The 45,755-nt window shown below is 52.2% G+C and carries 33 protein-coding genes, 2 tRNA genes and 1 pseudogene; 13 read left to right on the top strand and 23 right to left on the bottom strand.

Features of this window, described 5'->3' with window-relative positions; translation table 11 throughout:
• On the top strand, positions 1-690 hold a 690-nt coding region (locus tag PsW74_RS30080), incomplete at its 5' end, for a glutathionylspermidine synthase family protein (protein ID WP_244277911.1).
• Between the two features lie 313 nt (positions 691-1,003).
• Here PsW74_RS30080 and PsW74_RS28035 read toward each other — a convergent pair.
• From PsW74_RS28035 to guaB, 3 genes are all read right to left on the bottom strand, one after another.
• Positions 1,004-1,906, bottom strand: coding sequence for a site-specific integrase (locus PsW74_RS28035; protein WP_063288390.1), 903 nt, complete (start codon positions 1,904-1,906; stop codon positions 1,004-1,006).
• Positions 1,891-2,139: an Arm DNA-binding domain-containing protein gene (locus tag PsW74_RS28040; protein WP_063288389.1), complete on the bottom strand. Its 249-nt coding sequence runs from the start codon at positions 2,137-2,139 to the stop codon at positions 1,891-1,893. The genes PsW74_RS28035 and PsW74_RS28040 overlap by 16 nt, the downstream gene beginning before the upstream one ends.
• Positions 2,140-2,290: 151 nt before the next feature.
• Complete coding sequence (gene guaB, locus PsW74_RS28045; RefSeq protein WP_063288388.1) at positions 2,291-3,793, bottom strand: IMP dehydrogenase; 1,503 nt, start codon at positions 3,791-3,793, stop codon at positions 2,291-2,293.
• A 327-nt stretch (positions 3,794-4,120) separates the two neighbouring features.
• Between guaB and PsW74_RS28050 the strand changes: the two genes are divergently transcribed.
• Positions 4,121-5,521: an MFS transporter gene (locus tag PsW74_RS28050; protein WP_063288387.1), complete on the top strand. Its 1,401-nt coding sequence runs from the start codon at positions 4,121-4,123 to the stop codon at positions 5,519-5,521.
• A 33-nt stretch (positions 5,522-5,554) separates the two neighbouring features.
• On the opposite strand, the gene PsW74_RS28055 is transcribed toward PsW74_RS28050, so the two are convergent.
• Together PsW74_RS28055 and PsW74_RS28060 are read right to left on the bottom strand one after the other, a co-directional pair.
• A complete protein-coding gene (locus tag PsW74_RS28055; RefSeq protein ID WP_057466074.1) occupies positions 5,555-6,256 on the bottom strand; it encodes an RlmE family RNA methyltransferase in 702 nt (233 codons plus the stop codon).
• Positions 6,253-7,689: a Ppx/GppA phosphatase family protein gene (locus PsW74_RS28060; protein WP_063288386.1), complete on the bottom strand. Its 1,437-nt coding sequence runs from the start codon at positions 7,687-7,689 to the stop codon at positions 6,253-6,255. Before PsW74_RS28060 ends, PsW74_RS28055 begins: the two co-directional genes overlap by 4 nt.
• Before the next feature lie 551 nt (positions 7,690-8,240).
• Here PsW74_RS28060 and PsW74_RS28065 point away from each other — a divergent pair.
• From PsW74_RS28065 to PsW74_RS28075, 3 genes are all read left to right on the top strand, one after another.
• Positions 8,241-8,314 (top strand) — tRNA-Gln (locus PsW74_RS28065).
• Positions 8,315-8,373: 59 nt separating this feature from the next.
• Positions 8,374-8,447 (top strand) — tRNA-Gln (locus PsW74_RS28070).
• Positions 8,448-8,567: 120 nt separating this feature from the next.
• Positions 8,568-9,299, top strand: a complete 732-nt coding sequence (locus PsW74_RS28075) for an SDR family NAD(P)-dependent oxidoreductase (protein ID WP_063288385.1) — start codon at positions 8,568-8,570, stop codon at positions 9,297-9,299.
• Positions 9,300-9,306: 7 nt separating this feature from the next.
• Here PsW74_RS28075 and PsW74_RS28080 read toward each other — a convergent pair whose 3' ends face one another.
• The gene (locus PsW74_RS28080) at positions 9,307-10,338 is read right to left on the bottom strand and encodes a DUF2817 domain-containing protein (protein ID WP_082830733.1); all 1,032 of its coding nucleotides are present in this window, start codon (positions 10,336-10,338) and stop codon (positions 9,307-9,309) included.
• Positions 10,339-10,554: 216 nt separating this feature from the next.
• Between PsW74_RS28080 and PsW74_RS28085 the strand changes: the two genes are divergently transcribed.
• Entirely contained in the window at positions 10,555-11,511 is a 957-nt protein-coding gene (locus PsW74_RS28085; RefSeq protein ID WP_063288384.1) for a nucleoside hydrolase, read from the top strand.
• Positions 11,512-11,558: 47 nt separating this feature from the next.
• On the opposite strand, the gene PsW74_RS28090 is transcribed toward PsW74_RS28085, so the two are convergent.
• Positions 11,559-11,909 (bottom strand): hypothetical protein, encoded by a 351-nt coding sequence (locus tag PsW74_RS28090; protein ID WP_208988202.1) that lies wholly within the window; start codon positions 11,907-11,909, stop codon positions 11,559-11,561.
• A gap of 245 nt (positions 11,910-12,154) precedes the next feature.
• On the opposite strand from PsW74_RS28090, the gene PsW74_RS28095 reads away from it, so the two are divergent.
• The gene (locus tag PsW74_RS28095; RefSeq protein ID WP_057466069.1) at positions 12,155-12,502 is read left to right on the top strand and encodes a hypothetical protein; all 348 of its coding nucleotides are present in this window, start codon (positions 12,155-12,157) and stop codon (positions 12,500-12,502) included.
• A gap of 6 nt (positions 12,503-12,508) precedes the next feature.
• Here PsW74_RS28095 and PsW74_RS28100 read toward each other — a convergent pair whose 3' ends face one another.
• The 4 genes from PsW74_RS28100 to puuE all read right to left on the bottom strand — a co-directional run bounded on the left by PsW74_RS28100 (position 12,509) and on the right by puuE (position 19,328).
• On the bottom strand, positions 12,509-15,667 hold the full coding sequence (locus tag PsW74_RS28100; RefSeq protein WP_063288382.1) for an efflux RND transporter permease subunit: 3,159 nt from the start codon (positions 15,665-15,667) through the stop codon (positions 12,509-12,511).
• Positions 15,668-15,690: 23 nt separating this feature from the next.
• Complete coding sequence (locus PsW74_RS28105; protein WP_063288381.1) at positions 15,691-17,067, bottom strand: efflux RND transporter periplasmic adaptor subunit; 1,377 nt, start codon at positions 17,065-17,067, stop codon at positions 15,691-15,693.
• 306 nt (positions 17,068-17,373) lie between these two features.
• On the bottom strand, positions 17,374-18,108 hold the full coding sequence (locus PsW74_RS28110; RefSeq protein ID WP_208860381.1) for a L,D-transpeptidase: 735 nt from the start codon (positions 18,106-18,108) through the stop codon (positions 17,374-17,376).
• Between the two features lie 314 nt (positions 18,109-18,422).
• Complete coding sequence (gene puuE / locus PsW74_RS28115) at positions 18,423-19,328, bottom strand: allantoinase PuuE (RefSeq protein ID WP_063288379.1); 906 nt, start codon at positions 19,326-19,328, stop codon at positions 18,423-18,425.
• A 418-nt stretch (positions 19,329-19,746) separates the two neighbouring features.
• On the opposite strand from puuE, the gene PsW74_RS28120 reads away from it, so the two are divergent.
• Genes PsW74_RS28120 through PsW74_RS28130 form a run of 3 tightly spaced genes read left to right on the top strand, consistent with a single transcriptional unit; the run spans position 19,747 to position 24,900 of the window.
• Positions 19,747-20,295 carry a PadR family transcriptional regulator gene (locus tag PsW74_RS28120; protein ID WP_063288378.1) on the top strand — a complete coding sequence of 183 codons (549 nt, stop codon included), beginning with the start codon at positions 19,747-19,749 and terminating at the stop codon, positions 20,293-20,295.
• A 25-nt stretch (positions 20,296-20,320) separates the two neighbouring features.
• Entirely contained in the window at positions 20,321-21,424 is a 1,104-nt protein-coding gene (locus PsW74_RS28125) for an efflux RND transporter periplasmic adaptor subunit (protein ID WP_063288377.1), read from the top strand.
• Complete coding sequence (locus tag PsW74_RS28130) at positions 21,421-24,900, top strand: efflux RND transporter permease subunit (RefSeq protein ID WP_063288376.1); 3,480 nt, start codon at positions 21,421-21,423, stop codon at positions 24,898-24,900. The genes PsW74_RS28125 and PsW74_RS28130 overlap by 4 nt, the downstream gene beginning before the upstream one ends.
• 218 nt (positions 24,901-25,118) lie before the next feature.
• Here the strand turns inward: PsW74_RS28130 and pssA are convergent, their stop codons facing one another.
• From pssA to PsW74_RS28150, 4 genes are all read right to left on the bottom strand, one after another.
• The gene (gene pssA / locus PsW74_RS28135; protein WP_063288375.1) at positions 25,119-26,066 is read right to left on the bottom strand and encodes a CDP-diacylglycerol--serine O-phosphatidyltransferase; all 948 of its coding nucleotides are present in this window, start codon (positions 26,064-26,066) and stop codon (positions 25,119-25,121) included.
• Positions 26,067-26,077: 11 nt separating this feature from the next.
• Positions 26,078-26,779 (bottom strand): phosphatidylserine decarboxylase, encoded by a 702-nt coding sequence (locus PsW74_RS28140; protein WP_063288374.1) that lies wholly within the window; start codon positions 26,777-26,779, stop codon positions 26,078-26,080.
• A gap of 156 nt (positions 26,780-26,935) precedes the next feature.
• A complete protein-coding gene (locus PsW74_RS28145; RefSeq protein ID WP_057466188.1) occupies positions 26,936-28,876 on the bottom strand; it encodes an ABC transporter ATP-binding protein/permease in 1,941 nt (646 codons plus the stop codon).
• A gap of 293 nt (positions 28,877-29,169) precedes the next feature.
• Complete coding sequence (locus tag PsW74_RS28150) at positions 29,170-30,582, bottom strand: Ig-like domain-containing protein (RefSeq protein WP_208988203.1); 1,413 nt, start codon at positions 30,580-30,582, stop codon at positions 29,170-29,172.
• A gap of 266 nt (positions 30,583-30,848) precedes the next feature.
• On the opposite strand from PsW74_RS28150, the gene PsW74_RS28155 reads away from it, so the two are divergent.
• Entirely contained in the window at positions 30,849-31,439 is a 591-nt protein-coding gene (locus PsW74_RS28155) for a TIGR00730 family Rossman fold protein (protein ID WP_063288372.1), read from the top strand.
• 54 nt (positions 31,440-31,493) lie between these two features.
• Here the strand turns inward: PsW74_RS28155 and rarD are convergent, their stop codons facing one another.
• The 3 genes from rarD to cysS all read right to left on the bottom strand — a co-directional run bounded on the left by rarD (position 31,494) and on the right by cysS (position 35,828).
• Positions 31,494-32,435 carry an EamA family transporter RarD gene (gene rarD / locus PsW74_RS28160; protein WP_063288371.1) on the bottom strand — a complete coding sequence of 314 codons (942 nt, stop codon included), beginning with the start codon at positions 32,433-32,435 and terminating at the stop codon, positions 31,494-31,496.
• A gap of 123 nt (positions 32,436-32,558) precedes the next feature.
• Positions 32,559-34,163 (bottom strand): citramalate synthase, encoded by a 1,605-nt coding sequence (gene cimA, locus PsW74_RS28165; protein ID WP_063288370.1) that lies wholly within the window; start codon positions 34,161-34,163, stop codon positions 32,559-32,561.
• A gap of 213 nt (positions 34,164-34,376) precedes the next feature.
• Entirely contained in the window at positions 34,377-35,828 is a 1,452-nt protein-coding gene (cysS, locus tag PsW74_RS28170; RefSeq protein WP_063288369.1) for a cysteine--tRNA ligase, read from the bottom strand.
• A 278-nt stretch (positions 35,829-36,106) separates the two neighbouring features.
• Here cysS and PsW74_RS28175 point away from each other — a divergent pair, with 278 nt between their 5' ends.
• The gene (locus PsW74_RS28175) at positions 36,107-37,987 is read left to right on the top strand and encodes a L,D-transpeptidase family protein (RefSeq protein ID WP_063288368.1); all 1,881 of its coding nucleotides are present in this window, start codon (positions 36,107-36,109) and stop codon (positions 37,985-37,987) included.
• A 1,119-nt stretch (positions 37,988-39,106) separates the two neighbouring features.
• Here the strand turns inward: PsW74_RS28175 and PsW74_RS28180 are convergent.
• Positions 39,107-39,616, bottom strand: coding sequence for a CreA family protein (locus tag PsW74_RS28180; protein ID WP_063288411.1), 510 nt, complete (start codon positions 39,614-39,616; stop codon positions 39,107-39,109).
• A 261-nt stretch (positions 39,617-39,877) separates the two neighbouring features.
• Between PsW74_RS28180 and PsW74_RS28185 the strand changes: the two genes are divergently transcribed.
• Entirely contained in the window at positions 39,878-40,894 is a 1,017-nt protein-coding gene (locus PsW74_RS28185) for a DUF2865 domain-containing protein (protein ID WP_206599965.1), read from the top strand.
• Here the strand turns inward: PsW74_RS28185 and gltX are convergent.
• From gltX to PsW74_RS29570, 4 genes and pseudogenes are all read right to left on the bottom strand, one after another.
• A complete protein-coding gene (gene gltX / locus PsW74_RS28190; protein WP_063288366.1) occupies positions 40,857-42,221 on the bottom strand; it encodes a glutamate--tRNA ligase in 1,365 nt (454 codons plus the stop codon). The genes PsW74_RS28185 and gltX overlap by 38 nt on opposite strands.
• Before the next feature lie 131 nt (positions 42,222-42,352).
• A complete protein-coding gene (locus PsW74_RS28195) occupies positions 42,353-43,573 on the bottom strand; it encodes an MFS transporter (RefSeq protein WP_063288365.1) in 1,221 nt (406 codons plus the stop codon).
• Positions 43,574-43,697: 124 nt separating this feature from the next.
• The gene (locus tag PsW74_RS28200) at positions 43,698-45,365 is read right to left on the bottom strand and encodes an NAD+ synthase (protein WP_153041698.1); all 1,668 of its coding nucleotides are present in this window, start codon (positions 45,363-45,365) and stop codon (positions 43,698-43,700) included.
• Between the two features lie 154 nt (positions 45,366-45,519).
• Positions 45,520-45,755: pseudogene (locus PsW74_RS29570) on the bottom strand (response regulator transcription factor); the annotation flags it as partial.

Here is a 45,755-nt window from a genome sequence, read left to right on the forward strand (position 1 = left end):
CTGATCAGCCGTCTCTCACAGATTCTGGAAGCCGGAGACCACCTGCACCTGTCCTGCGTGAAGGATGCTATTGAAGACCGCGCAACCGTGCGCTACCTGCAAGATTGCGCCCGTCAGGCTGGCCTTCAGGACCACTTTGTCTTTATCGAAGATATTGGCGTGGATGAGGCATTCCAGTTTGCCGATCAAGAAGAGTACGTGATCGAGAACCTCTTCAAGCTCTACCCCTACGAAGACATGTTCCGCGAGTCCTATGGACCTATCTTGCCCAAAACAAACATGCGCCTTATTGAACCACCTTGGAAGGCCATTCTGTCCAACAAGGCCATGCTTCCGATGCTTTGGGGAATGTTCAAAGGCCACCCTAACCTATTGCCATCCTATTTTGAGCAGGATGAAGACAAGAGCGATCTCACCGACCGCTATGTACGAAAACCCATCTTTAGCCGAGAAGGGGCTAATATCTCCATCATGGAGGGAGCGCAAGTCGCTGAGGAAGCACAAGGCCCATACGGTGTTGAGGGCTTCGTTCTGCAAGCTTATTGCCCAGTCCCGCAATATGGTGAGGATTTCACAGTAATAGGATCTTGGGTTATTGGAGATGAGCCAGCAGGAATAGGCATCCGTGAAGACAGCTCCAAGATCACAAAAGACTTATCTCGCTTCGTCCCACACTACATTTGCGACTAACGCTTAATTGAGGCACCTTAACGTCTTCATGCTGTTTGCCTGCAGCGAACGACAGTTAGTCCGTTTAGCGCTTGTCAACTCATGGGAACAGATGATCTACCACTACTTCAGCAGGAAGTTTGAGGAGATCGTCTTGAAGTTGAAATCAAACATTGGCTGCGACGGCTGAGGAACAGCACCAATGGCAGCTTAGGTCATGTTGGGTAATTCTAGATCGTGCATAAGAGCTACTGGAAAAGCCTTCGGATGAAGGTATCTCAATCCATGATGGAAGCGATCGAAGGTCCGGCTTTAGCCCTGTCAGGGTGAAACTTTATTTTTTTCGCATCAACGCTGCTACAATCTCTGCCTTATCTCTATGCCGCGCACTATCGAGATGCGCATAATGTCGCCTCGTGGTCGTTAAGTCAGAATGCCCTAAGATGTCTGCGATATCAGCCAGATCAACACCACTCAAACGCAGATGAGACCCTACAGTCCGGCGCAAATCATGGATTTGCAGATTAGAGATACCAGCTTTCTTGCACACATCATTATGTGTACTATAGAGAGTATGTTCATTTACAGCCGTATTCCCGTTGCCAAATGAAGCAAAAACAAAATCACAGCCCTTTACTGCAGGGACACTTTCCAAGTGATCGATCACCTCTTGAGCAAGTCGGAATGTCTTTTCTCCAGTCTTCGTTGGCTGTGATACCGCCCCCATCTCCAAGTCAAGCTGGTCCCAGCGCAGACTGAGCGTCTCTTCCTTTCTTCGGCCAGTCATCAGAAGATAACGCAGAGCATAGACACCCATGATCCAATGCCGCCCACCGGCCTGAACCTCTTCCAGTCCATTCCAATACTTGCTCAGCTCCTCTGAACTCATAAACCGTGTTCGCGGCTTACGAGGACTACTCGTTACGTGGAGCCAAGGATTAGCAAACGGAAGACGGAGCAAACCCTGGGAGATCGACCAGTTGATTATTACCTGGCTTGTGATCGCTGCAGTATTTGCTGCGATCGGGCCATGCTTCTCAGAAAGCAGCCCAAACTTCATGCGACACCTATCGACTGTCAACGCTGCCGGGTTTAAGTTGTACCAGTCCTTAAACTTGTTTTTCCAATCAGATTTGTACTTTGCCAGGGTAGTGTTTGCGACCTCCCCCTCTCTGCGCTTGAAGTAAATCTGAGCAAGCTCATCCAGGGTCTCGATATGTATTAACCCTTCGCGCATAGCGTTTTTTTCATTTTGCGCACTTTCTCACGCGCTTCATCAACACTGAGTTCTGGGAAATACCCCAGCGTCTCATACAAGCGCTGACCTGCAACTTTGACGTAAACCGAAAAGGTTTTTGTCTTTGCGCCAACTGTGACGAGCAGCCCCTCCTCTACGGAGTCGGAGAGCCGGATACGTTTGCCTTCATACTTAAAATTTTTGAGATCTGAGTTGGTGAGCCGCGTTGCCATGGAGATGCCTTAAATCACACACACCTATATGAGCACGAAAAATAAATCATACGCTAGTCATATGACCATTAAAACTTGCGGTATTTCGATATAACTCGAAATAACCGCAAGCCATTGAAATTAAAAGAAGAGATAGCTCAGCCTAAACCCATCAAACAGCGCCGGGGTAATTCGGGCTCTCTCTTGTAATCGTGACGTCGTGGGCGTGGCTTTCGCGAAGGGAAGCGCCGGAGATGCGGACGAAGGTTGCGCGGTCTTTGTACTCCGGCAAGTTTGGTGCGCCGACATAGCCCATGGACGCACGGACGCCGCCTGCGAGCTGGTGCAGAACGGAAGAGAGCGGGCCTTTGTAAGGCACCTGTCCTTCAATGCCTTCTGGAACCAGCTTCAGCTTATCAGAGACCTCTGCCTGGAAGTAACGATCTGCGGAACCACGTGCCATTGCACCTACAGAGCCCATACCACGATAGGCTTTGTAGGAACGCCCTTGATGCAGGTAAACCTCACCTGGGCTTTCTTCGGTACCAGCCAGTAGTGAACCCACCATGCAGGAGCCTGCACCTGCTGCGAATGCTTTTGCCATATCGCCGGAGAACTTGATGCCACCATCTGCAATGATTGGCACGTCAGCCTTAGCAGCCTCGGCTGCGCACTCAAGGATCGCTGTGAGCTGAGGAACGCCGACACCAGCAACAATGCGCGTTGTACAGATAGAACCCGGTCCGATACCCACCTTCACGGCGTCCGCACCAGCTTCGATCAGTGCTTTTGTCGCCGCTGGAGTTGCTACGTTGCCAGCCACCAGCTCCACACTCGGGAAGCGCTTCTTGATTGCAGCTACCTGATCAATTACGGCCTGTGAATGGCCGTGCGCTGTGTCGACGACCAGAAGGTCGACATCAGCTTCAATCAGGGCCTCAGCGCGGCGCATGCCATCTTCACCAACGCTGGTTGCAGCCCCGGACAGAAGGCGCCCCTGCCCGTCCTTGGATGCATTTGGATTGAGCTGTGCCTTTTCCATGTCTTTTACAGTAATAAGACCAACACAATACTGGTTCTCATCAACCACCAAAAGCTTTTCGATACGGTGTTGGTGCAATAGCCGCTTGGCTTCATCCTGACGAACGTTATCGCGCACTGTGATCAGGTTGTCGCGGGTCATCAGTTCACAGACCAGCTGCTCTGGGTTTGAGGCAAAGCGTACGTCGCGGTTGGTCAGAATACCAACGAGGCGACCTGTAGCAGTACCACCGCGACCACCGTTTTCAACCACTGGCACGCCGGAGATCTTGTGCGCCTCCATCAGATTGAGAGCGTCTTCCAGAGTTGCATCGGGACCAATCACCAATGGATTGACGACCATGCCACTCTCGAATTTCTTCACCTGACGGACTTCTTCGGCCTGACGTTCTGGTGTCATGTTCTTGTGGATGATGCCGAGGCCACCAGCCTGTGCCATAGCAATCGCCAGGCGTGCTTCTGTCACTGTGTCCATTGCAGAAGAGAGGATAGGCAAATACAAATGAAGATTGCGAGAGATTCGTGAGTGCAGTTCGACCTGCGCTGGCATGATCTCAGAATGCCCTGGGAGGAGCAGAACATCATCAAAAGTCAGCGCTTCGTGACCTGAAGATGGTTCGTAAAATGTAGGCATTGCCAAGTTCCCTTCGGATGAATATAGACCGCCCTGACCCACTCCCTGCTCAAGTGGATTTGACTGCAGAGTTGTCTGAAAAGATAGAGAAGTTGACGCGGGTCACTACCACGGCTTTTGCGATTTGAAAAGGGGCATTTATCAATTTCAGGCCGCGGATTGCATATTTGAGCCCTACCCCATTGATTTTACTAAATTGCCAGTATCGCCGATGAGTGTTGGTAGACCGAGTTCCTTTAGGGTCAGCTTTCGAGAATAGACACCTTCAGGGATATCCAGACGCCTCAACGGCCCCCCTGAGTGATTTCAGACCGGAAAGCTCCGAGCATGCCGCACCGCCTCCGCATGACAACTGTGATCGTTGGCATGACGCTTTTGCTGGTGCAGTTGGACGCTACAGTGCTTGGGGTTGCGATCCCCACTATCGCCCGTGACCTGAAAATCAATCCACTTACATTGCATATGACCATATCGCTCTATCAGCTCACATTAGCGGTATTTATTCCCATTTCTGGATGGGCAGCTGACCGGTTCGGTTCAAAACGATTGTTTGTTGGTGCAGCGCTCCTGTTTATGAGCATGTCAGTGGCTTGCGCTCTTTCCAGTAATCTGACCCATCTTTTGATTGCTCGTGCAATTCAGGGGTTTGCCGGAGCCTTTCTAATGCCGATTGGACGTCTGACAGTCATCCGCATGGCAGGCACGAAGAACCTTGTGCAAGCGATGGTTTGGGTCGTCACGCCCGCTGCATTCGGGATTGCCTTTGGTCCCTTTCTGGGCGGCATTATTGTCCACTATCTCAATTGGCGCTGGATTTTTTTGATCAATGTGCCGGTTTGCGTTGCCGTTGGCGCTATGAGCAGCTTTTACTTTCGCAATTACAGACGGAAGAACAAGGTGCCCTTCGATTTTCCGGGGTTCATTTTGCTAGGGAGTACTGCCGCATCGCTCCTGGCTGGGATTGCTAATCTTACGAAGATCACGGCCGATGCATTTATTCCCTTTGGCCTTTTTGCAGCAAGTTTATCATTCGGCCTGGTTTTTATATGGCATGCACGGCGCGCACGCCATCCAGTGATTGACCTGAAGCTCTTCGCAAATCTCAGCTATCGTGTCTCGACCTACGCAGCTGTCCCTTTGCGCATCGGCGTCGCTTCCTTTGCGTTTGTCATGCCGCTCATGCTGCAAATCCCAATGGGTCTTGATAGTCTGACAACAGGACTCCTTATGGGCGCCGCAGCCATTGGAGCCCTGCTTTCACGCGTGGTCGCTCACCGATTGATCAAAACATTCGGCTTTCGCGGCGTCCTGCTGCCCTGCACCATTGTTCTTTCCGTTTTAACGCTGGCTGTGGGCTTTGTGTGGCTTACCAAGTCACTTGCAGCAGTCGCGCTCCTCATCCTGCTCACAGGCCTTACACGAAGCCTTGTATTCACATCAGCCAACACAGCAAGCTATGCGGATCTGACCAGGTGTCTTGTTAATCAGGGTGTGAGCTTTGCAGGACTGGTTCAGCAACTTTCTATTTCACTGGCGGTTGGCTTTGCTGCTGCCGTTTTGCATGTTCGGCAGAACATCACAGAAGAGCCCATGTTCACCGGGCCTGACTTTATCTGGCTCTCCGTTTGCACTGGTTTATTTGCCTTGCTGCCCGTGCTGTTTTTCTGGTTTCTTCCCGTTAATCTTGGAAAGAACAAAGTGGATGAGCAAGTACACTTACATCAATAAAAAAAGGCTGGTCGAAACCAGCCTTTCTGAACATTATTTGGAACCTCTGTAGCCCTTGGCGAGAATAAACATCTCAGGGCTGCCTTTGCGGCTCGCTGGCGGCTTGATATGCACCACAGACTTAAATTCCTTCTTCAGATCCTGAAGCAACTTTGCCTCAGCCCCACCGGCAAACACCTTTGAGAGGAATGCACCACCTTCATTCAGGTTCTGACGCGCAAAATCGATTGCGATCTCGAACAAATAAGTCGTGCGCAGGTGATCTGTTTGACGATGGCCTGTCGTTGGCGCTGCCATGTCAGACATCACCAGATCTGGGCGATGCCCGCCGAGCGCTTTCATCAGTTCATCAGGAGCATCATCATCCAGAAAGTCTTTTTGAAGGATCACAACGCCTGGGATCGGTTCAACTTCGAGATAATCAATCCCAACCACCAATGGCTCATCATCCATTGAGCCAACGATCGGCGCCGTCAGCTGCGACCAGCCGCCTGGAGCACACCCCAAATCGACCACACGCATACCCGGCTTCAAGATTTCATGCTTCTCGTTGATCTCGATCAGCTTGTAGGCCGCCCTAGAGCGATAGCCATCGACCTTGGCACGGCGGACGTACGGATCATTCAGCTGGCGTTGCAGCCAGAGTGTTGAGGAGTTGGACCGTTTACGCGCAGTTTTCACGCGCTGAAACATGCCCCGATCACCTGATCCACGACCACTAGAGTTGCCGCTCATCTGTTATATTCCTTTCTAGGGGTGCGCCGGCGCTTATGGTTGGAGTTGCTCCAGACTTTGTCTGCAGCCATCATCTCCATCAAAATACCTTCCCGCAGTCCTCTGTCAGCCACACGTAAACGCTGACAAGGCCATCTGCGGCGTATTCCTTCCAAAATTGCGCAACCTGCTAGCACCAAATCGGCTCGGTCCTCACCAATACAAGGGTTTTCCACCCGTTCTTGATAGGACATATTCAAAAGCTGGTTAATCATGGCTGAAACATCTTCCTGTTCCATCCATGCTCCATCAACGCGGCGGCGATCATAGCGTTTAAGGCCCAAGTGGACCCCGGCCAATGTAGTCACCGTCCCGGATGTTCCCAGCATATGGACATTTCCGCGCTCTATAGCACGGGAGAGTTCATTGCCAAGAGGGAAATTCTCCAATCTCTGCGAGACATCACCAACCATAGCTTCAAAAACATCTGGTGTGACGTGCACACCTCCGTGACTTTCCGCCAGATTTACAACGCCCAGAGGCAGAGACGTCCATGTTCGGACAAAGCGCGTCAGTGCATACCCGCGCGCACCATATCTGTTGCGCAGATCGAGCCAGACAATCTCAGAGGATCCGCCTCCAATATCGAAAAGCAGAACACCATCAGCCTCAGGATCGACCAGAGAAACGCACCCAGCAACAGCTAAGCGTGCTTCAGTCTCCTGACTGACGATCTCAAGCTCCAGCCCCGCTTCTTTCTTGGCACGGCTGACAAACTCCTCGCCATTTTCAGCTGCCCGGCAGGCTTCGGTTGCAATGAGCCGTGCCCGCTGAACGCCGCGCTCGGAAATCTTTTGCTGACAAACCTGCAAGGCCTCAATGGCTCGAGAAATGGCGTCATCGGAGAGTTTCCGGTTACGCCCGACACCCTCCCCCAAGCGTACAATCTTGGAGTAGGCATCGACAACGCGAAACCCGCGCTGCTCTGGTCTGGCAATCAACAAACGACAATTGTTGGTGCCTAGATCCAAAGCTGCATAAAGTTCCTGAGACCCTGCCGCCTGATGCCTGTGGCGCGAAGGAAAACGATGCGTCCCATCACCACGCGTATCCGCATGATGATGGCGTCGGTTTGCATCACTTTCGCGAGATCTGTAGCCTTGAGAAGGACGCGGAGATTGTTGCTCTACAGGCCCTGACTGTCTGGCCTGCGCTGACCCATGCGTTTTGGCCTCCTCCTTAGGTGCAGGAGCAGGTTGTATAACTTCTACTGATGTGCCGCCCGGATCAATATTGACAACGGGCGCATGTAGTTTCTGGTTTAGGAGCGCACGTCTTTCTGCCCGATTAGGCTTTGCGCGACGTGCTTTCCTCTGCCGCTTGGCGCCTTCAGGACGAGAACTACCGGCCTCTTCCGCAATCCCAGCAGAATGACCAGCTTCAGCGCGGTGCAAAGACGCATTTTTGGCGTCACCACCCTGGCGCTTTCTATGGCGTTGCTTCCGTCTGCCCTTTTTCGAGCTTCCCGGGACGCCGGGCGTTCTCGCTCCATCCGAAGAGGACCGCTCACCCGTTTTCTTCAAGTGCTATGCCTTTGTGCAGTCCTTGAGGCATCTAAATGCGATCTGGACTGAAGTCATTTTAAGTTGGCAACATTGTAACAGTTTCATGGCAAACAGCAATCGCACCATTTGAATGGTACAGTCCTAAATTTAAACGAATTCTCTCAAATTGCAGGAAACTCCAGAGGCTTACAGTTCGGCTCGCCGGTGGTCGGAGTTGATACAGCTGTGCCATAGCCAGAGCACATTTGCGCAGAAACACTCAGAGCCATGCCCTTATTCACAAGAGAAGGGCATGAAATCCGCTTAGCCCACTGATTTTGTTAAAACTCACGAGAACCAAGTTGACAAGGTCCGGTCCGAACACTAAAAGCCCTCTCACCGACGAATTGAACGACTTGCTTCACTTTGTTGGTTGGCAGTAGCTAACGTGCTGTTATTGCTGGGGATTAGTTTAATGGTAGAACAGCGGACTCTGACTCCGTCGGTCCTGGTTCGAGTCCAGGATCCCCAGCCAATTACTCACGTATCAAAAGCTTCAACTGCCAGGTAGGGAACACTTCCCTCCTGTTCTGCTGGGGATTAGTTTAATGGTAGAACAGCGGACTCTGACTCCGTCGGTCCTGGTTCGAGTCCAGGATCCCCAGCCATTTTCTTCCATACATCATATCTAAACAGATTGCCTGGGCGGCTCTCATATTCCGCTAATTGACGGCTTTGTGTCCCTCAAGAACACTGCTTGCGTCTTCAACGCTTGCAGAGGCCCTGTCATGCCCTTTTCTCCCAAACGGATTGCCGTTTTTGGTGCCAGTGGCGCGATTGGCTCTGCTTTTGTCAATGAATGCATTGATCGCTATCACACGGCGACTGTGTTTTGTTTTGCCCGTTCTTTAGAGCGCATGCCAGTCCATGAGCGTGTTGAAAGTCGGGCTTTCTCATTGGAGGATCCAGAAGGGCTCAATGCCAGTGCAGATGCGATTAAAGCAGCTGGTGGGCTGGATCTGATTTTCGTGGCGACGGGGCAGCTCCACAGCGCAACCACGAAACCAGAAAAAACTATCCGGGCCCTCACCCACGCCGGAATGGGGGAAACGTTTTGTACGAACACGATCTTACCAGCGATGATCATGAAGTACTTTCTACCGCTGTTACCCAAGCACAAGAAGGCTGTTTTTGCAACCATTTCAGCGCGCGTTGGCAGCATTTCTGATAATTATCTGGGGGGATGGTATTCGTACCGGGCCTCAAAAGCAGCCCTTAACATGCTCATCAGGTGCGCTGCGATTGAGATGCAGCGCACGCATCAAAGCTCTATCATTATTGGCCTGCATCCGGGAACAGTGGACAGCTCCCTTTCAAAACCGTTTCAACGCGGCATTCAAGAAAGCCAGTTGATGCAGCCAAAGCAGTCTGCTGCAATGTTGCTGGATGTGATCAGTAAGGTGGATCAATCCCAAACCGGCAAATGCCTGGCCTATGACGGGACTGAAATCGCACCCTGAGCGGTCATTAAGCGTCGATAGTGGCTTTCAAAACGTACTGTTCAAAAACATCGCGGCTTTGCGTCAGAAGTGCTTCACACCACTCTTGTGTATCAACAAAGAGCGCATCCTTGAGCTCCTGCCTGATTTCAGCGGCCAACTCTGAGGCGACAGTGTCCCGATTGCGTTTAAGCCAGTTGTCTCGGCGATGAGCGTCTAGCACTTGTTCAAATGGGACTGTGCCAAACTCCAGGATCAGCTTGGTTGGTGGGACCTCCAGATCCAAACTGTCCAAAGTATCGCACATGAAACCACCAATGAGGCTCCACTCCGCCTCTTCACCCGGCTTTGAACTGAGGTCCATCACCTCACAGAAGCCGCAGGGGCCAACACCAGTGTGCAGATCAATGATCGTTGCACGCTTTGCGCCTTGTCCATAACAGACAATGACTTGCTTTAGGGTTTTGGTGGACCAGGAGGTTTCCTCCCCACCATAGAACAGACCCATTGGGACCGTGTACTGCCCCTTCAACACTTTTTGCGTCAGAGCGCCAGCTCCGTTCTTTTCGGTATAGGCTTTGATTGCGGCATTAGCAGTCTGCCACTCCTCGCCTGTGATCTGCGGCGCACAAATGGCAGTGTGCAGCTCCTCATAGTCTGGGTTTTGAGGAAGGTCTCCATCAAAGCTAATGGAGTTGCGGTTGTTGTCGACGTTGTTCTCATCTGTCCGCGTAAAGATCGCGCAGCCAGTTGGGTTGACTGCATGCACCCAGACCACTTTTGTATTGTCTGGCAGCTGCTCCAGATAGCGCTGCATCAAGTCCAGCTGAATTCCAGAGCCTGCTGTGAGTTCTGTTCCATGCACGCCGGAAGTGATGAACACCACATGCTCACTGTCTGGCTTGCCTTGCAAAGCAACAGTCATCTGCACAGGTCTCTCTTCACTCTTGAAGGTGGGGTGCGGGATGATCTCTGTCTCAAATCCAAGTCGACTGGCCAGGTCCATGAAACGCTGTTGAGCTTGGAAATAGTCCTCAGAGAAAACGGGATTTGCAGGCATTATGTACTCTTCAAATAACGGGATGAACCTGTGATATATCGGCGGTTACATTACACACCTAATTGACCCGGAAAGAATAATCTAGTCTGTTGTTCCTTATCTCTTTTTTCTCGCATCACATGCAAGTTTTCAATCAATTGCGATGATGCGTCTTCATATCAGGCTGCCGCTGCGCACCCATAGAGTTAGCAGCGATCAGCTTCCCGGGAGCGAATAATGAAAAGAAAACTGATACTAGATGTGGACACCGGCACGGATGATGCTGTTGCCATTATGTTGGCTGCTTTGCATGAAGATCTTGACCTAATTGGCGTAACCACTGTGAACGGGAATGCTGAGCTGCATTATTGCACAGATAATTCCTTGCGTGTTCTCGACTATATCGGCAAGCCTGAGATTCCGGTTTACGCTGGTTGTCACAAGCCTCTGGTACGAAATGACTTTCCAACTCCCCGCACCAAAAACGATCTGACCGAGAAGATCCACGGCAAACATCTTCCTCTGCCAGAAACTGTTTTAAAAGCACAAAAGCAGCATGCTGTTGAGTATCTGGTAGAGACCTACCGCAGTGCGACTGATCCAATCACGCTGGTTCCGGTTGCACCACTCACCAACATTGCAGCGGCGCTGGCTGTTGAGCCGAAGTTGGTGGACCTCATTCCTGAAGTCGTAATCATGGGTGGTGGTCATGATGTTGGCAATGTGACCCCTGCTGCGGAATTCAACATCTGGGCTGACCCAGAGGCTGCTTATGCAGTCTTCAATGCTGGCTTTGAAAAGCTGACCATGGTACCACTGGATGCAACACACAAAGCGCTGGTGACAACAACGCAATGTCGTCAGTTTGATGAGCTGGGCACGCCTGCTGGTAAGGCAATGGCCGCTTGTACAGGCCATCGCATTGGCATTCACGACAAGATCCAGAAGATGGATGTTGAGCACAGCGCACCGGTGCATGATGCGCTTTGTATCGCGCACCTCATTCAGCCAGACGTGATTACGCTGGAAGAGTTCCCGGTCGACATTGAAACACAGGGTGCACTGACTGTTGGGCGTACGATTGTTGACAAGAACCACCGCGGCACCAAACAAGCCAATTGCAAAGTGGCCCTTGACGCGAATGCGGCACTCTTCGTCGACATCATGATGAAGACGTTCGCCAGCAATAAGTAAAATTAGAAAGCGCCGAGAGCATCAGGCTGTCGGCGCTTTTAAGCACCTTACTTTGTGAATGCCATCTGATTGGCATTGCCGAGCATCCAGCGCGACCCGAACTTATCAATTGCAACGCAGCTTGCAGATGCTTCAGATCCGAACATCAGGCATTTCACTTTGACTGCGGTCGCCAATTGACGCCGCAAAGAGTAATGATTTTCCGCAGGCCACATCAGACCAACGCGAATAATCCCATGTTGGTGATAGATATTGAGCTGGCGTTTATCGACAACTTCCGCTCGTCCGCTCACTTCTGTCAATTGCTGTATGCCCAAGGCATTACCGAGTGAGACTGATATCAGCATTGTCGACAGACCTGTCAGTATCACCGTCAAAAACTTAAGTGAGCGCATCATTTCTCTCCGTGGTCGCACCTTTAATTCCATTAGGGAAAATCAAAGCATACCACGATCAAGGCGCACTCAATGCGCCTTATTACATTTCTGTGACAATTGAGGGGTATTGTAAACTTCAGTGATCTGATGCTGTGCAATCAAATGGCTCATACCTTCAATTTTATCGTTTGGTTTTGAGGGGAAATCAGATCTTTGGACTATAATTCGCTCTGCAATTTGCATCTGAAAGGCTGGATATAGATTAGATGCTTCGTTCTAGTGTTCATCAACTGTTTGACGAGCTGGTCTCCTGCGAGCAATTTCTTGATAATTGCGGAGAGCTTATGTGGCGCGACAAGCTTCGCCAGACCCGTGTCGTTGACGCCGCCGGCAATGAAGCGCTCGATCTGGATTTGCTGCTCTCCTACTTTTCTCAAAGTGAAGCGTTCTTTGAGTTGGAGCTGTCGCAAGATCTCGGCCACCGTGTGAGTGAGACGACTGAGCCGGGCGCAAACTCCCACCTGGTCACACTGCGGCTGGATATCTTTTATCTTGCGCAGAAGTGCCGAGACGAAGGCAATGCAAGCATTGTGATCATCTCGGCTTGTCCTTAACTGCAGCTATTCTGCTGGCGTATTCGTGGTGCCCAGCGCTTTATCAAGCTCACTGTGCAGTTTCTCTTCACTGGCTTTGCGTGGCTTCGTAAAGCGCATCAGCAGCAAGTAGGCGGCTGGTGTTACGAAGAGTGTGGAGAGTGTTGCAAAGCCTAAACCACCAACGATTACCCATCCCATCTCAATGCGCGCTTCTGCCCCTGCTCCAAAAGCCATGACCAGTGGCACGCCACCAAGGACGGTTGAGACCACAGTCATAACAACTGGGCGGAAGCGGATGAGGCATGCATCATGGATCGCTTCAAAGACCGAACGCCCCTCTTCCCGCAATGTGTTGGCAAATTCGACAATGAGAATGCCGTTCTTGGCCATCAAACCAACGAGCAAGATGATACCGATCTGGGAGTAGACGTTGATGGAGCCTCCAGTCAGGCCGATAGAGATAATCGCCGCTGAAATGCCAAAGGGCACTGTGCAGAGAATGACAAAGGCACTCATGAAGCTTTCAAACTGCGCAGCGAGTACAAGGAAGACCACCAGGATCGCAAAGAGGAAGGTCATGTAGACGTTGGACGTGGTTTTCTCCAAAACCGCTGCTTCACTCAAAAGCGTGACATTTGTGCCTTCCGGCAAGACCTCCTCAGCAACTTCTTTCATGTCAGAGATTGCCTGCGCAAGATCATAACCATCATTGATGGAGATGGTGACGGGGACTGCTCTTTGCTGCTCTTCACGCGTCAAGCTTGGTGCCACGGCCTCTTCTTCAATGGAGACAATAGAGGACATAGGCAGCATGGTGCCGTCTTTGCTCTTGATGAAGATATTTTCCAAATCACGGGTAGAGCGCAATGGCAGACCACCTGCTTCCATGACCATTGGAATGCCGTCATCTTCTACAAAGAGGTCCGCTACTGACGAGCCATCGAGCAGCATGCGCAGATTAGAGGCGATCCGGTCGGAAGACAGTCCCAGATCATTTGCGCGTTCCCTGTCTACACTCACCAACAATTGCGGCTGTGTCGTCTCATAGGACACGGAGGCAAAGCCAACTTTGTCACCGTAACGGGCCTGCATCTCCGAGACGATATCATCTGCATTTTCGGCCAGTTCATCATAGTTGGTGCCGGTCACGGCAAAACGAAGTCCCTGCCCAGCGCCGCGAATTCCAATTGTATTGGGTTGAGCAACACGCACCTTCAGGCCGGGAATTTTAGCGGTCTTGCGTTGTAGTTCGTTGACAATTTCCTGCTGACTGCGATCTCGCTCTGCCCAGTCTTTCAAAGACATAACAAGGAAGCCGCGATTGATCTGCCCCCCCATGCCTACAAGACTCATAACGCTTCGGGCCTCGCCATTTTCAACATAGGGCTGAGCGATATATTCCAACTCGCTCATCTTGCCCGCGGTGTAGTCTAAACTTGCCCCTTGAGGTGTCGATGCAATCATGAAGATCACAGACCTGTCCTCTGTTGGGGTGAGCTGTCTTGGCAGTGAAGTATATTGGGAAGCTCCCAGAATGACGAAGAGCGTTGCTGCACCCAGCAATATGAATGGACGGCGCAATGTCCAATCCAATGTGCTGGAGTACCAACGCTCAATGGCTGTCCCCATATTGGAAATCACAGTCCAGGTCGCAGAGGGTTTGTGCGTGTCCTCATAGTTTTTCGTTCGCAGCAGACGAGAAGCCATCATCGGCGCAAGGGTCAGCGCAACGAAGGACGACAGCATCACACTGATTGCAAGCACGAAACCGAATTCAGAGAAGAGTTTGCCAACACTGCCCGGGAGGAATGAAATTGGAATGAACACAGCAGCCAGAGTGGCCGTTGTGGTGATGACTGCAAAGAAGACCTCCCGCGTACCAAGGATCGCAGCCGCACGTGGCCCCTGCCCGTTATGAACGCGCTTGGAGATATTCTCCAGAACCACAATTGCATCATCAACCACCATACCGGTTGCCAACAACAGCGCCAGAAGCGTCAAAACGTTTGCGGAGAACCCCGCCAGCCAGATGCCAACCAATGCACCAATCAAAGCGACAGGAACAGTTACGGCTGGAATAAGCGTGACGCGGATGGACCCAAGGAACAACAACATCACACCAATCACAATGCTGGTGGAGAGGAACAGCGAAAATACGACTTCCTTAATTGCACCACCGATGAACGTGGCATCATCACTACTGACGTTGACTTCCACATCGTTTGGAAGCTGATCCTGCATACGCTCTATTTCAGCGCGAACATCGTTGGAGATATCGATCGTGTTTGAATTTGCCGAGCGAATAATGCCCATGCCGACAGCACGTTTACCGTTATAAAATGCGCCAGAGGATGCGCGTTCCGGCCCATAACTCACAAAGGCAATATCGCGAATTCTGGTGGTCTCATTGAGCTTGACCATGCCGATTTGCTCGGCTGTTTTCACATCGGAATTCGCGCGAACAAAGAGCTCCTGATCACCTGTTTCCAGTGAACCGCCGGAGGTATCAAGCGCGAGTTCTTCCAAGACAGAGCGAAGATTGTCCGGTGTCAGGCCACGAGAGGACATAGCCTGCACGTTGATCGCGACTTTGAAGACTGGTGTTTGAGAACCATACAAATCAACACTGGCAACGCCAGGCACGGATGTGATGCGATCAACAATCTCATCATCAACAAACTTGCTGAGTTCCTCAATGCGCATTTCATCAGAAGTTACGACAACGCGCATAACGGGATCTGCATCCGCGTCGGCCTTTACGACAACCGGTGTATCCGCATCTTCGGGCAGGTTACGCCCTGCTCCGCTTACGGCATCACGAATGTCATTGGCTGCTTCACTGACATCGACACTGTCATTGAACTCGACAGTAATCCGGCTGCGGCCATATTTTGAGTTGGAAGAAATGGATTCAATGCCTGCGGTGCGCGAGATCGCTTTTTCCAGCACACTGGTTATCTCGGCATCCGTAACTTCTGGCGGAGCACCTGAATATGTGGTCGTGACCGTCACAACGGGTCGGTCCACATTGGGCATTTCGCGCACTTCAACACCTAGCAGCGCTGCAATACCTGCTACGATAATCAGGAGATTTAGGGTAATCGCCAGAACGGGGCGCCGTACACACAGCGCATACAGTCCGCTCAGATGACTTTCCCGTGTAGAATTTTTATCGGTTGTCATAGAAACACCTTGGGGTCAGTCATTCAGGAGCTGGATTTAGTCGTGCTATCAGCCGATATTCCAGATTGAGAACCGGAGCTTTTAACTGGTTCGCTCTTATCGGTTTGACCTGTGTCTGGCTTATTCTTGCCTTGACCGTTACCCTTCCCTTTACGCTGTGCACCAACGTTCTCATCTGAGGTCTGCGTCTCACTCACGAGTGGGGCGTTTACACCTTCGGGCTTGGTCAGAGTAAAGCCCGGCTCAGCCTGAAGCGTAACTTTCGTGCCTGGGCGCAAGTCGCGAACTGACTCTGTAATCACGATATCACCTGGCTCTACCTCACCTTCGATCAATACCCGGTCAGCGCTGCGTTCAATGACGGTTACGTCGGTTCTCAAAGCTTCACCATTTTCCGCTAGCCAGACATGTGGGCCGGACCGATCCCATTTGAGCGCGATGGACGGAACAGATGGCCATTCATCCCCTTCCAATTGGACACGAGCATCAAAAGCGATCCCAGATCGGAGGAGATCGTCAGGGTTTGCGACTGTTGCCTGAACTTTCAAAGTGCGGGATTCAGAATTAACGCGGTTTTCCAGAGCTGTCAGCTCGCCACTGAACGTATGCCCCGGCATGGCTTCTGTGCGCAGTTCCACCGTATCTCCGCGTTTGACCTTGTTCGCAAACCGTTCCGGTACAACAAATTCGACCAAAATGCTGGAGCGGTCATCCAGACCCGTGATCCGAGAGGATTGCGTTACATAGTCACCAATTTCGACATCCATAATGCCGAGAATACCTTCAAACGGAGCTCTCACCAGTCTGCGATCAAGGTCGATGCTGGCTTTGTCCAAATCCAGCCGGGCCTGATTGGTTGCCAGCAGAGCGTTCTGCATCTGGACCGTTGAAATGGTCTGCGAGGACATGAGTTTTTCGTATCGCTCAACCTGTTCCTCGGCGTCTTTCAGCGCGAGCTTGGCGCGATTGACCGCAAGCTTCTCTTCCGCATCATCCAGACGTAAAACCACATCCCCTGTAGAGACTCGCGTTCCTGCCTTGAAGGGTAGCTCTTGAATACGTCCGGAGCTCTCCGGATAGAGGTCTGTCATCTTGGCTGCACGACCCGTACCAATTGCGCGGACGAACGTGTCCGTTACGCCTGTGGTCACATTGCGAGCACGGGCCAGAATTTCCTGACTGCCACCGCCACGTTTTCCGCTGCCACGCTTGCCCTGCTGTTTGTTGTCAGAGCCCTTCACGGCCACATCAGCCGTCTCAACTGGCCAGAGCGTTAGTCCAACGGAACTGAGCAATGGGACCGGCTTGGAGAACAGAGCCGGTTTGCCGATATATAATCCTGCAACGCCAACTACGACGGCGATCAGACCAACTTTTACAGCCTGTCTAGAACGGGACATAAACACCCAACTCCTACCAGAATTTGCAGTACTTACGGCTATTCAGGCTCACTGGATCAATGAGGAGCCTCTTGGCGATTCAAGTATGCATGAAAGAACACTTTAGTTGAGAGTGTTTTACATTGCTTTTGTGAGACATGTGCATTTTGAAGTTTGTAAAAACGTAATGACATTGTCTGAACTGGCGTTTTGCTACAGTTCGTTACACTTTCATTGATCTGCCCCGCGCGTTTTCCAGAGGCAGATGCACAAAAGGCCTGACAGTGATATCAGGCCTTTCAGTCATTTTCACGATGCAGCGTTTAGCTAGACGCTGAGTGGTTCCACCGGGTTACTTGCCGGACGCACCACAACGCGCGAGCCGTCTGGCACACGGTTATACAGGTCAATCACGTCCTGGTTCAGCAGGCGAATACAGCCGCTTGATACGTTTTTGCCGATAGACCAGTGTTCGTTGGTTCCATGCAGGCGGTACAGCGTGTCTTTGCCATTCTGGAACAGGTAAAGCGCGCGGGCGCCCAGCGGGTTCTCGATGCCTGGCGCCATGCCATAGCGGAATTCTTCAAGCTCTGGCTGGCGTGCGATCATCTCTGCTGGCGGTGTCCATTTTGGCCACTGGCGCTTGTACTGGATGACAGCATCGCCATTCCAGCTGAAGCCAGCACGGCCCACACCAACACCGTAGCGCATGGCAGTGCCATCACCGCGCACCAGATAGAGGAAGCGGTTGGATGGGTCGACAACAAGCGTGCCGCCAACTTCCGGACCGGTGTAGTTCACCACCTGACGGAGGTACTTGCCGTCTGGGATCTGGTTGAGATTGACTGCAGGGATGGGGAATTTTTCTTCCGGCATCGGGCCATAAACAGCCTTGTAGTACGGATCCTGGCGAAGGTCGGCCACAGTCTTGCGTTTTGGAGCACCGGTTGTCTGACAGCCTGCCAAAGCGAGGGCTGCTGTTCCGATTACAAAACCACGTCTGGACAAACTACCTTTGTTACAATGCCTCGCCTTCTCGGCAGTTGTACTTAAAAAGCTCATGGTCACCCTATTATTGTTCCTTAAGTTAGATTGCCGAGCATGTTGCAATAAGCATATCGCACAGCCGATTTGCGTTTCTAACTTGTCTCTATCAATAACTAATTGAGGAAGACAGATGGTCACGACAATTTGAACCTATGCACAATTCACTATGTGGATTCAAAGGGTGCGACCATCAAGGCCTTAATGGGTGTGTCTGGCCTGCAAATGGCTGGATTGCGGCCAGTTCAAGAACAAGATGGCTTTTCTACAGATGTTGAGTAAACCTCTCTCACCTGAAGCAAGAGAGGCAAAGACCTCAGCTTTTGAAGCAGTTAGGGTTTGTGATGTTCATGCCAATGACGTGCAATGTCGATGCGGCGCGGCACCCAGACACCTTGCTTTTGGGAGACATAATCCAAGAAACGGGCAAGAGCTGCTGTTCTGCCGGGACGTCCGGCAAGGCGGCAATGCAGGCCGACAGACATCATTTTGGCCGCTCCGTCTTCTCCTTCTGCGTAAAGCGTGTCGAAGCTATCTTTCAGGTAGGTAAAGAATTGGTCACCGCTGTTAAAGCCCTGCGGTGTTGCAAACCGCATATCATTGGCATCCAGCGTGTAAGGGATGATCAAGTGCGGGCCGTTTGGACCTTCAACCCAATAAGGCAGGTCGTCTGCATAGCTGTCGGAGCTGTAAAGGAAGCCCCCCTCTTCCATAACCATCTGCAGTGTGTTGACGGAGCTTCTGCCCGTGTACCAGCCATATGGGCGCTCTCCGGTCGTCTCTTTGTGGCTTTTGATCGCCTGCTGGAGATGCCAGCGCTCTTCATCAGCGGAGAAATCTTTGTACTCGATCCATTTGAGGCCGTGAGATGCAATCTCCCAGTCAGCCTCTTTCATAGCCTGAACCACTTCAGGATTTCGCTCTAGTGCCGTGGCAACGCCATAACAAGTCACCGGATGTCCATGTTTGCGGAACAAACGCCACAGACGCCAAAAGCCAGCACGCGAGCCATATTCGTAAAGTGACTCCATATTCATATGCCGTTGGTTCAGCCAGGTTTGAGCGCCAACAATCTCAGAAAGGAAAGCTTCAGACCCCGCATCTCCATGAAGGATGTTGTTCTCGCCGCCTTCTTCGTAATTGATGACAAACTGAACCGCGATTTTCGCATTGCCTGGCCAGTTAGGGTTCGGCGTGTTCCGGCCATACCCAATCATGTCGCGTGCATAATCCATCATGAAATACCTTTTTGAAGTTTGTTGGAAACACTTCACCTCAAAACAGCAAGACAAGACAAGTAGGTTTGTACAGAATTCCAATGCACAACTCCTCCTGAACTCACAAAAAATAGCACAACTTGTGATGGCAGACACATTCTTTTGTAGAAATCTCATTAAATTTGAAGGGTAACCATTGAAATTTTGAGCACGAGAACAATCTGAACCCTATGTAGCGCGACCGGGACATCCTGTTACATTTCTACATTTGACAGTGATTAAAGCTTTCAGTAAAAAGTTTCACATATATCTAGTCGATATATATCGAACGTGACCAGACTTTAGCTCTAATCGATTTTAAGTCTTTTAAGTTCAGTAAGTTATTCGACCTCACACCTATATGAGGTCTCTTTTAACACTCAGTGCGATGTGGTGGGGAATGAGCACACGTAAATTTTGTCTTGCCATATTATCCAGCGGGGATGCTACTGGATATGAAATTCGCAAGACTGCGCAAGAAGGGCATTTCAGTCATTTCATTGAAGCCAGTTACGGGTCAATTTATCCGTCGCTTGCCAAGATGGAACAGGACGGTCTTGTGACGTGGCGCGAAGAAATTTCACCAGGCAAACCTTCTCGGAAAATCTATTCTATTACACAGGCAGGTCGTGACGCTTTTGTACAAGAGCTGTCTGAGACCCCTGTCGAAGATTTGTTCAGATCCCCGTTTCTTCTGCTTGCTCTTTATAGCCGCTGGGTTGGTGGCGAGTTTATTTCCAAGGAGATTGACCGCCGCATTGAGCATCTGGAGCTCAAAATCGGGGGCATGACCCACGAGCTTGAGATTTGTGAGGATCCGGCAAGCGCGTGGACACTGGAATACGGCATTACCACACTGAGTGCTTCCCTTAATTACATGAAAATGAACCGAAGCAAGCTTGAGCGCATCGCCAGCGAGCGTGTCTCCCACGCTCAAGCAGCTGAATAATCGCCTAGAACCGGCGGAGAGAAAAATGGCAATTCGATTTTCACATGTTCTGGCTTTGGGGCTTACAGCCGGAATCGGTATCTGGATGGCGACCGGCACAACTGTGGTTATGGGTCAGGGTACGGGCGAAGGTTCGACACCACCACCAGCAGAAAGAGTGAAAGCTCTCGGCTCTGTTCCCTTTGCCGTAAAAGTGCAGACCCTTGAAGCGACTGTACGAACTCCATTTTTGGAAATGCGCGGACGAACGCAGGCTGATACGCGCGTTGAAGTGCATTCGGAAACTGCTGGTGTAGTGCGTGCACGCCCAGCAACGGAAGGCATGTTCGTTCGTAAAGGTGATTTGCTCTGTTCTCTTGATCGCGGCGCACGTGAAGCACGCGTTCTTCAAGCCAATGCAGCGCTGGCTCAGGCCAATATTGATTTTGAAGCTGCCAGCAAGCTGAACAACAGAGGCTTTTCTGCTGCGAACCGTGTTATCGCGCTTAAAGCGACACGCGACGCGGCCAAAGCCCAGTTGCAGGAAGCTGAACTTGAGCTGGAACGTACAGCAATCCGCGCCCCTATTGATGGGATCATCGAGACACCACTGACAGAAGTGGGTGCGATGCTGGGTGTTGGCAAAGTCTGCGCGACAATTATGGCACCGGACCCAATGCTTGCAATCGGCGCCGTTTCAGAATCCAACATTCAGGCTGTAAAGATTGGCCAGACCGCTGTTGTAAATCTGGTGACCGGTCAAACCGTTGAAGGCAAAGTGAGCCACATTGCGAGCTCCGCCAATCCAGACACACGTACTTTCCATGTGGAAGTTGAACTGCCGAACTCTGATTTTGATTTGAAGGACGGCGTTACGACCAGCACCCAGCTGCAACTTGCCAATGAGAAAGCACACTTTGTATCACCGGGCATTTTGACCCTTGCTGACAATGGGGATATTGGCCTGCGCGGCGTTGGTGCAGACAACAAGGTCATTTTCTATCCTGTTGAGATGATCGGCGGAGACACAAAGGGTGTCTGGCTCAAGGGCCTGCCAGAAAAAGTGACCGTTATTACTGTTGGTCAGGACTTCGTTAAAGAAGGCCGCGTTGTTCATCCCGTTTTTGAAACCGCGGAGGTTTCACAATGATATCCATGCTGGAAGGGGTGCTCCAACGCCCCAAAACAGTTTTTGTGATGATGCTCTTCATGGTGATCGCAGGCATTATGTCCTACATCGCGATTCCCAAAGAAGCAGCGCCTGATATTGACGTTCCTTTCTTTTATGTTTCTGTCAGCCAGTCCGGTATTTCTCCAGAAGACGGAACCCGCCTGATTGGTCAACCGATGGAGACCGAACTCCGCGGTCTTGAGGGACTGAAAGAGATCACGACAATCGCTGCCGAAGGGCATGTGGGTATTTTGTTGGAGTTCGACATTAATGTCGACAAAGACAAAGCGCTGACGGACGTTCGTGAAAAGGTTGACACGGCGAAGACTAAGATCCCTGAGGACGCCAAAGAACCGACCGTCAGCACCCACAATATGGCTCTTCAGCCAACCATGACCATCGCCCTTTCCGGTGATGTTCCTGCCCGCACGCTTTACCGTCTTGCAGACCGTTTGAAAGACGAGATCGAGTCCATTGCGTCGGTGAAAGAAGTGGAGCTGACTGGCCAGCGTGATGAGTTGCTGGAAGTGATCATTGATACGCTTAAGATGGAAAGCTACTCCATCAGCCAGAGCGAGCTAATCAATGCACTTCGGCTGAACAACCAGCTGATTGCTGCGGGCTTTATTGATGGAGGTGCTGGCCGCTTCAACATCAAAGTGCCGGGTCTGATCCTTGATGCGGATGATGTGTATTCCTTACCGGTGAAACAAGCTGGTGAAGGTGTCGTGACACTTGGCGATATCGCTACCATCAAACGTACCTTCAAAGACCCAAGCACCTTTACACTTGTGAATGGTCAGCCTGCTGTTTCTCTGGATGTGATCAAACGCATTGGCGAGAACATTATCGAGAACAACGCTGCTGTTCGCACTGTTGTTGAAGACGTTACTGCAGAGCTGCCAAGTACAGTATCTGTGAGCTATATGCTCGATGTGTCAGACAACATTTTTCAGACCCTAAACTCTCTTGAATCTTCCATCATGACAGCAATTTTCCTCGTGATGGTTGTTGTTATTGCTGCTCTTGGTTTGCGGTCTGCCATCTTGGTTGGCTTGGCTATTCCAACAAGCTTCATGTTGGGCTTCCTGACACTGACGACCATCGGTATGACCGTGAACACCATGGTGATGTTCGGCCTGGTGCTGACTGTTGGTATGCTGGTTGACGGCGCGATTGTGATGGTGGAGTACGCCGACCGTAAGGCAGCTGAAGGTATGCCTCCACGGGATGCTTACATCCGTGCTGCCAAGCTGATGTTCTGGCCGATCGTCTCTTCCACGGCAACAACGCTGGCGGCTTTCCTGCCAATGTTGCTGTGGCCGGGCGTACCAGGCGAGTTCATGAGCTACCTGCCAATCATGGTGATCATCGTTCTGTCTGGCTCTTTGCTGACGGCCATGGTGTTCCTACCCGTGACAGGTGGTATTTTGGCCGCTGTCTTTGCGTTTATGAGCAAGTATGGCGAGCATCTTCTGGCTCTTATCGTTGCTGTAGGGCTGGCTGCCGTCGTCTCCAGCCTGACACCAATCGTTGCGGTCCTTGGTCCTGCATCAAAACTGCTTGGAGCCGCTATCGTCATCATGGCTTATTTGCCGTTGATGAAGATGTTCAAACCAATCCTCAACTATTCTCGTGCGCGTGCTGAGCGCCGGAAAACGGAAGAGTTGGCAGCCGCAAAAGTGTTCTCCGGACATGGTCCGTTTGACACATCAAAGCTGCGCGGTATTACGCGTGCCTATATTGCCGTTCTGGAGTTTCTGGTTCGCAAGTGGTGGGCCGGCATGCTGGCGATCGTCGCTATGCTGGTTCTTTGTGGCAGCATCTTTATGACCTTTATGAGCAACAATGCCGGCACAGAGTTCTTCGTGGATGAAGAGCCTGAGCAGGGTAAGTTTTATGTGACCGCGCGCGGCAACATGTCTGCTCTTGAGGCTCTTGAACTGGTTCGGGACGTTGACAGCATCATTCTGGCTGAGCCGGGCATTGAAAATGTCGTAACCCGCGCCTTCCCTGTTGGTGTGCGTGGTGGCGGTGGCAACAACGCTCCTGCGGATCTGATTGGCTCTATCGACATTGAGTTTGCTGACTTCTGTTGCCGCCCGTCGGCAAAGGAAATCTTTAACAGCGTTCGTGAGAAAACATCTCTGCTTCCGGGTATCAAGGTTGAGTCCCGGCAGGTTGAGGGCGGTCCTCCAACTGGTAAAGACATCCAGTTGCAGATCAACTCAAACAACTATGAAGCAGCTGTCGCAGCAGCAGACCGCGTTCGCAATCACATTGACACTGTTGATGGTTTGCGTGATCAGGAAGACAGCCGTCCGCTACCGGGCATTGACTGGGAACTGACCATCAATCGCGAAAAAGCGGCTCGTTATAAAGCTGATATCGCAGCTGTAGGCGCTATGGTTCAGCTTGTAACCAACGGTGTTCTGATTGGTGACTATCGCCCGTCTGACTCAGAGGATGAAGTGGACATTCGTGTTCGTCTTCCTCAGAACGAGCGGACTTTGGACAAGTTTGATGAGCTGCGCCTTCGTACTCAGCTGGGTCAGATTCCCCTCTCCAACTTTGTGGAGCGGACACCGAAGCAGAAGGTTTCCAGCATTACACGCCGCAATGGCATGTTCTCTCTGGACGTTAAAGCTGGCGTTGATAAAGACCGCTTCCTCGTGACTGAGAAAGAGGCGGAGATTCAGGAATGGATTGACGCTCAGCAATGGCCTGATGGTGTGTTCATCAAGTTCCGTGGGGCGAATGAAGAGCAAGCCAAATCTCAGGCCTTCCTGATGAAGGCAATGATTGGTGCGCTGTTCCTGATGTTCATCATTCTGCTGACCCAGTACAACAGCTTTTACCAGAGCTTCCTGACCCTCTCGACTGTGGTTATGAGTGTGTTTGGTGTGCTGCTTGGCATGTTGGTGACGGGGCAGAAGTTCTCAATCATTATGACCGGTACGGGTATTGTGGCGCTGGCAGGTATCGTGGTGAACAACGCGATCGTTCTTATCGATACCTACAATCGTTTCCGTGAAGATGGGCAGAGCCCGGTAGATGCAGCCCTGCGTACAAGCGCTCAGCGTGTCCGTCCAGTGATGCTGACCACAATCACCACGATTGCGGGCCTCATTCCAATGGCAACGCAGATCAGCTTTGACTTTGCCAATCAGGTCACGACCTTTGGCAGCGTCACTGCAAGTTGGTGGGTGCAGCTCTCAACAGCGGTGATCTCCGGTCTGGCGTTCTCAACCATGTTGACGCTGGTTGTGATCCCGATTGCTCTGGTGATGCCGATGCATCTTGCGAATGGTTATGGGCGGGTTACAAACAGACGCAAAGGCCAGATGTCTGCAGATCAGTATGCGCTCGCAAATGGCAATCAGGATCCGAGAGAGCCAACCTTTGGTGATGAGGCTTCTGAAGAGGTCAAGCGGGTTCCTGAAGCCGCTGAGTGAGGCTTTGACTATAACAAACGCGAAAGAGGCTGCTTCGGCAGCCTTTTTTAATGCCTGCTATAAACGCTGGAGGCAGATCGATCGAGTTTCTTGTGGTCAGCAATTCAGCCTCTGCATTCCTCGCACCTCAGTCTGTTCTCCCCTTCCCCACTCGCAGAGCTCACAAAAAAGGCCGCGGAATAATCCGCGGCCTTTTAAAATCAGATAGCAGAGCACAGCTACTCGCTACTTTTTTCCTTGTCCTGCTTGGGATCAAGGACGCCAGCTTTCGCAATGTCTTCGAGGCTGACTTTCAAAGACGTCTTGTCTTCAGAAACACTTTCCTCTTCGATCTCGGTGGTCACTACATCACAATCGGCGTGACTGCCCTTGCCGTTCACACAGTGGATCTTATAGGAGCGCCATGCGAATGGGATGGAGATGAGATAGCCGGAGCTGATCACGGTCAGGCACTCGAACGGATAGCTTGCACCAAGTGCAATGATACCGACAGCGACAACAAACAGCGGTAAAACCCATTCGCGGCGAATGTGGGTGCCGATCTGTTTGCCGGAAAACGTTGGCAACTGACTGACCATCAGGAGGCCAACGAACATGGTGTAGAGCGCAACCGGCAGAGCCAGCTCGTTCCAATGCGGCACGCCCAGACGTTCCAGATAAATCGGTAGCAGAACTGTCAGCGCGCCTGCTGGAGCGGGAACTCCGGTGAAGAACTTGCTGGCCCACTTTGGTTTGTTCGGGTCATCTAGTGCCACATTAAACCGCGCCAGTCGCAATGCCATGCAGATGGAGAACAGCAGAGAGGCGATCCAGCCGAGGGAGCTGGCATCTTCCAACATCCATGCGTAAAGGATAATCCCTGGGGCAACACCAAAGTTCACGAAGTCTGCGAGCGAATCCAGCTCAGCGCCAAACTTGGTGGACCCTTTGAGCATGCGTGCGACACGTCCGTCCAGAGCATCCAGAATGGCGGCGAGGAAGATGGCTGCAATCGCCATATCCCACCTGTCTTCCATGGCCATGCGAATGGCTGTCAGGCCGGAACATAGCGCCAGCAAGGTGACGACGTTTGGTAAAACAATACGAAGCGGAATACGCTTGCGCGTGGATCCTTTCGCATTGGTGGTTTGACCTCCCGGTTCATAGGGAGGAAATGGATTTGACACGCTATACTACCTTAAGAAACGCGGGCAACGATGTCGCCTGCTTCTTCATCTTTCAGATTTACCAGAATACTCTCACCAGCAATCATGGTCTGGCCAAGGGCAACTTGTGGCTTTGTCCCCTGAGGCAGGTAAACATCAAGACGGGATCCAAAGCGGATCAGACCGAAGCGATCACCTGCAGAAATGTTTTCGCCTTCTTTTACGAAGCACACAATACGGCGTGCTACGAGGCCAGCGATTTGCACAACGCCGATGCGGGCATTGTCGTTTTCAATGATCAGGCCATTGCGTTCATTGTGCTCACTTGCCTTGTCCAGTTCCGCATTCAGGAACTTTCCGGCCTTGTAAGCCACGCGCGTGATGCGGCCTGCCATTGGCGCACGGTTTACGTGACAGTTAAAGACGTTCATGAAGATGCACACACGCATCATCGGCTGATCGCCCAGATCCAGCTCCCGTGGCGGGATAACGGACCCCATCAGGCACACAGTTCCGTCTGCGGGGGAAACAATCAGGCCGTCTTTAACGGGAGTGACGCGCGGCGGATCGCGGAAGAAGTAACAGACCCATCCAGTCAGGAAAAGGCCGATCCAAAAAAGGGGCGACCAGAACCATCCCAAAATGATGGTCAGGACAGCTGCAATGGCGATAAACGGGTAGCCTTCTTTATGAATAGGAACCAGTGTCTTGGAAATGCTGTCCGCCAAAGACATCTTTACCACCTTTGCTAGAGTGAGGGGTTCAGCTATTGAACCCCTCAGACGTTAAGTTTCTGCTCATAGAGCAACTCAGAGAGATCTGTGCAAGCAACTCTAGCTTATTTAAACAGAGATTCCCCTGATTGCGCGCGGAGCAATCACTTGAACCCACTATTTCTTATCAGTTATGCCCTCAATTAGGCTTTCCTCAGCACTTTTGCCCCTGGAAATGAAACCCTGATCATCTTCACGCATCTGCGCAAGGCGCGCTTCCGCTTCACTGACTTCACGTTGGCGGCTCCACATGGACGCGTAGAGACCGTCATTTGCCATCAGTTCAGCATGCGTCCCCTGCTCAACCGCTTCACCAGCCTTCAAAACGAGGATTTGATCTGCGTTCACCACGGTGGAGAGACGGTGGGCGATGACAAGCGTGGTCCGGTCTTTGGAGACAATGTCCAGAGCTGACTGGATTTCCTGCTCCGTGTGCGTGTCCAAAGCCGAGGTTGCTTCATCAAGAATGAGGATCGGCGGACTTTTCAGGATGGTGCGTGCAATCGCGACGCGCTGCTTTTCACCGCCTGAAAGCTTCAGGCCACGTTCGCCCACTTCACTTTCATAACCATGAGGCAAAGCTTCGATGAAGTGATCGATCTGAGCCAGCCGAGCTGCCTCTTTCACCTCTTCCTCTGATGCGCCAACGCGGCCATAGCCGATGTTGTAGGCGATGTTGTCGTTGAACAGAACCGTATCCTGAGGAACCATACCAATGTGATCGCGCAGGGATTTCTGCGTTACTTCGCGGACATCCTTGCCATCAATGGTGATGCGGCCCGAGGTGACATCATAGAAACGGAACAGCAGACGGGAAATCGTGGACTTGCCTGCCCCAGATGGACCAACAATCGCGATGGTGCTGCCTGCAGGCACTTCGAAGTTCACGCCTTTCAGGATCGGGCGCTCTTCGTCGTAGTGGAAGTGCACGTCCTCGAACTTGATGGTGGCTTCTTTGACCTTCAGGTTCTCCGCAAGCGGCTCATCCTGAATTTCAGGTTCTACGGCTAGTACGGAGAACATGGCTTCCAGATCAGCAATGCCCTGACGGATTTCGCGATAGATGAAGCCAATGAAGTTGAGCGGAACCGACAGCTGCATGAGCAGCGCGTTGATCATGACAAAATCACCGATCGTCTGCTCACCGCGCTGAATTGCCATGGCGGACATAACCATACATGTGGTCATACCTGCACCAAGGATTAGCGCCTGCCCGAAGTTGAGCCAGGAGAGCGAGGTCCATGTTTTGATTGCAGCGCGCTCATACCCGCGCATTGCCTTATCAAAACGGCCACGTTCCATTTCCTCGTTACCGAAATACTTGACGGTTTCGAAGTTCAGGAGGCTGTCAACGGACTTGCTGTTTGCATCATTGTCCGCGTTGTTCATGTCACGGCGGATCTGGATACGCTTATCGGAGGCGACGACTGTGTAATAGACGTAGGCAAAGACCGTTGCGCCGACGACCAGAACATACCAGAGGCCAAACTGGAACCAGATTACAACAGCCATCATCGCGAATTCGACGACAGTGGGAATACCGCTCAGGATCGTGAAACGAACGATGCCTTCAATCCCCTTCACTCCGCGATCGATCACACGGGTCAGGCCACCAGTGCGGCGTGACAGGTGGTAGCGGAGAGACAGCGCGTGAAGGTGCTGGAAGGTTAGATTGGCGAGTTCGCGAACGGCGTGGAGGCCAACGCTTGAAAAGATCGCGTCACGGATCTGGTTAAACCCGACAGCCATTGTTCTGGCGACATTGTAGGCCAGGACCAACATGATTGGCGCGACAAGAATTGGCGGCAACCATTTTGGCAAAACGCTGGCGTCAGTCAGGGCATCGGTTGCCCATGCATAAAGATAGGGTGCGAAAACGGTAATAATTTTTGCGACAATCAACGCCGCGAGGGCCAGAACGACACGCTTTTTAAGCTCCGGCCTTGCATCTGGCCACATGTAAACCCAAAGAGTTTTCAGTGAACGAAGCAAGCCTTTATCGTCTGCATCCAAAGCAGGGGCGGATTTTGCCTGCTGTTTTTTGCTTGTTGCAGTCATGCTAGTGCCTTGTTGCCCGGCGCGCTTCTTAAAACGCAGAAGCGGTTGGCGAATTTGGAATGTCATATCAGAAGAGCAATGATCCAGAACGCGTTCATTGCCATCAGATTGGAGAGAGTCTTTCGCCCTCTTTTGAAGCGCACCCTTATCCGAAAACCGGAACCACTTTTCGGGAGCACGCAGTAGTATCGCAAACCAGAGAAAGCGCTGGATTGCTCATCCAGCGCTTTCCTAAAGATCAATCTGGAAAGCTTTCTCTTCTTAAATAGGACGTTCGAAGAGAAGAATCCAGATCAGTTATTAATTGTTTTCCAATTCAGGTCAGCCACAGGCAACATGAACACCTGTCCCGGGAAGATCATATCCGGATTTTGGATCTGCTGGCTGTTGGCCTGATAGATGGTAGTGTAGCGTGTGCCCTTGCCATAGAGACGACGGGAAATGGTCCAAAGGTTATCGCCGCGGCGGATGATAACGTTCGGCAACTCGCCAATCCCAACAGTTGCAGAGGCTCCTTTTGAACCTGACCCTTCCGCAACAAGGCGAACCGGGATCATGGCAACGTCATTCTCACCTTTGGTGAAGACAACCTGTGCGCGGGCTTCCACTTTACCGTTGGTGTTTTCGACTTTGTCAGCTCTGACTTCCACATTGCCAGCAGGGATTGTTTTTTCAGCTTCCACGAGCCAGCGCCCTTCGGTGCCTGCCTGTGCTTCGCCAACAAACTCTTCGCCCACATAAACACGAACTTGCGCGCCTGGCTCACTTTCGCCAGCAACGAAGACCTTGCCCTTCTCAGTTTCAACGGCTTTGACAGTCAGCTGCGGCTCTTCAGTTGCGGCTGCAACCGGTGCTGCAGGTGTCTCAACAGGCGCCGGAGTTTGCGCTGCGACTTCAACAGGCGCGTCAGCGGTCTGTGGTGCTGCTTCTGGAGCTTGTGCAGATGTTGTATTTACAGGTGCAGGCGTCTCAGTGACGGCAATTTCAGTATTAGCAGATGCCTGTGCTGGTGTTTCAGCCGCTGCATTAACCGGAGCTGGTGCTTTTTCCTTTGCGCCAGAGGTCTGTGCAGCTGCATTCGCTGTTGCAACGGGCTCTGCAGTCACAGGTGTTTCTGGCAGCTGGAGAATTTTCGATGGTGCGTCTGGTTCATTCAGAACAACCAGAACCTCACCGCTTTCGTCTTCAGGCACAGACACTGCTATGTGTTGCTGCGAGCCGCTCTTTTCCTGAGTTTCCTGATTGGTCGCTTCAAGGCTGACATCGTGGTCGCCCGGCTTCAGCGGTCTTTCCAGAACAATTGCAAATTCACCGCTGTTGTTCGCAATGCCTTTGCCGACCACATCCCCATTGGAGATGAGTGCAACAATGGAACCAGCTTCAGCACGGCCAGCGACAACGGCATCGCCTGACGGCTCAACGCGCATCACATCAAAACTTGGAACATTGTCGGTGGTAACAGCGGCGGTATCCAGCTGAGTGGTCACTTCAGGGGCTTTGCCAGCTTCTGCCTTGTCCGTCTGAGTGCCCGACGAGTTGAGCTGTACTTTGCCATTTGCAGCAGCCTCCAGCTTTGCAACAGCCTTTTCAGCTTCTGCAACAACCGAAGTATCTTCCTTGCTCAGGTAGTACGCCCCCGCACCGATTGCGCCTGCAGCAACAGCCACAGCAACTGTCAGCAACCAGTTCATCCCCGATTTCGACATGGTTCTCAATTGCTCCTCAAGCAGACCATAGTTCACTCGACATGGCATGCTTTGACATTATATCAGATTGTCCGGATATCAGTTTATCCGGCTGTCTCTTTTCCTTAGCTTTAGGCAAAAAGGACAGACTTTAATCGTGTTTGTTATACATGTTTAACCCGAGGGGCAAGGTGCACCATGTCAGGCAAGTTGCGCATATGGTGAAGTTAACCTCATTTTACGAGCCTTGCTTGACGTTCCCCCTAGCCTAATGCGACAGAATATCTATGAAAACCTTGAAAAGCATCTGCGTATATTGCGGCTCCAATGCTGGAAGTCAGCCGCTGTTTGAAAAAGCGGCGATTCAGCTTGGTGAATTATTAGCCCGTGAAGGGATTCGACTCGTTTATGGTGGCGGATCCATTGGACTTATGGGAGCTGTTGCGAAAACTGTTCTTGAAAATGGCGGAGAAGTCACCGGTGTCATTCCCAAGTTCCTGATGGAACGAGAGGTGATGCTGGAAGACGCTCATGAGCTGATCGTTACTCAGGACATGCATGAGCGCAAACGCACCATGTTTGAAAAAGCTGATGCGTTTATCGCACTGCCCGGTGGGATCGGCACTCTTGAGGAACTTGTGGAGATGCTGACCTGGGCTCAGCTTGGCCGCCATGACAAGCCCATGCTGCTTCTCAACCTTGACCAGTTCTGGACACCTCTGGTGGAATTGCTCGATCACATGCGTAGTCTTGGCTTTATTCGCCCGGACAGCGACATCACCTATGAGATCACCGAGGATGTTGCTCAAAGCGTCGATATCCTTTGCAAGGCCATTGAAGGCTGCAAAGTTGAACATCCTGATTTGAAGGATATGTAACAAAAAGGCCGCTGAGTATTCAGCGGCCTTTTTTAATTGTAGTCCAATTCACTGTTACGCCAGTTTCGCAACGCGGCGCCTTGCCATCACACCGTCAACCGAGAAGATGACGAGCGAGAACCAGATCATTCCAAACGCAAACAAGCCCTCAATCGACAACTCTTCACCAAACAGCCAAATGGCGCTGAGGAAGTGGATGGATGGCGCTATGTATTGCAAGAAGCCAATGTAAATCATCGGCAAGCGGCGCGCTGAAAAGGCGAAGACCACCAATGGGACTGCTGTGATCACGCCTGTGAACAGCAGCAGAGACAAGAACCACGGGTGCTCCACCGGAATTGCCGGATAGATTCCGCCAGTGCCAGCTTGCGCGAAGTAGCAGATGCCGACAAGTGCAAATGGTAGGACGAGCAGCACTTCCACCAATTGACCAGCAACGGCGCTTACAGGGGCTTGCTTGCGCACATAGCCGTAGAGCGCAAAGCTGAGGGCCAACACAACAGACACCCACGGCAGTTCACCCACCTCAAAGGTTTTGTAGAGCACGGCAAAGATGGTGATCGCCAGCGCTGCGAGCTGTGCTTTGGACAGACGTTCGGACAACAGCACAACGCCCAGCCCCACGCTGACGAGCGGGTTGATGAAGTAGCCGAGGCTGGCATCCAGCACCCTGCCCGTTTCCACCGACCAGATAAAGATGGTCCAGTTGATGCTGATGACTGAGGCCGACACCAGAAGGTATCGCAGGCGCGAGAAATCACAGAAGATCGCAAGGATCTCCTTGCGCAGTTTGCTCATGACCAGAAAGGCACCAAGAAACAGCACGGAGCCAATCACGCGATAGCAGATCACGATGATCGCCGGCATGTCTGCTGTGAGCTTATAGTACATGGGTGCAAAGCCCCACATGAGATAAGCAGATACTGCTGCGATCAGTCCAGCCTTGAACGCTTCTGGCGTGCTTAGCGGATCAGCAGCGGACGCTGACTGGCTCATTCAACCCTCATATTACAACGTAAACAGGCGCCAGAGATCCTGACGCCAGTTAAAAAAGGAAGGCGTGGCCGCGCATCCGCGACCACAAATCGTTTCGTGCTCAAAAGCCTTTGGCAGCCTTTATCAGGCTGTTTCCAGCTCATTCGCTTTGAAAATGCAATAACGAACGGAATCGACCAGGGCCTGGAAGGATGCATCTACGATGTTTTCAGAGACGCCGACTGTGAACCAGCGCTTGCCGGTTTTCTTGTTCTGGCTTTCTATGAGAACACGCGTGATCGCGCTGGTGCCACCGTTCAATATTCGCACTTTATAGTCTATCAGCTCAAGGTCAGCTATCAGGCTTTGGTATTTGCCGAGGTCCTTGCGCAGCGAAAGATCGAGCGCATTGACCGGACCATTCCCTTCAGCCACCGACATGAACGTCTCGCCGTCCACTTCCACTTTCACGACCGCTTCGGAGACCGTGACACGCTCACCCAACGCGTTGTAGCGGCGCTCGACACCGGTGCGGAAGGACAGGACATCGAAGTAATCCGGCACGGAATGTAAGCGTCGGCGGGCGAGCAGCTCGAAGGAGGCATCTGCGGCTTCATAGGCAAAGCCCTGCGCTTCCAGTTCTTTCACCTCTGTCAGCAGACGATCAAGACGCGGATCGGCTTTGTCAGCTTCAACGCCAAGGCGTTTCAGTTCGTTAAGCAGGTTGGACTTTCCAGCCTGATCGGAGACAAGCACACGGCGTTGGTTGCCGACCATTTCTGGTGGGATGTGCTCGTAAGTATCCGGGTTCTTGAGGATGGCAGAGGCGTGGATACCTGCTTTGGTGGCGAAGGCGTTGGCACCGACATAAGGAGCGTGGACGTTGGAAGATCGATTCAAGATCTCGTCAAAACTCCTTGATATTGCAGTCAATTCTGTCAGGTCTTCAACAACAATGCCAAGTTCGACCAGATCACGATACGGCTTTTTCAGCAGCATGTTCGGGATCAGGGTGATCATATTGGCGTTGCCGCAACGCTCGCCGATGCCGTTGAGCGTGCCCTGCACCTGACGGACGCCAGCAACAACAGCCGCCAGCGTATTTGCGACCGCATGGCCGGTGTCATCATGAGCGTGGATGCCCAGATTGCTGCCTGGCACCACTTGCATCACTGCATTCACAATCTCAGTGACTTCGTGTGGAAGCGTACCGCCGTTGGTGTCGCACAGAACCACCCAGCGCGCGCCAGCTTCAAAAGCGGTTTGTGCGCAGGCCAGAGCGTAGTCCGGGTTTGCCTTGTAGCCATCAAAGAAGTGCTCACAGTCGATCATGGCTTCTTTGCCTGCCTCAACGGAGGCTTTGACCGTATCTGCGATGCTTTCCAGATTTTCCTCGTTGGTGCACTTCAGGGCAACATCAACGTGGTAATCCCAGCTTTTTGCCACATAACATGTGGCATCCGCAGCGGACTGGAGGACCATCTGAACGCCGGGGTCATTGCTGACAGAGCGCCCAGCGCGCTTGGTCATGCCGAACGCTGTGAAGGTCGCTTTCTTTGTTCTTTTTTCGGAGAAGAACTTTGTATCTGTTGGGTTTGCGCCCGGATAGCCGCCTTCAATATAGTCGACACCCAGTCTCTCCAATAAGTCGGTAATGGCAATTTTTTCGTCCACGGAGAAATCAATGCCGGAGGTCTGAGCCCCATCGCGCAATGTCGTGTCGAAAAGATACAGACGCTCTTTCGTCATAGTATGCCTATCCTGCTTATTGTCCTGAGTTCACCCTCAGGCTCCCCTCATGTGACGGAGGATTCCCTATTGTCTCCGTAGGATTTCTCAAGGCACGTATTGCGGGCGCCTTGAGAAAACTTAGCAAGCCTAACGGGTTATCCCGAACAGAACCATGGAGCAGACTTCAAGTTTCCTTGTGGTATCTGCGTAGTCCATGGCTCTGAAACCTCGTTAAGCGCAGGACCAGGTGGTTTCGATTTCACCTGTTTCCTTGTTTTTCATGTCTTTGAGCACAATGCCGTCGGCTGCCAGCTCATCGCGGATGCGGTCGCTTTCAGCAAAGTCTTTTGCCTTGCGGGCATCCAGACGTTTTGCAATCAGCTCTTCCACTTTGGCCTTCAGCTCCGGAGAGGCATCTGCTTCAGCTTTTTCTTCTTCCTGAGCTTTGGAAAATGTTTCAAGATCAAAGCCCAAGAACTTGATAGAATTAGCTAATTTTTGTGCAGCGTCTGCATCTCCCCCGCGTGCATCGCGGGCCAGTTTGTGAAGAGCGGCAAAGGCACGTGGAGTGTTCAGATCGTCTTTCAGGCCTTCCAGAACACCTTCATCCAGTGCGCCATTTTCCTGTGCTGTGACACCGTGCTTCTTCATCAGCTCAATCCAGCGGGTGAGCTGCTTTTCGCCTTCTGCCAGACTTTTGAACGTAAAGTCGATTGGCTGACGGTACTGGGTTTGAAGCAGTGCATAGCGGATGGCCTGACCAGACCATTTACGCCCATCACCTTCTTCAGTGTCCAGCAGCTGATGAACGGTGAAGAAGTTGCCCAGAGATTTGGACATCTTCTCGCCTTCCACCTGCAGGAAGCCGTTGTGCATCCACACATTTGCCATGGCATGCGTGCCGTGAGCACATCTGGATTGTGCAATCTCGTTTTCATGATGCGGGAAGGTCAGATCGACACCGCCGCCATGAATATCGAAGACCTTGCCCAGATGCTTTTCGGACATTGCAGAACATTCAATGTGCCAGCCCGGACGACCTGGTGTTTTGATGCCACATGGGCTTTCCCAACCCGGTTCATCCGCTTTGGATGGCTTCCAAAGCACGAAGTCGGTCGGGTCTTTTTTATAGGAGGCTACTTCAACACGCGCACCGGCGATCATCTCGTCCAATGTGCGGTTGGAGAGTTTGCCGTACTCGGGCATGCTCGGCACATTGAAGAGGACATGCTCGTCCGAGACATAGGCATGGCCTTTGTCGACGAGCGTCTCGATCATCGTTTTCATCTCTTCGATGTGGTCGGTTGCCCGCGGCTCAATATCCGGCGCTTGTGCCCCCAGCGCAGCCATGTCCTCATGGTACTGGCCAGCGGTTTTTTCGGTCAGCTCACGAATAGAAATACCTTCGTTTGCTGCGCGCTCATTGATTTTGTCGTCCACGTCTGTGATGTTTCGCACATATGTGACATGCTCTTTGCCATAGAGTTGACGCAGCAATCTGGCCAAAACGTCAAAAACTACGACTGGGCGCGCATTACCAATATGGGCGTAGTCATAAACGGTGGGACCACACACATACATGCGCACGTTGGACGCATCCATTGGCACAAAAGCTTCTTTTGTGCGTGTCAAAGTATTGGTGAGCAGAAGTCCCTTGCCGCCTTGGGCTGTGTCTGCGCTCATAATGGTTCGTCTCCTGGCCAGCTGGCCTGGCGTTCATCTCACGCAGAATCAAGGCAGGATAGAACGGCCACAGCCAGCGTTGTCGCTAGCTGCAAATAATGATGGTGCAAGAAGAAGTGTGCATCGCCGTTTTCATATGTTGCTTTTCGCTGATTGTTGCTTACAGGTCAAGTCTTAGTCTCACCAGATCACCCACATTTCTAACTAAGTTAAATACAAAATTTCTACCCGAAGATGCAATTCTAAGGGAAAGCCAAGAAAAAACAGGGAAGTAAAACGTGTCTCACAAGAGTATCTGTGCCACCGTTGTCGCTGCAAGTCTGATTGGAATGAGTTCGCCTTCAAGTGCGACCGGTAATGCCACCTCCTCTGTGAACCCTATAGACCCGCTGAATTTTAATGAGACTGCGGCCTCACCACCAGCTGACACGCCTTCCCCGGACGACCTTGTACTGCCGGATATTGATCCCTTAGTCCTGCCAGAAAACGAGCTGCAAGCTCCGGATCTCACCGGACCTGCCGGACAGGTTCTGGATCCATCCCTGTCAGAGCTGTCTGAGTTGGAGCAAACCATCCGGGATCTGATCTTTTCTGAAGATGAAATCGAGCAAGCTGGTTTTAGTTCGCGGCAAGTGGATGCCCTGGCAGAGGCTTACTCCTTACGCAACTTCCGCCCTGTCTGGTTTGAAGACCAGTCTTTGACGCCGCTTGCCAACCGTTTGATTGACGAGATCCGCAAGGCCCCAACCCATGGGCTTGATCCGCAAGCCTATGGTGTCCGGCAGCTGGCTTCCATTCTGGATGTGATGGAAGCGTCTAACGCCACGGCCACTTTGCGTGAGATCGCTGTTGTTGAGCTGCAGCTGACCCGCGTTTTTGCCAGTTACGGCGCCCACCTTGCTGGCGGCGTTGTGCGCCCGACCAAGGTGCTGAAGAATGTATTTATCACCCCGCAAGTTCCTAAGCTGAATGACATGCTCACTCAGCTGGAAGAAACGCGGTCTGTTGAGCTGTTGTTTGCCAGCCTTGAGCCAGAGGCACCGTCCTACGATCTTTTGAAAGACCAGCTGGCCCGATATAACGCGGCCCTCACCTCTGATTACCCGGTCTACATCGAAGATGGTCCGAGCATCCGGCCCGGTGACACAGGTGCGCGCATCTCGCAGTTGGAGAAACGACTGCAAACCGAGGGCTATGCGCCTTATTACTCCGGATACTCCGGCACCAACGAGCAAGACATGGCGCCCGCCTTTTACAATGATGATATGGTTGCGCTCGTAAAAAGCTTCCAGAAACGTCATGGCTTGAGCGTGGATGGTGTTGTTGGCAAGAAAACCCGGGCTGCGCTGAACGCCTCACTCACAGACCGCCGCGACCAAATCCTTGTTAATCTGGAACGCATGCGCTGGGATGATCCGCTTCCTTCTGGCCGCTATGTGAAAGTCAACGTGGCTGAACAGATTGTGCGGGTGATGGAAGGCACGGACGTGCTTTATGAGACCCGCAGCGTGGTGGGCAAGCCCCGCCATGCCACGCCTTTGTTCTCTGACACCTTTGAGTATGCAGAGATCAATCCGACATGGGGCGTGCCCTGGTCTATAGCCACCAATGAGTATTTGCCCAAGCTGCGCAAGAATGCCTCTGCCTTGTCTGGCAGCGGGATCAACGTTTACAAGAATGGTCGGCGGGTCGATCCGACGGCGATCAACTGGAATGCTGTCAGCAAACGCAGGTTCGGGTATCAGCTCCGCCAGAAGGCCGGACGTAAAAACGCTTTGGGTGCTGTGAAGTACATGTTCCCCAACAAGCACAACATCTATCTGCATGACACGCCATCCAAGCGCCTGTTCAATAAAGACCAGCGTGCCTTTAGCCATGGCTGCATCCGGGTGCAGGACCCGTTCACATTTGGGGAAGTGCTGCTTTCCGGTTCTGGCCACAGCCGCGCCAAGATGGAAAAGCTGCGCGCCCGGGGCAAAACTGTTCGCCTGAAGCTGAAAGAGACCGTGCCAGTGCACCTGCGCTACTACACCGCTTTTGCTGGTGATGATGGGGAACTTCAGTTCCGGGAAGACATCTACAAGCAGGACAAAGCGATTCTGGAGGCCCTGCTCACCTCGCAAGATGCATTCAAGATAAAGATGGCCTCAACCTACTGACCTGACAAATATGCGCAAATTGCCACGTCCCTTATCAGGGATATGGTTAATAGTGCATATTTGAATTAGCTGTGCTAATATATCCCCAATAGAACTGCATTTCATAATTCAAACGGGGGTTGATTATGCTGAAGCAGGCTATGGGTGCAATGATTGTGGCAAGTGCTATCTCAAGCCCGATCATTTTCCTTGCGGTTTACTTGTTTATGAACTCTGCGTGAGTTCAAACCCATCTCTTCAGATGGTGCTGACAAAACTGAGAGTTTCCCAAATTTTAAGGGCAGCGTTCCACGCTGCCTTTTTCTTTACCTGAATTTTACTCACCTAAAACAGTTAAATCGGCAATCTGGTCGTTATGTGTTGCTGGCAAGGTGATGTTGAGGTGGTTGTGTGCAGTGGTGCTGGTTGAACTTCAGGTGGCAGCACTACCTCTCGTCATACTGGACGCAGCAAAGCGCAGATCCGGTATCCAGTACTATACGAGCTGAGATTGGTAAGTGGGGCTCTGGTTCCCGCATCGCGCCGCGCTTGCGCGGGATGACGGCGCTGGGTGACGACGCGGGTTATTGCCTGAGCTTAACAAAACTTATCCCCCTCACCTAAAAGCTCCCCTATCCTAAATCTCGTACCCACGCATTCGAGCAGGAGTGGACCGTCCATTCCGCGGCGTGGGTGGGGTTGGGCTGCCGGCATGAGGTAACGTATCGTGTCGGGAGGTCCGGTGAAGCGCCATACCCTTTTGAGGCCACAGTGGTATAGGGAGTTTGGGGTCGTTCCGGAGGGCGTCCGGTGGTGACAGGAAATTGTCGATGACAGGGAAACCTGTCAGTGGCACGGCGACGTGTCAGTGACACGGAAACATGTCATTCACGTCTGTCCGAGAGGGAGCCCGCGCGTTCATGATAAAAGGCCCGGGCGAGGCGAACAGCCAATGCCGAAGAAACATATCTAACAAGTAGCGCAGGCAAAGCCTGTTCGCCTTGCTCCACCCGTTAAACGGGATCCTCAAACACAAACACCGCCGGGATAGCCCAGCGGTGCTCAAAGTGCTTGATAAGCAGATGTCAAATCTACGCGTATTCTTATCCCATAACCGGAGCCACTTTTCAGGAACAGGCTTTAGTCATCCAGATAGTCAGCACACTTTTCCGGAACCTGATCGCCCCACGGCATGATCGGTACGGTAGACGTAGAGTTCTTAGGACTGCCTTCTACGAGCTTGTCGGAATAGACCAGATAGACCAGCACGTTTCGCTTTGCGTCACAGCCACGGACAATGCGCATTTTTTTGAAGAACAGGGACCGGCTCTGGCGGTAGACTTCATCGCCTTGCTCAAACTTGCTTTTGAACTTGATGGGTCCAACCTGACGGCAGGCCAACGAGACATCGGAGGTTTCTTCTTCCAGTCCGAGCCATCCGGAGAAGCCACCTTTTTCAGGAACGGTGAAATGACAGGCGACCCCCTCGACTTCCGGGTCATCCAGTGCATAGGTCGCCAGCTTGTGGTCCGGGCTCAAGAACTTCCAGACGGTTGACTTCTTGAAGATCAGATCCGGCTCCTGTGCCTGTGCAGCGGTGCCAAGCATCCCCAGCGTTACTCCAAGAACGACCGTCGCGGTGCTCACCATTTTCAGGACTGATTTTCCAAGCGCAGAGATCTGCACGGCTCCCCTCCATTTTCAAAAGAACAAATCAAATCACTCCCGATATAGGAGGTTTTTTGGCAACTACCAGCAAGAGAACCAGAGATTTTTGTAAAACCTACCGGAATCCGTTGGTTTTGCCCCAATAAGGCCATAGAATAGCTTATCTCTAAGATTTCTCTGAGGAAACCAGTATTGCGGGCTATGACCATTTCCAGACTCCCCTTCGCGCACTCATGCGCAGCCGTGGCTCTTGCCCTTGGCGCCTCCCTTATTTGGACCGGCAGTGCGTTTGCACGCCCTCAGGTGTGCGACAGGCTTGAGACGGAGTTTATCGAGCTTTCTGAGCAAGTCGAAAGCAATGGCAGCTCCAACAGCTGGCAAACGGCCTATGAAGAGCAGCTGATTCATATCCGCAATGTGCAGTCCCAGATGTCCAACTTCGGCTGTGATGGCTCTTTTGGCCCTGCTCAGTGCCAGCAGCTGAGCTCATCCCTTCAACAGATGAATGAGAATCTGACCTATCTCGACAGTCAGAGACAGCAGGAACTGTATTCCAGCGTTTTGCAGGACCGGCTTACTGAAGTGAAGCAGGCACTGGTTGATCTGAACTGTTCAGATCGTTCTGACCAGCAAGTCCAGCCACTGACACCGCCACCCGCACAGGCTAATCAACCTTTGCAGCTGGAACCGCGTTCGACCGCAGGTTTCTCCTCTGGTGGTCAGCAGTATGCGACCATGTGTGTGCGCAAGTGTGATGGCTACTACTTCCCGATCAATCCGAATTCCAGCGCGGAAGATCTGGCGGAAGATGGAGAGATTTGTCAGGCGCTGTGTCCAAGTCAGGACACTGAGCTGTATGTCTTCCAGGTTCCTCAGGAAACACCTGCCCAGATGCGGTCTTTGTCCGGTGCGCCTTATACGTCGCTTGCCAATGCCTATCTGTTCAGACAGCAGAACAACCCGGCCTGTTCCTGTGATGCAGCTGGTGGACAGCCTGGCAACCTGGAGCCGACACCTGCGATCCCACCTTTGGAGCAGGCACTTCCGGGTAATCAGCTAGAAGATCTGACACCGGGTGCAACTGCGACATATCCTGCTATTCCGAACCAGAGTGAGCTGCGTCAGACCGTAGATGCAACAGAGGCCCAGAGTGATATCTCCGAGCCTCCACTTGTTCAGAAGAAATTTGTGCCGCGCGAGGTTGAACCGCGCACAGGCCCTATCAGGAAAGTCGGTCCAAAGTTTTTTCCCGACCGATAAGAGGTAGCATGTTCTTCAGGTCTGGACCGTGTGCCAGACCTGTAATTGCCTTGCGCAGTGGCATGAACAGACCTTTGCCTTTACGGCCTGTCTCGGCTTTGACAGCTTTGGTCCACTCGCCCCATGTTTCCTCGGTCCATGGCTCTTGCGGCAGCAGAGCCTTAGCCTGAGTGATGAAGTCTTTGTCTTCCTCGGCAATGTCTGGCGTGGCAGACCCAACGATCAGCTCCCACCATTTTTTCGCATCGCTTACGGTGGAGCAATTCTCTTTAACGGCTGCCCAGAACGCATCATCCCCTTCAACGCCATCTGCTTTCAGGCGGTCGGCGACATCGGCAAAGCTCATGGCATGGACGAGTTTTGCAGTCAGGTGACCCACATCTTCCGGGTCAAACTTTGCAGCTGACTTGGAGATGCCAGAGAAGTCGAGCATGTCTGCCAGAGCTTCCATGGTTGGAGCTGGTTCAACTGCGTGACTGGTGCCTGTCAGCACTGCAAGGGAGCAGACTGCCATTGGCTCATAGCCCTCTTCCCGCAGTGAGCGGATAGACAGCGCGCCAGAGCGTTTGGACAGGCCCTCACCTGATGCAGTGGTCAGCAGGTTGTGGTGACCAAACTCAGGAACTTGTGCCCCCAATGCCTGGAATATGGCAATCTGAACACCAGTGTTAGCAATGTGGTCTTCACCGCGAATAACGTGCGAGATACCCATATCCGCATCATCCACGATGGATGGCAGCGTGTAGAGGTAGGTTCCATCTGCACGGATCAGCACAGGGTCAGACAGGGAGGCAAGATCAACGGTCTGACGACCACGGATCACATCATCCCAGTGCACTTCTGTTCTGACAGTGGAGAATGCATCATTTTCTGCGTGGTTTGGCAGTTTGAAGCGCCAGTGTGGTTTGCGGCCTTCTGCTTCATATTCAGCGATCTGCTCATCCGTGAGCTTCAGGCCAGCACGGTCGTAAACAGGAGGACGGCCCAGAGCACGCGCACGGTTACGGCGGCGCTCCAGCTCTTCAGGCGTCTCGTAGCATGGGTACAGGAGGCCAGCGTCTTTCAACTTGGCAGCTGCTGCATCATACAATGCAAACCGCTCGGATTGTTTTTCCACGCGATCAGGGTTGATACCCAGCCACTTCAGGTCTCCGGCAATGCCCACTGCATACTCTTCTTTAGAGCGTTGCACGTCGGTATCGTCGTAGCGCAGAACGAAATTGCCGCCCTGCTTTTTAGCAAAGAGATAGTTGAAAAGCGCCGGGCGCACATTGCCGATATGGATGTGGCCAGTCGGAGATGGCGCGAAGCGAACGGTAACACTCATGGCTGAGCCTTCTCATCAATAAACAAGTTTGACACTCGGGTATCGCGTTGGCTGGTACGGGTCAACCAGCCAATCTCCGATACCTACGGAATATCTTGGGTTTTAGGTTCAGTTACCGGCTTTTGCTGAAGTCAAGCTGGAGAACGAACCAGCATCAGCTGCGGCTTTACGGCAAACAAAACCAGGCCCAGGCCGAAGCAATAAAGGCTGGAGAATGCAAACTGAGTGTCCAGCTCAATACCGTTATCCAGCAGAACGCCCATAAGCCCCGGAGCTAGCGCAGAGGCAAAGACCATCATAGCGGAATACACTGCACGGATGGACCCCAGATGAGCTGTTCCATAAAGTTCGGCCAAAACAGCAGAAGCAATCGCCCCCCAGGAGCCAACGGTTATGGCGAGGATGATCATCGCAATTGGCACAAAGTACTCTTCGCCGCCAAAGGCAAACACGAGCACGCTCACACCAAGAGGAATAACAGAAAGCGGGAGCAATGAGACGGCAGAGAAACGGTCAATCAACATACCAGCAGTCATAGAGAACACGGCGCCAGCCGCTGCATAAAGTGGCAGGTAGGACGGGATTACAGTCCGTGCCCAGCCCTTTGCTTCCATGAAGTGGACCTGATGGAACATGAGGCCCGTGACAAGAAACGGTACAGCGAGCACGGCTGTCATAACCACCCAGAACCGCCAGTCTGACATCACCTGCTTTCTGGTCCAGCTCACAGCAGGGCCATTTGAGCCTGAAGACTCAAGCGGGTTTTCCGGTGTCCGGTCCTTCTTGAGGGTCAGATAAGCCAGAGGAAGGAAGACGACGAGAAGCGTTATGCCCGCTGCGGACCAGAGATCCCGCCATGAGAATGCGACCATGAGCGAGACAGCGGCCAATGGCAAAAGCGCTTCGCCTGCCATATTGCCAAAGGACGCAAGGCTGAGAGCCTTCCCTCTGGAGCCATGGAACCAGCGTGACATGGCTGTCTGCGAAGTATGGGGGAGCATGCCCTGCCCGAACAGACGTAGACCATAGAGGCAAATTGCGAGTAATATTATGGAGTTATGCCAGCTCATTAAGAAACTGAATCCGGCAAGAATGATAATTGCAGCACACCCGACGACCACAGGGCGATAATAATCGACTATCCTGCCCAAATAGATAAGCGTTGCAGCACTTGCCAGTGTCGCGAACATGTAAATTGAGCCGAAATCACCGTGAGAGAGGCTATAGGTCTCACGGATCTGGGAGGAAAATTGCGCGATGAAGAAGGTTTGACCAAAGCTGGAGCCAAACCCGAGCAGAAACCCGCCCGCGACCCAGCGCAGGTTGCGCTGGAGAAATTGGAAGAAAGTCATAGACTTAACCTAAAAAGCGTAGAAAGTGATTCAGGCAAGGCGTGATGCTTGCCTGAGCACCAGAGATCAAGTCCAGAGCGCGGCTTGCTTGTTCTTAAAGTAAGATCTCAAGCCGCATGTGGTTCTAGGTTCGATCCCGGAAACGGTTGGTGATTGGGTAGCGACGATCGCGCCCAAAGTTCTTTAGTGTGATTTTAACACCCGGTGCAGCCTGACGACGCTTGTACTCTGCGATGTAAAGAAGGTGTTCGACTCGATGGATGGTTTCTACAGAGTGGCCGCGCTTTGCGATCTCGTCAAGGCTCAACTCTTTTTCAACGAGACAATGCAGGATGTCATCCAGAACATCGTATTCTGGCAAGCTGTCCTGATCGGTCTGGTTTTCACGCAGCTCAGCTGTTGGCGCTTTGACGATGATGTTGTTCGGGATCACCTCACCCGCTGGCCCCATAACACCTGCCGGATGGTTTTTGTTGCGCCAGTCAGACAGACGATAAACCTCGGTCTTGTAAAGATCCTTGATCGGGTTGAAGCCGCCATTCATATCCCCATAAAGGGTGGCGTAGCCGACAGACATTTCTGACTTGTTGCCGGTGGTCACAACCATGGAGCCGAATTTGTTGGAAACAGCCATAAGGATGACACCGCGAGAACGGGACTGGAGATTTTCCTCGGTGATACCGCTCTCAGTGCCGGCAAATACGCCAGCCAACGTCTGCTGGAAGCCCTCGACAGGCTCCGCGATTGGAATGGTATCGTACTTCACACCGAGAGCATCTGCGCAGGCCTTGGCGTCCTTGATGCTTTCCTCGGAGGTGTAGCGGTATGGTAGCATGATGCAGTGAACACGATCAGCGCCCAGAGCATCAACGGCCATGGCCGCACAGATCGCGCTATCAATACCGCCGGACAGGCCAAGTACAACGCCCGGGAAGCCGTTCTTGTTCACGTAGTCTTTGAGGCCAAGGACACACGCAAGCCAGTCTGCTTCCTGTGTATCTGGCATTGGAACGATGCGAGTTGGTTTTGCGAACCACAGACCTTCAGCATCTTTATTGAAGTCCAGGTAATCTGTTTCCTCGGTGAACTGACCGAGTTGCATCACCAATGAGCGATTATGATTGAGGGCAAAGGATGCGCCGTCAAACACGAGCTCATCCTGACCGCCAACCTGATTGCAATACACGAGCGGAAGGCCCGTTTCGACAACACGAGAGAGCATGATCTGCATGCGCTCATCTATTTTATCGCGGTAGTAAGGAGACCCATTTGGAACCAGCAGGATTTCAGCGCCTGTCTCTTCCAGACATTCACAAACCTCATCGGACCATGTGTCTTCACAAATCGGAACGCCAAGGCGCACACCACGGAAACTCATCGGTCCCGGATTGGGCCCAGCATCAAAGACACGCTTTTCATCGAAAACGCCATAGTTTGGCAGGTCGACCTTGTAACGCAGGCCCTCAATGTTGCCGTTGTCGAGCAGTGCGACGGCGTTGTAGAGCTTATCCTCTTCGGCCCATGGGAGGCCAACGAGCAGCGCGGGACCACCATCAGCCGTTTCTTTGGCCAAGCCTTCCAGTTCATGCTTACAGGCAGCTACGAAGGCTGGCTTCAAGACCAGATCCTCTGGCGGATAGCCAGCCAGAAACAGCTCAGAATACAAAACCAGATCAGCGCCTTGTTCGGCGGCTAGCTTTCGGTGATGACGCACTTTCTCAGCATTACCGGAGATATCACCAAGGCAAGGGTTGGCCTGTACGACGGCCAAACGGAACTGGTCTTTAATCATCATATAAACTTCAAAGGCTTTAGTGGATGGAAGGGGTGGCCCTGTTTGCTTCGAGCTTTAATAGCTTTGGTTCTCGTGTACCGCGTTTTTGTAGCAGAGAAAAGTCGATCCATCACATAGTTGACGGTTGAGGAAAGGATTCACAGGATGAAAATCAATCTGACGACTTCTTCTTCACCTGCCCAGAATCTTTCGCCTTTGCCATGAGGTCCAGATGCTGTTGCAACCTTGTACCCATTGGCATCTGTGCCATGTCCCTGGCCTGAATAGGCTCATCCCCCTGCATCACGATGGCCTTCAGGCGATCATACAAAATTGCGGGCGCAATTGGTTTGGCAAGGAAGTAATTTACGCCAGCATTGCGCGCCGCCACAACAACGGAACGGCGGG

Origin of the sequence: Pseudovibrio sp. W74 (genome assembly GCF_001623085.1) — a bacterium.
Lineage (GTDB): Bacteria > Pseudomonadota > Alphaproteobacteria > Rhizobiales > Stappiaceae > Pseudovibrio.

Excerpts from the sequence above, each read along its gene's own strand:
- gltX (WP_063288366.1), bottom strand. The coding sequence starts at position 42,221 with ATGAGTGTTACCGTTCGCTTCGCGCCATCTCCGACTGGCCACATCCAT.
- PsW74_RS28145 (WP_057466188.1), bottom strand. The coding sequence starts at position 28,876 with ATGACTGCAACAAGCAAAAAACAGCAGGCAAAATCCGCCCCTGCTTTG.
- PsW74_RS28095 (WP_057466069.1), top strand. The coding sequence starts at position 12,155 with ATGCTTCGTTCTAGTGTTCATCAACTGTTTGACGAGCTGGTCTCCTGC.
- cysS (WP_063288369.1), bottom strand. The coding sequence starts at position 35,828 with ATGAGCGCAGACACAGCCCAAGGCGGCAAGGGACTTCTGCTCACCAAT.
- PsW74_RS28150 (WP_208988203.1), bottom strand. The coding sequence starts at position 30,582 with ATGTCGAAATCGGGGATGAACTGGTTGCTGACAGTTGCTGTGGCTGTT.
- PsW74_RS28110 (WP_208860381.1), bottom strand. The coding sequence starts at position 18,108 with ATGAGCTTTTTAAGTACAACTGCCGAGAAGGCGAGGCATTGTAACAAA.
- PsW74_RS28120 (WP_063288378.1), top strand. The coding sequence starts at position 19,747 with ATGAGCACACGTAAATTTTGTCTTGCCATATTATCCAGCGGGGATGCT.
- PsW74_RS28200 (WP_153041698.1), bottom strand. The coding sequence starts at position 45,365 with ATGATTAAAGACCAGTTCCGTTTGGCCGTCGTACAGGCCAACCCTTGC.
- PsW74_RS28195 (WP_063288365.1), bottom strand. The coding sequence starts at position 43,573 with ATGACTTTCTTCCAATTTCTCCAGCGCAACCTGCGCTGGGTCGCGGGC.
- PsW74_RS28035 (WP_063288390.1), bottom strand. The coding sequence starts at position 1,906 with ATGCGCGAAGGGTTAATACATATCGAGACCCTGGATGAGCTTGCTCAG.
- PsW74_RS28155 (WP_063288372.1), top strand. The coding sequence starts at position 30,849 with ATGAAAACCTTGAAAAGCATCTGCGTATATTGCGGCTCCAATGCTGGA.
- PsW74_RS28075 (WP_063288385.1), top strand. The coding sequence starts at position 8,568 with ATGCCCTTTTCTCCCAAACGGATTGCCGTTTTTGGTGCCAGTGGCGCG.
- PsW74_RS28180 (WP_063288411.1), bottom strand. The coding sequence starts at position 39,616 with ATGGTGAGCACCGCGACGGTCGTTCTTGGAGTAACGCTGGGGATGCTT.
- puuE (WP_063288379.1), bottom strand. The coding sequence starts at position 19,328 with ATGATGGATTATGCACGCGACATGATTGGGTATGGCCGGAACACGCCG.
- PsW74_RS28085 (WP_063288384.1), top strand. The coding sequence starts at position 10,555 with ATGAAAAGAAAACTGATACTAGATGTGGACACCGGCACGGATGATGCT.
- PsW74_RS28100 (WP_063288382.1), bottom strand. The coding sequence starts at position 15,667 with ATGACAACCGATAAAAATTCTACACGGGAAAGTCATCTGAGCGGACTG.
- rarD (WP_063288371.1), bottom strand. The coding sequence starts at position 32,435 with ATGAGCCAGTCAGCGTCCGCTGCTGATCCGCTAAGCACGCCAGAAGCG.
- PsW74_RS28105 (WP_063288381.1), bottom strand. The coding sequence starts at position 17,067 with ATGTCCCGTTCTAGACAGGCTGTAAAAGTTGGTCTGATCGCCGTCGTA.
- PsW74_RS28130 (WP_063288376.1), top strand. The coding sequence starts at position 21,421 with ATGATATCCATGCTGGAAGGGGTGCTCCAACGCCCCAAAACAGTTTTT.
- PsW74_RS28090 (WP_208988202.1), bottom strand. The coding sequence starts at position 11,909 with ATGATGCGCTCACTTAAGTTTTTGACGGTGATACTGACAGGTCTGTCG.
- guaB (WP_063288388.1), bottom strand. The coding sequence starts at position 3,793 with ATGCCTACATTTTACGAACCATCTTCAGGTCACGAAGCGCTGACTTTT.
- PsW74_RS28140 (WP_063288374.1), bottom strand. The coding sequence starts at position 26,779 with ATGTCTTTGGCGGACAGCATTTCCAAGACACTGGTTCCTATTCATAAA.
- PsW74_RS28125 (WP_063288377.1), top strand. The coding sequence starts at position 20,321 with ATGGCAATTCGATTTTCACATGTTCTGGCTTTGGGGCTTACAGCCGGA.
- PsW74_RS28040 (WP_063288389.1), bottom strand. The coding sequence starts at position 2,139 with ATGGCAACGCGGCTCACCAACTCAGATCTCAAAAATTTTAAGTATGAA.
- PsW74_RS28050 (WP_063288387.1), top strand. The coding sequence starts at position 4,121 with ATGCCGCACCGCCTCCGCATGACAACTGTGATCGTTGGCATGACGCTT.
- cimA (WP_063288370.1), bottom strand. The coding sequence starts at position 34,163 with ATGACGAAAGAGCGTCTGTATCTTTTCGACACGACATTGCGCGATGGG.
- PsW74_RS28055 (WP_057466074.1), bottom strand. The coding sequence starts at position 6,256 with ATGAGCGGCAACTCTAGTGGTCGTGGATCAGGTGATCGGGGCATGTTT.
- PsW74_RS28080 (WP_082830733.1), bottom strand. The coding sequence starts at position 10,338 with ATGCCTGCAAATCCCGTTTTCTCTGAGGACTATTTCCAAGCTCAACAG.